The 57,671-nt window shown below is 49.3% G+C and carries 38 protein-coding genes (1 of these 38 running past the window's edge); 22 read left to right on the forward strand and 16 right to left on the reverse strand.

Annotation, left to right across the window (positions count from 1 at the left end):
* Nucleotides 1–1,416: a chromosomal replication initiator protein DnaA gene (gene dnaA, locus KS4_RS00005; protein WP_145072764.1), complete on the forward strand. Its 1,416-nt coding sequence runs from the start codon at nucleotides 1–3 to the stop codon at nucleotides 1,414–1,416.
* A gap of 183 nt (nucleotides 1,417–1,599) precedes the next feature.
* On the opposite strand, the gene KS4_RS00010 is transcribed toward dnaA, so the two are convergent.
* Together KS4_RS00010 and KS4_RS00015 are read right to left on the reverse strand one after the other, a co-directional pair.
* A complete protein-coding gene (locus KS4_RS00010; protein ID WP_145072767.1) occupies nucleotides 1,600–2,523 on the reverse strand; it encodes a hypothetical protein in 924 nt (307 codons plus the stop codon).
* Nucleotides 2,524–2,593: 70 nt separating this feature from the next.
* Complete coding sequence (locus KS4_RS00015; protein WP_145072770.1) at nucleotides 2,594–4,117, reverse strand: glycosyl hydrolase family 18 protein; 1,524 nt, start codon at nucleotides 4,115–4,117, stop codon at nucleotides 2,594–2,596.
* 188 nt (nucleotides 4,118–4,305) lie between these two features.
* On the opposite strand from KS4_RS00015, the gene KS4_RS00020 reads away from it, so the two are divergent.
* Nucleotides 4,306–5,622, forward strand: coding sequence for a matrixin family metalloprotease (locus tag KS4_RS00020; RefSeq protein ID WP_145072773.1), 1,317 nt, complete (start codon nucleotides 4,306–4,308; stop codon nucleotides 5,620–5,622).
* A 57-nt stretch (nucleotides 5,623–5,679) separates the two neighbouring features.
* On the opposite strand, the gene KS4_RS00025 is transcribed toward KS4_RS00020, so the two are convergent.
* Together KS4_RS00025 and mutM are read right to left on the reverse strand one after the other, a co-directional pair.
* Nucleotides 5,680–6,072 (reverse strand): hypothetical protein, encoded by a 393-nt coding sequence (locus KS4_RS00025; protein ID WP_145072776.1) that lies wholly within the window; start codon nucleotides 6,070–6,072, stop codon nucleotides 5,680–5,682.
* A 1,804-nt stretch (nucleotides 6,073–7,876) separates the two neighbouring features.
* Entirely contained in the window at nucleotides 7,877–8,725 is an 849-nt protein-coding gene (gene mutM, locus KS4_RS00035) for a bifunctional DNA-formamidopyrimidine glycosylase/DNA-(apurinic or apyrimidinic site) lyase (protein ID WP_145072782.1), read from the reverse strand.
* A gap of 101 nt (nucleotides 8,726–8,826) precedes the next feature.
* Here mutM and KS4_RS00040 point away from each other — a divergent pair, with 101 nt between their 5' ends.
* The 11 genes from KS4_RS00040 to ppk1 all read left to right on the forward strand — a co-directional run bounded on the left by KS4_RS00040 (nucleotide 8,827) and on the right by ppk1 (nucleotide 26,308).
* The gene (locus tag KS4_RS00040) at nucleotides 8,827–9,513 is read left to right on the forward strand and encodes a hypothetical protein (RefSeq protein ID WP_145072785.1); all 687 of its coding nucleotides are present in this window, start codon (nucleotides 8,827–8,829) and stop codon (nucleotides 9,511–9,513) included.
* A gap of 64 nt (nucleotides 9,514–9,577) precedes the next feature.
* Nucleotides 9,578–10,081 carry an ankyrin repeat domain-containing protein gene (locus KS4_RS00045; protein WP_145072789.1) on the forward strand — a complete coding sequence of 168 codons (504 nt, stop codon included), beginning with the start codon at nucleotides 9,578–9,580 and terminating at the stop codon, nucleotides 10,079–10,081.
* A 312-nt stretch (nucleotides 10,082–10,393) separates the two neighbouring features.
* On the forward strand, nucleotides 10,394–11,434 hold the full coding sequence (locus KS4_RS00050; protein WP_200761731.1) for an AAA family ATPase: 1,041 nt from the start codon (nucleotides 10,394–10,396) through the stop codon (nucleotides 11,432–11,434).
* Nucleotides 11,435–11,472: 38 nt separating this feature from the next.
* Nucleotides 11,473–12,654 carry a DUF58 domain-containing protein gene (locus KS4_RS00055; protein WP_145072795.1) on the forward strand — a complete coding sequence of 394 codons (1,182 nt, stop codon included), beginning with the start codon at nucleotides 11,473–11,475 and terminating at the stop codon, nucleotides 12,652–12,654.
* A gap of 1 nt (nucleotide 12,655) precedes the next feature.
* The gene (locus KS4_RS00060; RefSeq protein WP_145072798.1) at nucleotides 12,656–14,854 is read left to right on the forward strand and encodes a BatA domain-containing protein; all 2,199 of its coding nucleotides are present in this window, start codon (nucleotides 12,656–12,658) and stop codon (nucleotides 14,852–14,854) included.
* Nucleotides 14,847–17,153, forward strand: a complete 2,307-nt coding sequence (locus KS4_RS00065; protein ID WP_145072801.1) for a vWA domain-containing protein — start codon at nucleotides 14,847–14,849, stop codon at nucleotides 17,151–17,153. Before KS4_RS00060 ends, KS4_RS00065 begins: the two co-directional genes overlap by 8 nt.
* A 37-nt stretch (nucleotides 17,154–17,190) precedes the next feature.
* Nucleotides 17,191–20,727, forward strand: coding sequence for a hypothetical protein (locus tag KS4_RS00070; RefSeq protein ID WP_145072804.1), 3,537 nt, complete (start codon nucleotides 17,191–17,193; stop codon nucleotides 20,725–20,727).
* Complete coding sequence (locus KS4_RS00075; RefSeq protein ID WP_145072807.1) at nucleotides 20,724–21,467, forward strand: hypothetical protein; 744 nt, start codon at nucleotides 20,724–20,726, stop codon at nucleotides 21,465–21,467. Before KS4_RS00070 ends, KS4_RS00075 begins: the two co-directional genes overlap by 4 nt.
* Nucleotides 21,464–22,519, forward strand: coding sequence for a prenyltransferase/squalene oxidase repeat-containing protein (locus tag KS4_RS00080; protein ID WP_145072810.1), 1,056 nt, complete (start codon nucleotides 21,464–21,466; stop codon nucleotides 22,517–22,519). Before KS4_RS00075 ends, KS4_RS00080 begins: the two co-directional genes overlap by 4 nt.
* 151 nt (nucleotides 22,520–22,670) lie before the next feature.
* Nucleotides 22,671–23,873, forward strand: coding sequence for a hypothetical protein (locus tag KS4_RS00085; protein ID WP_145072813.1), 1,203 nt, complete (start codon nucleotides 22,671–22,673; stop codon nucleotides 23,871–23,873).
* 188 nt (nucleotides 23,874–24,061) lie between these two features.
* Nucleotides 24,062–26,308 (forward strand): polyphosphate kinase 1, encoded by a 2,247-nt coding sequence (ppk1, locus tag KS4_RS00090; RefSeq protein ID WP_200761406.1) that lies wholly within the window; start codon nucleotides 24,062–24,064, stop codon nucleotides 26,306–26,308.
* A 65-nt stretch (nucleotides 26,309–26,373) separates the two neighbouring features.
* On the opposite strand, the gene dacB is transcribed toward ppk1, so the two are convergent.
* From dacB to KS4_RS00110, 4 genes are all read right to left on the reverse strand, one after another.
* Complete coding sequence (dacB, locus tag KS4_RS00095; RefSeq protein ID WP_145072816.1) at nucleotides 26,374–27,894, reverse strand: D-alanyl-D-alanine carboxypeptidase/D-alanyl-D-alanine endopeptidase; 1,521 nt, start codon at nucleotides 27,892–27,894, stop codon at nucleotides 26,374–26,376.
* A gap of 181 nt (nucleotides 27,895–28,075) precedes the next feature.
* Complete coding sequence (locus KS4_RS00100; protein WP_145072819.1) at nucleotides 28,076–28,501, reverse strand: EamA family transporter; 426 nt, start codon at nucleotides 28,499–28,501, stop codon at nucleotides 28,076–28,078.
* Between the two features lie 176 nt (nucleotides 28,502–28,677).
* On the reverse strand, nucleotides 28,678–29,037 hold the full coding sequence (locus KS4_RS00105) for a SpoIIAA family protein (protein WP_145072823.1): 360 nt from the start codon (nucleotides 29,035–29,037) through the stop codon (nucleotides 28,678–28,680).
* 126 nt (nucleotides 29,038–29,163) lie between these two features.
* A complete protein-coding gene (locus tag KS4_RS00110) occupies nucleotides 29,164–30,261 on the reverse strand; it encodes a glycosyltransferase (protein WP_200761407.1) in 1,098 nt (365 codons plus the stop codon).
* A 317-nt stretch (nucleotides 30,262–30,578) separates the two neighbouring features.
* Between KS4_RS00110 and KS4_RS00115 the strand changes: the two genes are divergently transcribed.
* The 4 genes from KS4_RS00115 to KS4_RS00130 all read left to right on the forward strand — a co-directional run bounded on the left by KS4_RS00115 (nucleotide 30,579) and on the right by KS4_RS00130 (nucleotide 39,212).
* Nucleotides 30,579–31,523, forward strand: a complete 945-nt coding sequence (locus KS4_RS00115) for a LysR family transcriptional regulator (RefSeq protein ID WP_261341896.1) — start codon at nucleotides 30,579–30,581, stop codon at nucleotides 31,521–31,523.
* A gap of 199 nt (nucleotides 31,524–31,722) precedes the next feature.
* Nucleotides 31,723–36,372, forward strand: a complete 4,650-nt coding sequence (gltB, locus tag KS4_RS00120; protein ID WP_234698835.1) for a glutamate synthase large subunit — start codon at nucleotides 31,723–31,725, stop codon at nucleotides 36,370–36,372.
* A gap of 123 nt (nucleotides 36,373–36,495) precedes the next feature.
* Nucleotides 36,496–38,046: a glutamate synthase subunit beta gene (locus KS4_RS00125; RefSeq protein ID WP_145072832.1), complete on the forward strand. Its 1,551-nt coding sequence runs from the start codon at nucleotides 36,496–36,498 to the stop codon at nucleotides 38,044–38,046.
* Nucleotides 38,047–38,273: 227 nt separating this feature from the next.
* Nucleotides 38,274–39,212, forward strand: coding sequence for a bile acid:sodium symporter family protein (locus tag KS4_RS00130; RefSeq protein WP_145072835.1), 939 nt, complete (start codon nucleotides 38,274–38,276; stop codon nucleotides 39,210–39,212).
* A gap of 1 nt (nucleotide 39,213) precedes the next feature.
* Here KS4_RS00130 and KS4_RS00135 read toward each other — a convergent pair whose 3' ends face one another.
* The 3 genes from KS4_RS00135 to KS4_RS00145 all read right to left on the reverse strand — a co-directional run bounded on the left by KS4_RS00135 (nucleotide 39,214) and on the right by KS4_RS00145 (nucleotide 42,567).
* Nucleotides 39,214–40,617 (reverse strand): peroxiredoxin family protein, encoded by a 1,404-nt coding sequence (locus KS4_RS00135; RefSeq protein WP_145072839.1) that lies wholly within the window; start codon nucleotides 40,615–40,617, stop codon nucleotides 39,214–39,216.
* Nucleotides 40,618–40,717: 100 nt separating this feature from the next.
* A complete protein-coding gene (locus KS4_RS00140; RefSeq protein WP_200761408.1) occupies nucleotides 40,718–41,965 on the reverse strand; it encodes a redoxin domain-containing protein in 1,248 nt (415 codons plus the stop codon).
* A 152-nt stretch (nucleotides 41,966–42,117) separates the two neighbouring features.
* Nucleotides 42,118–42,567: an NAD-binding protein gene (locus KS4_RS00145; RefSeq protein WP_200761409.1), complete on the reverse strand. Its 450-nt coding sequence runs from the start codon at nucleotides 42,565–42,567 to the stop codon at nucleotides 42,118–42,120.
* 343 nt (nucleotides 42,568–42,910) lie between these two features.
* Between KS4_RS00145 and KS4_RS00150 the strand changes: the two genes are divergently transcribed.
* On the forward strand, nucleotides 42,911–43,786 hold the full coding sequence (locus tag KS4_RS00150) for a PhzF family phenazine biosynthesis protein (RefSeq protein WP_145072848.1): 876 nt from the start codon (nucleotides 42,911–42,913) through the stop codon (nucleotides 43,784–43,786).
* A gap of 501 nt (nucleotides 43,787–44,287) precedes the next feature.
* On the opposite strand, the gene KS4_RS00155 is transcribed toward KS4_RS00150, so the two are convergent.
* Nucleotides 44,288–45,310 (reverse strand): hypothetical protein, encoded by a 1,023-nt coding sequence (locus KS4_RS00155; RefSeq protein WP_145072851.1) that lies wholly within the window; start codon nucleotides 45,308–45,310, stop codon nucleotides 44,288–44,290.
* Between the two features lie 204 nt (nucleotides 45,311–45,514).
* Here KS4_RS00155 and KS4_RS00160 point away from each other — a divergent pair, with 204 nt between their 5' ends.
* Nucleotides 45,515–45,928: a hypothetical protein gene (locus tag KS4_RS00160; protein ID WP_145072854.1), complete on the forward strand. Its 414-nt coding sequence runs from the start codon at nucleotides 45,515–45,517 to the stop codon at nucleotides 45,926–45,928.
* Here the strand turns inward: KS4_RS00160 and KS4_RS00165 are convergent.
* The gene (locus KS4_RS00165) at nucleotides 45,925–46,587 is read right to left on the reverse strand and encodes a MarC family protein (RefSeq protein WP_145072857.1); all 663 of its coding nucleotides are present in this window, start codon (nucleotides 46,585–46,587) and stop codon (nucleotides 45,925–45,927) included. The two genes, KS4_RS00160 and KS4_RS00165, sit on opposite strands and share 4 nt — an antisense overlap.
* Before the next feature lie 139 nt (nucleotides 46,588–46,726).
* Between KS4_RS00165 and KS4_RS00170 the strand changes: the two genes are divergently transcribed.
* Nucleotides 46,727–48,202 (forward strand): Lcl domain-containing protein, encoded by a 1,476-nt coding sequence (locus KS4_RS00170; RefSeq protein ID WP_145072860.1) that lies wholly within the window; start codon nucleotides 46,727–46,729, stop codon nucleotides 48,200–48,202.
* A 1-nt stretch (nucleotide 48,203) separates the two neighbouring features.
* Here KS4_RS00170 and KS4_RS00175 read toward each other — a convergent pair whose 3' ends face one another.
* Nucleotides 48,204–49,004 carry an N-acetylmuramoyl-L-alanine amidase gene (locus KS4_RS00175; RefSeq protein WP_200761410.1) on the reverse strand — a complete coding sequence of 267 codons (801 nt, stop codon included), beginning with the start codon at nucleotides 49,002–49,004 and terminating at the stop codon, nucleotides 48,204–48,206.
* 217 nt (nucleotides 49,005–49,221) lie between these two features.
* On the opposite strand from KS4_RS00175, the gene KS4_RS00180 reads away from it, so the two are divergent.
* Nucleotides 49,222–50,055, forward strand: coding sequence for a GNAT family N-acetyltransferase (locus KS4_RS00180; protein ID WP_200761411.1), 834 nt, complete (start codon nucleotides 49,222–49,224; stop codon nucleotides 50,053–50,055).
* 748 nt (nucleotides 50,056–50,803) lie between these two features.
* On the opposite strand, the gene KS4_RS00185 is transcribed toward KS4_RS00180, so the two are convergent.
* Together KS4_RS00185 and thrS are read right to left on the reverse strand one after the other, a co-directional pair.
* Nucleotides 50,804–53,062: a LamG-like jellyroll fold domain-containing protein gene (locus KS4_RS00185; protein ID WP_145072866.1), complete on the reverse strand. Its 2,259-nt coding sequence runs from the start codon at nucleotides 53,060–53,062 to the stop codon at nucleotides 50,804–50,806.
* A gap of 629 nt (nucleotides 53,063–53,691) precedes the next feature.
* Complete coding sequence (gene thrS, locus KS4_RS00190; RefSeq protein ID WP_145072868.1) at nucleotides 53,692–55,824, reverse strand: threonine--tRNA ligase; 2,133 nt, start codon at nucleotides 55,822–55,824, stop codon at nucleotides 53,692–53,694.
* A 1,287-nt stretch (nucleotides 55,825–57,111) separates the two neighbouring features.
* On the opposite strand from thrS, the gene KS4_RS00195 reads away from it, so the two are divergent.
* Nucleotides 57,112–57,671, forward strand: the 5' end (the start) of a protein-coding gene (locus KS4_RS00195; protein WP_145072871.1) for a LamG domain-containing protein. Its footprint extends 1,807 nt past the window's final position; the window shows 560 of its 2,367 coding nt (coding positions 1–560); the start codon lies at nucleotides 57,112–57,114; its stop codon lies beyond the right edge, outside the window.

Here is a 57,671-nt window from a genome sequence, read left to right on the forward strand (position 1 = left end):
ATGGCGAAACTCGATAACACCCAGTGGCGCGAGATGATGACATACTTGCGCAAGAAACATCCCTCCATCTGCCGCCAGTGGTTCGAGGACCTTACTCCTATTACCCTCGATTCCGGCCTACTGCAGATCCAAACCACAACCCCACTCCAACAAAACTATCTCCAAAAACGCTGCCTCGATCAATTCACCGAAGCCGCTCAAGCCATCACCGGCAACCTCGTCGCCGTTCGCTTCGTCGATCGGCCCGCAACTCCCAAAACCCCACCGGCTCCAACCGGCCCAACCACCGTCAACACCGGCGTCCGACCCGTCCTGCAAAACGGCCAGACCTCCCTCGAAGCCGACCAAATGGTCATCAGCCCCGACTACTCCTTCGAAAACTTCATCACCGGCCCCAACAACCAGCTCGCTTACGCCGCTTCTGTCGCCGTCGCTAACCAGCCCGGCACAGCCTACAACCCACTCTTCATCCACGGCGGTGTCGGCCTCGGCAAAACCCACCTCCTCCAAGCCATCTGTCAGCAGATCCTCTCTGCAAACCCCGACACAAATATCCTCTACGTCTCATGCGACGCATTCATGAATCAGTTCCTCGAATGTGTCCAGTCCGGCCAGATGAACGAATTCCGTCATCGATACCGCCACGTGGACGTCCTCGTCATCGACGACATCCACTTCCTCGCCAAGCGCGACCGCACCCAGGAAGAGTTCTTCCATACCTTCAACGAACTCTACCAATCCAACAAACAAATCGTGCTCAGTTCCGACGCCGCACCATCCGAAATCCCCGACCTCGAAGACCGACTCGTCTCACGCTTCCAGTGGGGCCTCGTCACTCAGGTCACAAAGCCCGGCTTCGAAACCCGCGTCGCAATCCTCAAAGCAAAAGCACGTCTCCGTGGCATCGAACTCCCCGAAGACGTCATCAACTACATCGCTTCGAAGATCGACTCCAATGCCCGTGAACTCGAAGGTGCATTCACCACCGTTCAAGGCCACGCCGCCCTCCAAGACCAACCCATCACACTCAAACTCGCACAAACCGCCCTCGGCGACACCCTCGCCGCCTCCGGCCCCAAATCAAATCAGGTCACACTCCAAAACATCATCGACGTCGTCACCGAGTTCTACAACGTTCGCTTGTCCGACCTCCAGTCTCGCCGCCGTCACAAATCGGTCACCGAACCTCGTCAGGTCTGTATGTTCCTCGCCCGTAAGCGCACCCGCTTCTCTCTCGAAGAGATCGGCGGCTACTTCGGCGGCCGCGACCATACCACCGTCATGCACTCGATCCGCACGATCGACGACCGTATGAAGAAAGACGAAAACTTCGGCATCCAAGTCAACCAACTCGACGCCCAAATCGGCAACGCACCCGCTCACCCCACAACCCCCCCATTAGCCGAACGCGTCTAGCCCCCGGAAGTGCTGACCACTTCCAACTTGACCGTTCACTTGCCCCGATGAATCAACAAGTGACTGACCTAACAACTAAATAGACACCAAAAAAAGCTGACGCACAAACGTCAGTTTTTTTATTATTTATATTTCCAATGATCGCCAACTTCCCGATCACGTTCCCCAAAGAACGATCACACCTCAAACCCCCAACTCATCACACGTCTTATGTCCCGCATCAACCGATTCGATCCCCACTCCCAACTTCTGGGAAAGATATCGCCCCGCTGAATAACTCTTCCAACCTTCCTTCACCCATTTTCGAAGACTGTAATGATCCCACAACACCCAATACTCATATCCCCCCACCTCACGTTCAATTAAAAACCCCACCCAGCTCCGCCTCGTATCATGAGTCTCATTCCCCCGCCTCACATACGTATCACGGCTAACATCAATAAACTTCACAATCTCATCAGCCTCAAACCGCACCCCCACATTCTCCATCACCACCGACCTCTCCCTGAAATTAACAACAATTTTCGCCCCCCACCTTTTCATATGTCGATTATAAATATTAGCCGTAAGAATAATCACAAACATTGGGACAATGACAAAGATCAAAATAGCAGCACTGCTTGATCCAAACACATTTCCATTCAAATACATCACACGCGAACCAATCAACCCAAAAATAACCATAACCACATACAACAACACCATTGGTATCTGCCGCGCGCCAATAATCAACTGATCATGTTTAATCTGAAACCCCAGTCTCAGATCACTGACCCGCATCTTGAATTGCTTTAATACATCCCTCCGCTCTAGATCACTATCGTATAGCCGTACAATCCCAAATTTCTTTCCCGCCTGAATCCGATCATACGCACTCATCGGCCCAATCGATTTCTCAACCACCTTTTCGACATCATGACTTCTACCAATCTTCTTCTCATCAACATCTAATGCCTGATTCGTCTTCACACCCCGATCAAGCTTTGCTTCTACATTTTTATTCGTTTCAGCAAAAATATCTGTTTTTGTAGCTCCCTCTTTAACCTTCTTTTCAACCGCTTCCCCATACTTATGCTGCTTCAAATCTTGACTCGAAAACTTCGCCATCTATTTTGCTCCCGTTTCAACATCGTCATATCTCTACATTCCAGATGCCCACCCGCACAATCACCTCTATCTAACCATTAGACTTATTCCCCACAATCACCGTCAGCGCCTTCCCGCCATCCTTCCAACTCTTCTTTACAATCCCAACATCTTTCCCATCAACCTTCCCGTCCGCATTCAGATCCCCCATCCCCCACGCCTTCTCAACATCCTCTTCCCCCAGCGTCTCCTCCAACCAATTCCGCCGCATCATCATCAAATCTCCCTTCGTCAACATCCCATCAAAATTCAAATCCGGCAAACCCTTCTTCATCATGATCTCCTTATAAATCGCCTTCAAAAGCGACTTCTCACCCACCGCATCCTGCCCCAACTGCCAGATCATCACACCCTTAAGCCGCTTATCAATCGCCCACGCAACCCGCTCACGCATCGACTTGATATTCGTAAACGCAACCCCCTTCACCTCATCCACATCCTCACTAATCCCCGGATTCTCCTTCAAAATCGTCCCATACCCCTTCGCCTTGCTCCACGTCTTCAAATCCCTCCCATAAAACGGCACCCCCATCACCAACTTCTCTTCCGCATTCTTAATCCCATTCTTCTTCATCAAACTCAGCCAGTAATTCACCGATTCCTTCACCTTATCAATCGGACTATTCACCGGCTGAAAATCGTACGTCATCGTCATCACCGCATCCTGCGCAAACCCACGCTTGAGCAGCATCGGTATCTTCTGCATCACCGCCGTACCCACCGTCTTCTTCCCACCCTTCAGCGCCATCGTCAGCTCATATAAAAACTCCGAATACCCCTTCGTCTGCTCACCCGGATCCGGATACTCCCAGTCCAAATTAAAACCATCCAACCGGTGCTTCTTCACAAACAGCGAAATCTCTCTCACCAACTTCCGGCGCAACTTTAGCGTCGTCATCACCTTCACATACTTCTTCTGTATCTCAGCCGTCCGCCACCCACCAATCGCCACATGAACCTTGAGCCCCTTCCCTTTCGCCGCCCGGCTCATCCGCTTCAAAAAATCAACATTTCCCTGCCCCATCGAAACTTCAGCCTCAATATTCATGCCCGCCTTAAAAAAAATCACATCCGTCAGGTACTCCATCTTCACCTTCGGCCAGAAAGCCTTCACATAATCCGGCATGTATCCATACACGCGAAATTCCGCCGCTTCCAAACCCCTTACGGGCCGCACCCCACCCACTTTTAATTCATCCTTCACCGCCGCACGTTCTTGCATCGCCTTCTCGCGCGCAGCCTTCCGCTTCGCCTCCATCTCCTCTCGTTTCTTCCGCAGCGCCTCTTCTCGATCCTTCTCAGACCCCTCATCATCCGCAGCCTTTTCCTCCCCACTCTCCTCCTCTCCAACCTCTGCCTTTTCCTCCGTTTGCTCATCCACTTTCTCAATCTGCTCCGCGCGTTCACGATCCCGCATCCGCCGCCTGCGCGATCGACTCCGATCAGCCCCCCACCCATCCTCTACCACACAAAACAGCACCGCCCCCACCAACAACGCGCAGAAACACACCCGCCCCATTTCCGTTAACTTCTTACAATCATTGAACATACTCATATCATCCCAGATCCCCCCCCCATCCTGCAACCCTTTTTCATATCAGCCCAAAACCACTTTTTTCTTTCATTCATTGCGCCTCTCCAACACTTCACCTCTGCCATACCAAAATCGCTTTAATTCAAGCTTTTTTCACATATCCTCAATAAATACAGCACATTCACCTCCCTTGTTTCTGAGCAGAACCCATGAAAAAATCCAGCTTCCTCCTACCCATCTGCCTCACCACATTGCTCGCCCCCAACCTCTCCGCCCTCGATTCCCAATTCGGCTCACTCGGCCGCTGGACCGAAACCGCCACCAACCCCAACACCGGCGCAATCGGCGACCACGGTTCACCCATGACCGTCACATGGTCAATCGTCCCCGACGGCACACCCATGTCCGGTAGCCGTATCGAACCGGGCACGACCAGCTCCTTCATCTCTCTCCTCGACGGCCGATTCGACCCCACACACACCGGCGGCAGCGACCTCACCAAACGCGCATGGTTCCCCACCATCAGACAAGCATTCGACCGCTGGGACGAACTCTCAGGCCTAACCATGAAATACTCCGTCGATGACGGCGCAACACACAAACCATTCGGCGCTGAAGGTAAACTCGGCGTCCGCGGCGACATCCGCATCGCCTCTTCCGACTACTCACCCGGGTCACTCGCCTACAGCTACTACCCAAACCTCAGCGAAATGGTCATCAAATCATCCACTGCAAATTCCTGGCACCTCTTCAAACCCTCAAAACCCATCAACCACCTCAATAACCCATACCTCAACAACCTCATCGCACACGAATCCGGCCACGGACTCGGACTACCCCACCTACGCTCCGACAACACCAAACAACTCATGGAACCTAACCTCCAAACCTCATTCTTCGGCCCACAAATGGATGACATCCTCCGTATCCATCGACTCTACGGCGACAAATACGAAACCATCCGACGCAACGAATCCTTCCAGCACGCACTCAACATTGGCAACCTCAACCAAAACACAAACTTCGCCATCGGCCTCGATGCCGATCGTAACCACGACCAACTCGTCCAGTACAACGAAGCCGACTTCGTCTCAATCGACGATAACTCCGACCGCGATTTCTACAAATTCTCACTCGATTCTAACTCTCTATTAGACATCGCACTCAACCCCCAAGGCATCAACTTCCTACGCAACAACATGGAACCCTCCGGCGAACCTCGACTCCCTCAACTCAACTACGACATGACCGCCCTCTCAAACCTCGGCTTCGTCATCTACGATGACGCCGGCAATGCCATCCGTTGGCGTAACAGCAACTCCAAAGGCTTCAGCGAATCACTCAACGACTACTTCCTCGCCGCCGGCGATTACTTCCTCCGTGTCTACGGCCAGGACGACAACACACAATTCTACTCACTCGAAATCAACGCCGTCGCCATCCCCGAACCCGCATCACTCCTCATCCTCTCCTCACTACTCATCCCCTTAACGCGACGCCGACCGACCGCAAAAATAACGTCATAGCACCACAAAACAGCCCATGGAATCAGATTCTCCTGATCCTCCAAAACCGCTACGTATCTATCGGGACGTAGCGGTTTTTTCTTGCCCATGCCCATCCGCATCCCCCCAATCAAACACCCTGATCTCGTCCGCGATCATCCCATACACATGATTCATCCTTTTCGTAGCCTCGCTCTTCTTCAGCCGCTGACGAAGCCCGATCATATACCGCAAGCACAACAGACAAAACATATCCATCACGCGATCTCCCAATTGTCTATCATTCACCCGCTCACTCAATTCATCAATCCCGTCCAGAAAATCTAATTGAAGCTTCACATACCCATCCTCCCCGATGCATGCCCATGCCCGCGGGTGTTCTCGCTCAATCATCTCGATCAACAACATCCCATCCCGCCGCATCTGTTCGATACTCATAACCTCATCTATTTTTTGCCCAGCATTCGACATGATTTGCTCCTTCAGACATGATCTTGTCACCTCCCATCCCTTCTAAAGACGCATGCTCTGCTCCCATATTTCACCTCGCAATCATTTTCTACTCGTAACACACAGACAACGATGTGGTCGTCCAATCTCAAATAAATAGGGAAGTGAAATCACGGGACGATCAGGGCAATGGAGAAGGAAGAGGGCAGGGGATCAGAGGTGAGAAAAAGGAGGCAAAAGGAGAGGGGGAGAGATGAGGGGATGAGGTGGGGGGGATGAGGGGGGATGGGGGGATGGATCGCACGGAAATATTTTATGGCGCGCATCTGTGCGCAAATTCAGTCGTGATAAAGCTGTGTTTTTAACCATTCATTAGCTTCAAACGCACCAAACCTTAATCGTTTCACGACAAAACTCGCGATTTCGTAACTGTTTTGAGCCTTTACCAAATTCATCTCTAACAACTTATCAAACCAAGATTTAGCACTGAAAACACAGAAAATAGGCGCGTTTGTGCGCGCTGCAACCATTTTGAAAATTCGTTCAGCCAACCCTCATGCCGCGCGCACACACCGCGCCGACTGCTGTCATTTTCGTGCGCCCATCACACACTTTCCCCCCAACAAATAGCATTCCAAAGGAGCTCCGCATTCGTATCTCCGCACACCCAACCTATCGCCTATCTCTCACCTCAATTCATCGCTCGTATCACTCCCATCACCCCCCCCCATCGCCCCTCCATTTCTTACACCGTGTCAATAACGCCCGATAACTGCGCGAGCGCCCGGCGCGCGCGCATTATCGGACAGTACTGCAACCTATCCTCTCAACTCATCACTCCGATTCACCTCGAATGACACCGCGCTCACTTACCGACAACCGCACCTAATCCCTACAAACCTCACCACTTAACATCGCGCGCTATCGCCACGTTATCCACAGAAATTGTGCATAAGCGTCCCCCCACTGTCGTTAACAATGCGCAACCCTCAGTTACCGACAAGGCGGATCTCAAGTTACCGACAGTCGCGCCCGATAAAGCGCTGCCGTCTAACCATGTGTTTGTCAGTTAGCCTGCGGATAACCGGGGGGAAAACTGCCCTTTCGCGCCGCCCATATGTCTCGGAGCGCGCGCCGCGCGGTCCTATAACTGCGCGAGCGCGCGCCTCACCAGTACTGGCAAGCGAGTTATTATCGGCGCTTCGGCGCGTACCGGCGCCTAAATGACAAGTTTTCAAGCCCCTGGTAAGTAAAACGTAAATCATCGTAAATATTTAATTAATAAGATTTTATACCATGCTTAAGAGATCTGTTTCAGGCTTCCGGGGGAGCTTTCCACAAAGCGCCAGCATAACTACTAGGTAAGAAGAATATATATCTATATATCTCTTTAGAACTGTCATCTTTCGATTCAACCAACAACCGCACCTTTGATTCTTTCAACCCGATCTCATTCAGCCACTAGCAAGCTGTTATTCCACATCACACACACCAACTCACCTTCTTTCTAGGTACCACAGAATCCCCTCTCATGCTGCACTCTGGCACACAACACCCAACCACATCAATCACATCCACCTCGCCCGCAAACACCCCTTCACAAGCGTTCCTGACCCGCATCCCCACAAAGCCTAGCCTGCTGAGCGCCGCTATAGATTTTCATCTCACAAGCGTGATCATACCTCAGCATAACAAGCTTTATTTATCGGACGTTATGTCAGTAAGCCGGTGCAAAGCCCATGGAAATCATCCCTCCCTGTCATCCCCGATCCCCTCACTATCTCTACTCACCACCTCAAGCCGAACCGGGGGGAAAGAGGGGGGATCAGTGTTGGCAAGTGGTGCAGTAAACGGTGGTACGGCCGGCAAGGGTGGTTTGCTTTAGCGGATGGCCGCAGGTTGGGCAGGGGTGACCGGACGGTTTGCCGTAGACGAGATGATTGAGTTGATAGGAGCCAAAATCACCTTGGCCGTTGACGAAGTCGCGGAGCGTGGAACCGCCTGCATCAATCGCAGCTCGCAGAACAGTTTGGGTATGCTCAATGAGGATCTCAGATTGAGGTTTGGTAATTCGGTCAGCTCGGCGCTTGGGTGAGAGCTTGGAGAGATGGAGGATTTCATCGACATAGATGTTGCCGAGGCCGGCAACGAGGGATTGATCGAGCAGAGCGGCTTTGAGGTTGCGGCGGGTGCGTTTGAGGCTGGCATAGATTTGGGATGGGGTGATAATAAGCGCGTCGGGGCCGAGTGCTGCCCAGCGGGAGGAGAGGAGGGTATTGAAGTTGGGCAGGAGGTGGAGCGAGCCAAAGCGGCGCGGGTCACGGAAGATGAGCCGTTGCGGGGATGAGGTTTTTAGGTTGGGATTGGTGACAGTGAAGGAGAGGTGGGTGTGTTTGGGGAGTAAGGTGGGTGTGTTATGAGTCGTTAATTGACCGGTCATGCCGAGGTGGCAAACGAGGATGAGATTGCTTGAGGTTTGGATTGCGAACTGTTTGCCGCGGCGATGGAGGGCGGTGATGGTGGTGTTTTTAAGTTGGCTGATTTTTAGTGGTGGCGACTGAGGAAAGGTTTGGAGGAAGTCGGGTCGGTGGAGTGTGATGGATGAGATGCTGCTACCCATGAGGATGGGTGTGAGGGAGCGGACAACGTTTTCGACTTCGGGCAGTTCAGGCATGGCAATTTTGTAATTGTGAGATTTATGGTGATTAATTATTGTAGCTTGTGATGATATGAAGTGAATGGTTGCTAAAAGAAATGATACCGAGGGTTGGCGAAATGAGATCGAGTATTTTTGTTTTTATGATCGTGTTGATTGGGGCAACGGGTTGTGCGAAACAATATCGTTATTCAATACATGAGAACGATCTACATCATGAGATTGTGACTGGGGTGGAAACATTTAGTCGCTTGGAAGTCAGGACTGAAGCGTATCCCTGGACATGGCATACCTATGTGACGGGGTGTTACTGGTTGATCGATGGGATTGGTGATATTGATGTTTTTCGGGTAGCGAAGCGATGTGATTGGTATATTCTGGAACGTGGATTGTTGGAGGCGTTGGGGAAGAAGGTTGAGCCACGTGTTGATCCTTGGCCATTGGATTATTCGATTGAATATCATAGGCGATTGACGATTGTTTCTTATGATCCGGTGGTGGTGATTGTCAGTGAACAGAAGGATTTGCCGGTGTTGGATGAATGGGCGGCAATTTTTTATTGGCCGAATAAGGCAAGAGTTGGAAATAAGTGTATAGATGTTGGCTATGGTTTTGCGTACGGATCGCGGATTCGCTATTGGGGAGGTGATGTGTTTTGGTTTTCGCCAGATCTCGATTCGGGTTTGAGGCGGTTGTATTTTGATGAGGAAAGTGTGGCAGCAATTGGGGTTGATTGGGGGAAGTTGAAGATTACAAAGGGAAAAGAATTTCTTACCGTGGAAGGTTTGAATCGTGAAGATTTGTAGTTAATGACCTCTAAGTGATCGGCAAGTCATAGAAGAGGCGGTTTCGATTAAATATGATTTATCAATGGAAAACAAAAAGTTATTATTGGTTGTGATTGTTTCGGCAATAATTGTCGTGTTTATATTGATCAATATTGTTGAGTTGGATGTCACATATCAAGTGAATGGGTCAAGACATAATCCTTTGATTGGTGTATTGCTGGAAAGAGATTTGAATCAAAATGAAATTAAAGAGGATATGTACAAAGGGTATATTCCAGAATATGATGAGATGGGGTATGCGCCAATACATGTAGCTGTTGATCGGAATCGTCGTAAAGCCTTAGATTATCTATTAAAAAGTAGCGATGTTAATTGGGGGATTCGGATGTCTGACGGACGTAATAATTACACATCTTTGCACATTGCGGTAATACAAAACAATGCAGACATTGTGCAATTATTGATTGAGCATGGAGCGGATATTGATGCAAAAGGTGACGATGGGATGACACCAATTGATATGATTGATGTGTATGGTAGTGATAAAAGTTTAGAGAATGTAATAATTGGAAAAAGTAAAAAATAATTGAATGCAGGATAGATTTTTGGATTAGTGATTATATTTGAGGTTGGAGTGGTTATTGGGACGGTGGGGTGGGTTGGCAAAATAGGGAGAGTTGAGGGGGGAGAAGCCGATAAGGGGGTGGGGTCCAGTCATTTTTGATGTTTGTCTGTTGCTGTAGCTTTATCTGCTATTGAGTTGTGATATTACTGTGACTGGAGCGGTTATATGTCGAATGAACGTGATGATGTACGTGGTGATACTGATAGGGATGCTACTGATAATCAAGTGCCTGGTAAAGGATCTGAGCAGAGCGAGGGTGATGTCGAGAAGGTGATGGGGAAGGTTGAGGGGGTGGTGAATGGATTAAAGGCTGAGATCGGCAAGATTGTGGTGGGTCAGGATGAAGTGGTTGAACAGTTGTTGATTGCGCTGTTTACAAGAGGGCATGCGGTGTTGGTGGGTGTGCCGGGGCTGGCGAAAACGTTATTGGTGTCGACGGTGGCGAAGTCGTTGGGGTTGGGTTTTAGCCGGATTCAGTTTACGCCGGACCTGATGCCGAGCGATATTACGGGGACGGAAGTGATTGATGAACGGCGGAGTGGTGAAGGTGAGATGAGGCGTGAGCTTCGGTTTATTGAGGGGCCGGTGTTTTCGAATGTGATTTTGGCGGATGAGGTGAACAGGACGCCGCCGAAGACGCAGAGTGCGCTGCTGGAGGCGATGCAGGAAGGGCAGGTGACGGTGAGTGGTGTGAGGCATGTTTTGCCGGAGCCGTTTTTTGTGTTGGCGACGCAGAATCCGATTGAGCAGGAGGGTACGTATCCTTTGCCGGAGGCGCAGCTGGACCGGTTTATGTTCATGATCAAGGTGGGGTATCCGAGTGAGGCGGAGGAGTTAGAGATCATGAAACGAACGACAGGCGATGGTGGTGGTGTGGTGGGTGAGGTTGTGAGTGGGGAAGATGTGGCGATGTTGCAGCGGCTAGTTAGAGAGGTGCCGATATCTGATCATGTGATGGGTTATGCGGTGAGGCTTGTAAGGGCGACGCGCGATGAGGGAGGTGATGGTGGAGCGAGTCATAAGGGAGGGATTGAGGTGGTGAAAAGGTATTTGCAGTGGGGGGCTGGGCCGCGAGCGAGTCAGAATTTGATTTTGGCGGGGAAGGCGCGGGCGGTGCTGTATGGTCGGAATTGTGTGGGGGTTGAGGATATTGAAGCGGTGGCGAAGCCGGTGCTTAGGCATCGGTTGATTGTGAATTTTGCGGGTGAGGCAGAGGGTGTGAATTCTGATGATGTGGTGGATCGGTTGCTTGAGGTGGTGCGGCCTGAGGGTGTGATTGATGGGCGATTGGATCGTGTGATGAAGTCGGCGTGACCGAATGGGTTGCTTAGGGGCTGGCCAAGGAAGGCGATATGAGCGACGGCATGCAGGGACAGATGGGTTATTTGGATCCGCGCGTGATTGCGGAGATTGGGAGTCTTGAGCTGCGCGCTCGGATGGTGGTTGAGGGGTTGGTGACAGGGATGCATCGTTCGCCAGTACAAGGGTTTAGTGTGGAGTTTGCGCAGCACAGGCAGTATGCGGCGGGAGATGATGTGCGATTTTTGGATTGGAAGGTTTATGGGAAGACAGAACGGCTGTACCTGAAGCAGTATCACCAAGAGACGAATCTGGACCTGGTGGTGATGTTGGATGTTTCGGAGTCGATGGGGTATGCGGGTCGGGGTCAGAAAATCGAAGCTGTGGATGGTGGGAAATCGGGATTAAATAAAAGTGGAAAAAGTGTCGTTAATTATTTTACTGATAAGTTATCGGTCGCTATGGGCGGCGCTGATCGTGCTTTAACAGGGGATTCGGTGGGTGTTGGGTTGTCGACAGGCTCTGTGGAGGGGCGTGGAAAAGTGAATAGTGGGGCTTGGGGGAAATATGACTATGGCGCGACTTTAGCGTCGGCGGTGAGCTATCTGGCGCTAAGGCAGCAGGACCGGGTGGCGCTGAGTTTATTGGATGAAGATGGGGGGAAACAGGTGACACGGCTGTCGAATAAGCAGGGGCAATGGCGGACGATTGTCGAGCAGTTGGAGCAGGCAAGGGTGGGTGTTTGCGAGAAGGTGTCGGCAGGGGCGATGCGTAGTGAGGGGAAGAAGGGTGGTGATGTGAAGCAGGGAGAGGATGGAGAAGGCGGATTTTTTGATCGGGCGGTAAGGAATCTGACACGGCGATCGTTGGTGGTGCTGGTGAGTGATTTGTATATGGATGTGGAGCGTTTAAGGGAGGCGATGGCGCGGTTGTCGTTTGGTGGGCATGATTTGATTGTATTGCAAGTGGTAGATGGGGACGAGGTTGATTTTGGTTTGGCGGATGGTGTCGAATTGATTGGTTTGGAAGGTGAGGGGAAGTTGGGGGTTGATCCGAAGGGGTTGCGGAAGGCGTATATGGAGGCTGTGGCGAGGCATGATGCGGCGATTGATGATGTGGTGAGGGGGTTTGGGTATGAGGTTTTGCGGATGCGAACGGATGAGCGTTTTACAGGGGCGCTACGGAAGTTTTTGTCGCGGCGAGGCGCGATGGTTGGCGTAAGAGGGGGGCGATGAGATGGATGGTTTGATGCTGATGATGGGGGTTGGTTTTTTGGTGCCGGGGTTGGCGGTGGCGGGTGCTGTTGCAGTGGGGTTGCCGGTGTTGGTGCATTTGCTGAGCCGAATAAAAAGAAAGAAGTGGTATTGGGGGGCGATGCGGTTTTTAGATGAGGCGATCAGGCGACAGCGAAGGCGATTGTTGTTGGAGCAGTGGTTGCTGTTGATGATGCGATGTTTAATCGTGTTGTTATTGGGTTTTGCGATGGCGGGGATGTTGGTTGATCGTGCATGGTTGCGAGGTTTGATGGGGCAGGGAAAAGGACGGTTGGTGCATGTGGTTTTGGACACATCACTGAGTGGAGGGATTGTTGAGGGAACAAAGAGTCGGTTGGAATTAGGAAAAGATGCGGCTAATCGTGTGATAGACGGGTTGGATGGACGAGATGAGGTTGTGATATGGGGGATGGGTCGAGGGGCTGGTGGGGATGAGCTGTTGTGGGAGGGGATCAAGGGTAAGGATGTTGCGTGGCGAGAGGCTATGGATGGGATTGATGTGGGGCGTGGTGGGCATGATTGGGAGGGTGTTATGCGGGGGATGTCGGCGCGACGCGAGGCGATGGGTGAAGGTGTATATGATGAAGAAATAGTCTATGTATTTAGTGGATTTAGCGATTCAGATGGGTATTTAGATGGTGAAGTAGGCGATCGGATGTTGGGTGATGGGGTGAGGTATGTGGTGAGTGAGCCACGTGATGGGGTGGGGGAAAGTTGGGGGAATGTACAGGTACTGGATGTGGAGATGGAGTCGGAATGGGTGCTGCGCGAGATGGGACGTGAGGTGGTGGTGGGGCTGAGGGCGAAGTTGCGGCGGTTTAGTGATCAGGAAGGGCGAGGCAGGGTATTGGTTCAGGTTTACTCGCTGCGGGGGGATGTAATGGGTCATGCTGAGTTAGAGGTTGTGTGGGAGGATGCTGAGCGAGATAAAGCAGTGAATGTACCGGTTGTGATTGGAAATGGCGCAGGGGATGTGCGAGTCGAGGTGAAGTATGAGGCGGAACGTGGGGATGTGATTGCGGCTGATAGTATCGTGCAGCGGATGGTTAGGTTAGAAGAAGGTGTGAAGATTGGCGTATTTGGTGAGGCGTGGTCGGGTGATGGGAGTGAGTGGTTGGAGGTAGCGTTGTCGCCGAGCGTTATGGGTGATGATGGGGTGGGGGTTGTGAGGCTGGGTGATGTATCGCGTTTAGATGAGGTTGATGTGTTGGTGATTGTGGGAGAGGTATTGGGTGAGGCAGCAGAATGGATTGAGGTGAAGGATTGGGTGGAAGGTGGGGGACATGTTTGGGTGTGGCCGGGCAAGGTGGGTGAGAAGAAAGGGTGGATTGGCGAAGGGATGAGGGCTGTTAATAGTGATTGGGAGGTTGTGGGGTTTGCGTATGGTAATGGGTATAGTGCGCGGTTAGCTGATTCGGTGGAGCAAGCAGAGCGGCTAAAAGGTGTACGCGGTGAGTGGGGGGATTTGGTGAGAACGGTACAGGTGAATGGGTTGGTGCGCTACAACCGGGATGAGGATGCGGGTGATGAGGGTGTGCTGGTTAAGACGCGGAATGGTGAGGCGGTGGTGGTGAGTGATGTGGTTGGGAGAGGTGAGGTGGTGTGGTGGGGTGTTGGTTTGAGTGAAGGTTGGGGGAACATGGTTTCGAAGCCGATCTTTGTTGGGTTGGTGCATGAGATGTTGAAGGGTGTGATGAGTGGTGGGGTGAAGCGGGGTATTGCGCGGGTAGAGTATGGGGATGAGGTTGGAGGGGATATGTTGCGGGTGTGGGGAGAAGCTAATCAAGGGATAGGTCATGGTGTGTATGTGAATATCGATGATGGAGGGGAAGATGAAAAAGTTGTGATTGTGGAGACGGCGATGAGCGCGGGGGATGTGAGGGTTATTGATCGGGGTGATTTTGAACGTTATTGGGGACAGTTTGGTGATTGGATGATGGTTGGGTGGGATGAGCCGGAAGTTGGGTTAAGGGTTGATCAGGCGGGGATGAATGTGAGTTGGTATTTGTTATGGGCGGTTTTAGGTTTGGTTTTAGGAGAGATGCTGTTGGCGAGGAAGATGAGTTATGCGGTTGATGAGAGCAGGCGGACGGTATGGGGCCGGGCGCGTGGTGTGCTGATGAGATTGCGCGATCGGGAAGGAGGGACGAGTCATGGTTGAGTTTATGTACAGCGGGTGGTTAGATTGGATGCTGGGTTTGAGAGATGTGAGTGTGTTGCGGGAGGGAAGCCGAGTGATGGTTGGGTGGGAGATGCCTGGTTGGATGTGGGGTGTGGTTTTGTGTGTTGGATTTTTGGTGAGCGGGTTGAGTTATCAGCGGTTACACGGGAAGCGGTGGGTCAGGATTGGGCTAAGTTTAATGAGGGGGAGTGTGATTGGTTTATTGGTATGGCTGCTGCTTGAGCCGATGGTTGTGGAACGTGAAGAGCGGGTTGAAGAGGATGTTGTGGTTGTGATGTTGGACCGATCGGGCTCGATGGGGACGCGGGATATGGAGGGCGGGGAAAGCCGATTTGAAGCTGGGATGATGGGGGCGGAGATATTGTTGGACGGGATTGATGATGAGCGTGAGGTGAGTGGGGTGATGTTTGATGTGGCGGTTCATGGTTATGAGCGTGGGGAAGAAAAGGTGAGTGGTGAGGGAACGGATCTTGGGGGGAGTTTGGTTGAAGCGGTGAAGCGGCAGGGTGATAGGCCGATTGGCGGGGTTGTGGTTTTGAGTGATGGGCGTGAAGTGGGTGGTATGGGTCGGGGCAACTTGCGATGGTTGAAGGAGCGAGGGGTCGCGATTTATCCGGTGGTATTGGGGCGGGGTGATGAGATGTTTGATGTCATGATTGAAAGAGTGGATGCGCCTAAGCGCGTGTTTGAGGGAGATCATATTCCGATGAGTGTGCGTTTGAAGGTTCGGGGTGATCAAGAGAACGCGCTTGGTGTTGGTGATATTGTGATTAAGGTGGTGGACGAGAAGGATGGGCGTGTTGTTGCAGAGAAGGCGATGGGGGGTGTGATGAATGGTGTGGTAGAGCTTGTCGTGAAAGAAGGGGCTGGTGGCGGGGGGTTGTATCGGGTTGTTGCGGAAGTCCAAGGAGATCAGGTTGAGCGTGAGATTGGGAACAATGAGCGTACGGTAAGGGTGGAGGTTGTGGATGAGCCGATGCGGGTGCTGTATGTGGAGGGGTATCCGAGATGGGAGCATCGGTATTTGAAGAATATGTTGGTGAGGGAGAAATCGATACGGTCGAGTATGTATTTGTTTAGTGCGGATCGTGATTTTGCGCAGGAGGGTGATGATCCGATCAAGCGTTTGCCGCGGGTGAGAGAGGAGATGGGTGTTTATGATTTGGTGGTGTTGGGAGATGTGTCGCCGGGACAGTATGAGACGGGTTTTTTGGAGGGGTTGAAGGATCTTGTTGCGGATGAGGGGATGGGTTTGGTGATGATTGGTGGGGAGCGTTTTATGCCTCGCGTTTATGCGGGTACGGTTTTGAATGATTTGATGCCGATGAAATCGGCGAGCGGTGTGCAGCGCATGGTTAGAGGTAGTGGTCGGTATCAGTTTGAGGTTACGGGTGAGGGGGTAGAGATGGGGATATTCAAGGTGGGAGAAGGTGAGCAGGATGTATTGGGTGGTGGTGGAAGGTTGCAGATGCCTGCGTTTTCGTATGCACAGGATTTGGGTGATTTGAAGGTATCGGCAGAGGTTTTAGGGCGGTTTGTTGATGCGGAGAGTAATGGACGTCAAGGGGAATTGGCTGGTGAATCGGGTGTGGTTTGGATGCGATATGGTGCGGGGCGGGTGTTGTATGTGGGTACGGATGAGTTTTGGCGGTGGCGGTATGGGAAGGGTGAACGGTATTTTGAGCAGGCATGGTTGGGGATGCTGCGCTTTGTGGGGCGCGGGCGTGTTGGGAAAATTGGTGAGGGGGATGCGCGGGTTGTGGTATCGCAAGATCAGGTGGAAATAGGTGATGGTGTGTTGATTGAGTTGGAGATACGGGGTGGCGGCGTTGGTAGCCATGAAGTGCTTGAGGTGGTACAGATCAATGATGATGGTAAGCGAGATGCGGGGAAGGTGCGGATGCAGCGGGTTATGGATGGTGGGCGTGGATTAGGTGGGTGGGCAAGGTATGTAGGTGAGTTTATGGGAGAGGGTGTGGGTCGGTTTGAGTTGCGGTATGGCGAGAGTACGGGACGGGTTGAGGTGTTAAGTGGTGAGGACGAGATGTTGGATGTGCGGGCGGATATTGCGGGGATGCGTCAGCTTGCGGAACAGACAGGGGGAGAGTTGATTGCGTTTGAGGATGTGGGAGATTTGAGGGGGCTAATACCGAGTCGAGCGCGTGTGGTGCCGATGGATCGGAAAGAGGGTTTGGGGAGGTCACCGGGCGTGTTTGGGTTGTTGTTGTTGCTTTTGGGGATTGAGTGGGTTGGCCGAAAGTTGGTGCGTTTAGCGTGAATCATGTTATTGCAGCGGAAGAATAGACGAGAAACGAATGGATCAGATTATTCGCCAATTGAAGCTGGTGAGGGAGACGGGTAAGTGGTTGCTGCTGACGCAGATGTTGTTGCGTTGGGGGATGGGTTTGGTTGGTGTGTTGTTGTTGTTGGTTTTACTGGATTACATGTTTGTTTTGCCGGGCTGGCTGAGATTGGGGATGGGTGTGGTTTTGGGGTGGGTGTTTGTGATGGGGGTTGGTGTGAGGGTGAAGCACTTAATGCGGTTCAATCCGGGGTTGGAAGAGGTGGCATTAAAAGCGGAGCAGGGGATTGGTGTGGTGAGGGGCGAGCTTGCGAATGCGGTGAGTTTGTGGATGAATCGTGTTGGTGAGAAGACAGAAGAGATGGGTCGTGTTTTTGCGAGGGGTGCGGCGCGGCGGGTGGTGAGAAAAATGGATGGCGTGAGTTTGATGGGGTTGCTAGATGTTGGGGGTGCGAGGCGGGCGATGTGGGGGATGATGTTTTGTGTTGGTGTGTTGGTGATATTGATGGTGAGTGCGCCGCGATGGCTGGAAACGGGGGTTGGACGATGGGTGTTGCCGTTAAGTGATGTTGTGTGGCCGCAGCGTGTTTATGTGCAAGATCTGACGGGGGAAAAGGTTGTTGCGCGCGGAGGTGGGGTGAGGTTTGTTGCGGGTGTTGAGAAAGGGTTTGAAGATGGGTTGCGGGTACGGGTGCATTACAGAGTGTTTGATGAGGTGGGGAAAGGCGTTGGTGATTGGGAAATAGGTTTGATGAATCTGCAGGGGTTTGCTCGTTTTGATGTTGCGCATGAGCAGGTGGCGGTTGAGCGCGGTATTGGTGTGGGCGAGGGGATTGTCGGTCCGCGTTATGAGAAGATTGTGGTGCTGGATGGAGAGAAGGCGGGGGCGGGTTGGATTCGATATTGGATGGCAAGTGGTGATGATCGGACGGAGGTTAGGGAGATGCGTTTGGCGGATCGGCCGGGTGTTGTACGGGGGGAAGTACGGGTCGAGATGCCTGGGTATGCGAAGGGTTTGGTAGAAGATTGGGAAGCGGTAGTTATTGGTGAGGAAGGTCATGATCAAGATGGGAAAAAAGAGGGCATGCGAAAAGTGCTTGAGCATGCTGAAGTTGAGTTGCGGCTATGGGGAAATAAGGAGATGGCTAATCAGCGGATAGAAGATCGGTATCCAGGATTAGTCCGGGGGCAGGTATTGCGTGATCATGAGGATCAGGGTGAGGAGATGGATGTGTTGAGGTGGAAGATGAGCGAGGATGTTGCGTCGATGGTGCGATTATTGGATGTGGATGGGATCGAAGGGGAAGAAGATGGTGTGCTGAATTTGAAAGTCAGGAAGGATGAGCTGCCGCGGGTTGAGATGGAATTATTGGGCGAGCGGGGAGAAGTGAAGATGTTGGGTAGTGGTGAATTGGAGGTAGTGATTGAAGGCCGAGATGATGTTGGGATGGAGGGGTTGTGGTTGATGATCGATGCGCCGATGCGGAGTGGCGAGAAGAATGATGGAAATGTTGGGACAAGAGAGGTGCTTGAGGTTAAGCGGGTTGCGGTGAGGCAGGCTGAGGCTGAGCTGAGGGCTGTGGTGCGGCTGAGTGATTATGAGCTTGATGCGGGTGATCGGGTTGAGGTGTTTGGTGTGGGGCAGGATGTTTATGAAGTAGGTGATGAACGGCATGAGAAGGTGAGGACGGGGCGAAGAGTGGTCCGGATTGTGGATGAAGTCGAGCTTGCGGAGGTTTTACGTGCGGATTTGGGATTGGTCCGGCAACATGCTGTGAGAGCTGAGCGGTTGGAGAGAGGATTGCTTGGCAGGGAAAATGCGGTGCGCACCGATGAGCAAGCGGGTGTGCGAAAGCGCGTGGAGAAGATGGGGGAGATGTTAGATGAAGTCGTAAAGCGAATTGAGCGAAACAAGGTTGCGGATGATTCGCTGATGAAGATTGTGGATCAGGCAAAAGCATTGGTAGATGAGGTAGAAGAACAAAGTAAAGAGATTGAAGAAAAGTTGGAGAACGGTCAGATGGACCGTGCTGCGATGGAGGGGATGGTCGCGAAGTTGGGTGAGATGATTGATGTGCTCAGTCAAGGGAAGGATGTGTCGGGGTTACAGATGCGGCTTAAGCAATTAGAAGCGATACAGTCGTCGATTAGAGAAGATACGCGGGAGTTGTTGCCGAGGACGATCGGAAGGAAGACTGAGGATTTGGATGAGCAGACGAAGCGGGAGTTGGGTGAGATTGCGAAGCGGCAGGCAGAGTTAAGTGAGCAGGCGGGAGCTATGGTGCAGCGGATGCAGCAGGTGGCTGAGCAGATGCGGCGGAGTGATGATGAAGCGGAGCGTGCGGCGGGTGAGGTGATGATGGCGGCGGCTGCGATTGCGAAACGCCAGGGGTTATCGGAGAAGATGGAAAAGGCAGGCGAGGAGGTTGAGCAAGGGCAGTTGTCGCAGGCGGGTCAATCGCAGAGTGATGCGATGAGCGTGATGGGGCAGATGATGGGGGCGATGCAGGATCAGAAGAAGGTGAAGGCGATGATGTTGAAGCGGCGGTTAAAAGATCTGAGCGATCAGTTGGAAGGATTGGTGGTTGATCAGGAGGCGGCGCTTGGGCATTTACGGAAGGCGGATGTGCTGGATGGGCTAGAGGATGAGCAGGTCATGTTGCGGCGGCGGACTATGTCGGTGGGTGAACTCGCTGGAAAGGAAAAGGTGACAGTGGAGGTTGTGGGTGTGATCGATGAAGCAGTGAGAAAACAGGGTGAAGCGATTTTGGGGATCAGAGCGCTGAGCAGGGACATGACTGAGCGAGCTGAGGAGCGGGCTGTGGCGTTGTTGTCGGAGGCGCTAAAGCGGGTTCGAGAGCAGGAACGTCAACAGGAACTTGAAGAGCTCATTGAGGAAAGAGCTGCATTGATTGAGCGGTATCGCGCATTAGCAAGTATGCAGCGGACGATTAGAGATAAGACTGGTGTATTGGGTCAATCTAATGAGAAAGGACGGAAGTTACGGGTGAAGTGGTTAGCTGTCGCTAAGGAAGAAGGTGAGGTTCGTGAGAAGGCGGCTGAGTTGGGTGAAGAAGTGAAGGAGCATGTGGTTTTTGTGTATGAGCATGGACGGGTAGATGATGATGCAGATCAAGTACAGCAGATGTTTAGACGGGGTGTACGTCGTGAGGATGAGCTGAGGGGTGCGATACGACTGCAAGAAAGGATTGTGCGGTCGTTGGAGATGATGGCTGATGTATTAGAACAGCAGAATGAAGAGAGTCAGTATGCGATGAATGAGAGCGGTGGGAATAGTGGGGGTGGGGATGGCGCGGGGGGGGAGGATGCGAAGATGATTCCGCCGATTGCGGAATTGCGGCTGCTTCGTGCGATGCAATTGGATGTGAACGAAAAGACGGTGGAGGAAGATGAGGTTCGTGATATGGCTGAGCTATCTCAGCGGCAGATGGATATTGCACAGTTAGGTGAACAGATGTTGAAAAAAATGAATGAAAAGAAAAACGCGGCAGATGCAACTAAGCAAGTTGTTGAGGAGGTGGGGTCATGAAGCGATGGCATTTAAATTTTGAGGTGTGTGTGTGGTCATTGATTTTGTTTGCGCTGCTTATAGGCGGCCTTGGGGGGATGGTGTGGGGCCAATCACTTGACGAACTTTTAGGTCTTGAGGGTGATGGGGAAAATGTGGAGCAGAAAGAGATTACTGAAGAAAAACCCAGTTTGGAATTGGAGCTAATGCAGGGGGAGGATGAGTTAGTAAGAATGTTGCGGGATGAGAATCCAGCGGATTTGTTTGAACAGGTGATTGTAGAGATGCGCGATGTGGGTGGTTGGTTGAAAGGTGGGGAATTCGGCGATCAGACGCAGCGCGGTCAACGTGAGATTGTTTTAAAACTCGATCAGATTATTGCTCAGGCGAAACAAAACCAGGGCGGAAAAGGTGGTGGGAAAGGCGGACAAAAACAGAAGCAGTCGAATCAGGATCGATCAGGGGAGCAACAAGCAGGTCAGAAGAAAGGGCAAGGGGGTCAGCAGGGTAAGGCGCAACGGAGTCGGGGTGAGAATAAGGGGCAGGCGGGTGTGAGTGAGGCGAGGAAGGCTGTGGGAGATGAGGGTAAGTTACGTGAATCAAGAAGTGAATGGGGACAGTTGCCGGAACGTGTTCGGAAGGAAATTGAAGAAGGTATGAATGAGCGGTATAGCGTGAAGTACCGGCGATTGACAGAGCTGTACTACAAACGTCTGGTTGAGTTGCAAAATGAAAAACAATCGCAAGGGGATCAGCAATGAGCTATTTTATGGTTAGACGATGGTTTTATCTGGCGGTGATGATTCTGTTGATGGTGTTGGTTTGCTCGAATGATGTCATGGGGATTAGTGGTGAAGGGCGGGGGGCTGAGGAGGTGGGGTTTGATGAGATTACGGTTGAGATGAGGGAGGCGGTTGATCGGGCGCTGGGGTATTTGGCTGGGGCGCAAGCTGCGGATGGGAGTTATGGTTCTGAAAGATATCCGAAGCATGTGGGGATGACGTCTTTGGCGGCGATGGCGTTTATGGCGGATGGTCATTTGCCGGGTCGGGGGAGGTATGGGCGGAATGTTGAAAAGGCGGTGGATTTTGTATTGCGTAGTGCGGCAGAGTCGGGGTTCATCTCGGCGGATACGTCGCATGGGCCGATGTATGGGCATGGGTTTGCGACGCTGATGTTGGGGGAGGTGTATGGGATGACGGGGGATTCGCGAGTGAGGGAGATTTTGATTAAGGCTGTGCGGTTGATTGTGAATACACAGAATCATGAGGGAGGGTGGCGGTATCATCCGATCCCGTTTGATGCAGATATTTCGGTGACGATCTGTCAGATTATGGCGTTAAGGAGTGCAAGGAATGCGGGATTGAGCGTGCCGAAGGAAACGATTGATCGGGCGGTGAAATATGTGAGGCAATGCCAAAACCCGGCGGATGGTGGGTTTCGGTATATGTTGTCGTCTGGTGGCTCTGCGTTTCCGCGGTCTGCGGCGGGGGTTGCGAGTTTGTTTTATGCGGGGGTGTATGAGGGAGAGGATATCAAACGCGGGGTGAATTATCTGATGACAGAGGGTGGGAATATCACGTTTCGCAGTGGTGGGCATTATTATTATGGGCATTATTACGCGGGGCAGGCGATGTATTTGGCGGGTGGACAGTATTGGGAGGTGTGGTATCCACGGATACGTGATGAGCTGGTGAGTAAGCAAAATGAGGATGGGAGTTGGGACTCATCACATGGGGGATCGTATGGAACTTCGATGGGTTTACTTATTTTGCAAATACCGAACCGTTTATTGCCGATATTTCAGAGGTAAGAGCGCCTGTATTTTTTATTAACTGATCAGGGCAGGGTGTTGGGTGAGAGTAGCCATTATGCGAAGAATGTGTACGGCATATTTGATGGGGGGGCTATTATCGGTTCTAATCGCTGGTTCGACAGCGTGGAGCGCTGTGCCGATGTTGGTGATGGATAAGCAACTGCGGGAGCAGCGGGTCTATTTGAAGGGGGTTAATGATGGTGAGATTGTTTATTTAGATGCGCAAAGACGGTTATACAAGCGATCGATCGATAAATTTGTACGTTTGGAAGAAGTCTCAGAGCGTGAGTTAGAAATACCGGTTGATGTGGGTGTGATCGAGTTTGTGGATGGTCAGCGGATTAGAGGGAAGATTAGTGTCGGGGATGCGACGGATGAGGGCGGTTTTTATTGGGAGTGTATGATTGGTGACCGCTGGGAGAAGCAGGCAGAGATCAGCGCTTTTGAGCAGGCGGTTGGTGTGAATCAGCGTGAGCAGGATGTTGAGGAGGGATATCGTGAACGGATCGCGGTTAATCTGGATGAGGTTAGACGGATTACGTTCGGTGGTGAGCCGAATGAGATTGTGGTCGGGGCTGAAGATGTTTTGGTGATGAAAAACGGGGAATTGATCAGAGGGTTTGTGATTGAAGCGAAGGGGGATGTGTTTCGGTTTCAGATGGAAGATGCGGAAGAGGCGATGGATGTTGGTATTGGGCAGGTGAGAGCAATAAGCTTGATGAATCAGGTGATGGAAGGGGATCGCGGTGAGTATGTGGTGAATATGAAGGATGGCGGGAGGTTCTATGCGAATTCGCTACGGATGTCGGACAAAGTTGTGGGTATGGAGATTAGTCTGACGGGGCAGGGTGAACGAAGTGTTGAGGTTCCGCTTGAGATGGTGGGTGAGATTGATGTTTTGAAGAGTGGGTTTCGGTTGGCGTACTTGAGTGAGATGGATGTGGTGGTTGAGGAGCCATCGGTTGTCTTTGGAAAATCATATCGGCATGAGATCAGTCAGCGGGTGATGAAGTTGCATGCTCCGTTGAGTTTGCGGTTTGACTTGCCACGGGGTGTGGTGAGGTTGGGCGGGATTGTTGAGTTGGATGAGGATGAGGATGTGCCACAGCTTGCGGGTTGGGCGGACATGAATGTGGTGTTTCGTGGGAATGGTTACGAGAAAAAATATCGGTTAAACGGCGAGGCGCGTCGGCATGATATTGAGGTGAATCTGGAGGGTAAGCGTGAGGTGTTTGTGGAGCTGGATGAGGGGTTGAATGGGCCGGTATTGGATCGGATGCGGTTGCTGGATGCAAAGCTGCTGATCAGGGTGAGGCGTGAGGATACGACACGGACGGGTATGATGGAATAAGCTGAATTTTGGCTGTGTTATTGGGGATAAGCAATTGTGGGCGAAAGATTAACAGAAAATTCATTGACATTTGAGGCGGGGTGGTGTGTATTCAATAGAATGAGAGGTGAGGAAGGGGCAAGGGTATTGCGTGTTGGTAGATGGGGCAATTTTGACAGATCGATTGAAGAGGAAGCGAGAATCGCGAGATGACGATGAATCAAGATGTGACGCCGATTTCGAAAACGGAGAGCAGTGTTCCGACGAAGGAGCAGGAAGCGGTTCGTGCGGAACGGGCGAAGTTTTTTAATCGAGAATCGTCGTGGCTTGAGTTTAATAAACGTGTGCTATATCAGGCGTTGGATCCGAGGACGCCTTTGTTGGAGCGGGTTGGTTTTTTGGCGATTTTTACTTCGAACTTGGATGAGTATTATCAGAAGCGTGTGGGTGGGTTGAAGCGACAAATTGGTTTGGGTATCACGACGCGTACGCCTGATGGTTTATCGTCAGAGGATTTGTTGGCGTTGATTCGTGAACGTGTGCTTCCGATGTTAAAAGAGCAGGCGGATTGTTATGAGAAGATTATCAGGCCGGCGCTTGCGAAACACGGGATCCATATGTTGGATTGGGAGGAGTTAACGGAACGTGGTAAGGCGCTGGCGGAGGAATATTTCAGACGGAATTTATTTCCGGTGCTGACGCCGATCGCGGTTGATCCGGGGCATCCGTTCCCGTTTATCAGTAATTTGAGTACATCGTTGGGTGTGATGTTGCGAGCGCCTGGTGAATCGGTTGCTGTCAACGAAGATGCGATTGATCCGGATGAGGTTGGTTTACAGTTTGCTAGAGTGAAGGTACCCGCGGTGTTGCCGGGATGGATTCCGTTAAAAGATCCAGATCAACCTCAGAATAAAGAGTTGCCAGACGATGAGTATCGATATATCAATCTGAACGATTTGATTACGCACAATCTTGATGATTTGTTTTATGGGATGGAGATTGTGGAGGTTGAGCCGTTTCGGATTACACGTAATGCGGATGTTGAGCGAGATGAGGAAGATGCGGAGGATTTGCTTGAATTGATTTCGCAGGAATTGCGAGATCGCCGGTTTGCAAAAACGGTTAGGTTGGAAGTATCGGATGATCCGTATCGGCCTATATATCAGGTGATCACGCAGCAGTTAGGTTTAGGTAAAGATGATGTGTATGAGATGCCGAGCCTGCTTGACTATACGGATTTATGGACGATTCATGGCTTGAATAAGCCGGAGTTGAAGTACAAGCCGTGGAAGCCGCAAACGCCGCCGCGATTAGCGGATGAAGATGCGGATATTTTTAGTGTCATCAAAGCTGGTGATATTCTTGTACATCATCCATATGAATCGTTTACATCAAGTGTTGAGCGGTTTATTAAAGCAGCGGCACAAGATCCGAATGTGGTGACCATTAAGTTAACGCTCTATAGGACGAGTAAAGATTCGCCATTCTTGCCTGAGCTGATACGTGCTGCGGAAATGGGCAAGCAGGTTGTGGTTTTGGTTGAGCTTAAAGCGCGGTTTGATGAAGAGCGGAATGTGCAGATTGCGCGGCAGCTTGAACAAGCGGGTGTGCATGTGGTGTATGGTGTGGTTGGTTTAAAGACGCATACGAAAACTGCGCTTGTCGTCAGGCATGAAGAAGATGGGATGCGGTGTTATGCTCACATCGGGACAGGGAACTACAACTCGAAAACAGCAAAGCTTTACACTGATTTGGGAATCTTTACATGTGATCCACGTCTAACCAATGATTTGGTTGAGATGTTCCACTTCTTGACAGGTCGAAGCTTAAAGAAAGATTTTAAACACTTACTCATTGCACCGGTCAATATGCGGCGGCGATTTATCGAGAAGATAGAACGAGAGATAGAGTATTGTGATGCTTGGCATGAACGGGGTGCGGATCCTGAGGATAAAAACAGACCTACCATTATTGCGAAGATGAATAGTCTTGAGGATCGGACGATTATTGAGAAGTTGTATGAAGCTTCGCAAGCAGGTGTAAGGATAAAGCTTATTGTTCGCGGGTTCTGCTGTTTGCGGCCGGGTGTTGAAGGTATGAGTGAGAATATCACGGTGACATCGATCATAGGCAGATTCTTGGAGCATTCTCGGATTTATTTTTTCCAGAACGATGGATCGCCTGAGTATTACATTGGTTCTGCAGACTGGATGTATCGCAACTTAAATAATCGTGTTGAGTGTATTGCGCCGGTATATGATCTGAATCTACAGAAACGTTTGAAACAGATTATTGATGTTTGTTTGGCGGATCAGCGGTCTGCATGGGATTTGCAGCCGGATGGGTCATATATTCATCGTCAGCCTGATCCGGATCGACCTGAAACAGCAATCGGTACGATGCAAACATTGATGGATGTTACGATGCAAGATGTCAATAAGACGTTATTGAAGTAACGAATGATTAGAATGTAAAAAGCCGCCTATTAAGGCGGCTTTTTTTGTTGGGTATATTTGTAAAGCTAATTGCTGTTGACACGCTCTTCCATGAGTAGTGCGTTTTGAATTTTTGAAATCATTTTGTCTTGCAGGTTTTTGATTTGGTATGCTTGCACGGGCGGCTTCACGTTATTGAAAAGGAAACTGAACGCAATGGTGCGTGATATTTCGGGATTTTGTGGTGAGGGATAAATGTAGTAACCGCTAACCGTGACAACGCCGGTGAGGTAGCCGGTTTTACCGAAGACCCAATGACCTTTGTTGAGATCACGGAAACGTTTGCGAAGTGTTCCGGCGGCTTGGCGTTCATTTAAGTTAGTTTTGCCAGCGTATGCGAGAGATTCGCGATACATGTCCATTTTTTCAGGGTCTTCGTACATTGAGCTGAGAAGCTGAACGATCATATTGCTTGATATGCGGTTGGAGCGTGAAAGTCCGCTGCCATCAGAGATTTGTGCGGTACTTGCGGTAGGGCCAACGAGGTTACGCAAGAAGTAACGCATTGCGGCAGCACCGTTATTCCAGCTACCGGGTTCGCCGGTGATTTTGTTGCCGATGCGCTTGAAGAGTGATTCCGCATACAAATTTACAGAATCCTGATTGGTTCTTGCGAGGACAAGTGGGAGTGTGGTGCGAATGACATGAAGGACCTTGCCAGTAGGAAGTGCATCAATAATATCAGGTCGTACGATTTGATCGACAGTGATATTTCTCTTTGTCAATTCACTGATTAGATAGCGTGAGAAGAAGATTGCTGGTTCATGAACGGTAATCTGAACGGGTTTGGTGAATGCGTTTTTAACGGTACCGTGAAAGGTCAGCTCATTACGATCAGGTGGGCGGCTAATCCAGAAACGATCGTGCTTACCGGTTTTTGCTCTGTTGCTGGTTGTTAGAAACGGCGCATCAGGAAAAATGAGAACGCGCGGTTCTTGCGCGAGATATCTGCTTGGGATGGGTGTAACATCGATGCAATTGAGGTAAAAATTAAGACCGCTGATTTCCGCACCGTAGTGGTTAAGGAGATCGTTTTTTTCCCAATCTGGGTGGGTAAGTTGGTAATCAAAGATGCGGTCATCAAGATACAGATTTTGAAAGTGTGTTTGGCCGGAATCAACGATGGCTTTGATCCACATATCGAGGATATCTTCGATGCCAAGATTGTGCTCTCGAAGGAGGATGGGATCACAAAATGCGGGGTCGCCATCACCTTTAATGATCAATGAGGGCAGATTGCCGTTTTCGTTTTCAATAAGACGTAGTTCGGTCCCAAAAACAAAGTCAGTGCCAAGGATATCAATTGAAGCGGCGGTGGTGAGGAGCTTCATATTGCTGGCGGGCATTAGGAGGAGTTCAGAATTAATCTGCGCAAGGTACTGATTGTAATCCAGATCCTTGACGGTGATGCTGTATTGTGTGTCGCCGAGGTTACTGGTTTGGATAAGGTTTCGGAGTGGGCTTTCGATATCGATTGCATGAGCGTTACTGCAAAAAAGTAGCACGGGAATCAACAAATACTGATAAGCACGCTTAAAATGAAGCATGAAAACCTCTTCGCTATATCGAGTCTCGAATCATCTGTAAACAACACAAACATTGCACGGGTTACGTTAAGAAAGCACTGCTTAATGGGATAAATCGTGCAATGATAAAGTTACACGAAATTGTGAGTTTTCGCATCTGTGAGCGTTGAAAAAGAAATGATGTTTCTCAGATCATGAAGAGTCAGGTAGTGGATAGGATAATAATGCCGCCGACGGTAAGCAGCATACCGATGACGATTTTTATGGTGATGGGGTCGCCGTCAATCGTAATCGCGAGAATTGCTCCGAAAAGTGGTGCGGTGAATGCGACAGGCATGACTCGGGGGAGTTGACCATTTTTGATTGCAGCATAGAAACAGAGCATGCCAATCGTACCTGCCAGAACACCGCCGCCCAGCACCATTAGAGACAATGATTTAAAGCCAGCTTGAGGAATTTCTTTCCACTGAGGATAGCTGAGAACCGAGAGAATCAATAATGCGACACCCGTACGGATAAATGAGCCAACCTGTGGTGTAAGGTTGCCTGCTTGTAAGCCTTTTTTCTCAAAATAGCCGCCGACACCCCATGCAATCGCAGTGAGGATGGCATAGATCATGGCAAGCATATCATATCCCTGGATTTTGGGTTTTAGAGCGTTTTGTGTAAATATCTGCCGCGTTGACCAGTGGGTCGTTGCGATAAAAAAGCATCCTCAATGTAACTGCTGCTGTTCGTGACATTGGTTTACACGGCAATTAATGATGCAAGCTGCTCTAGTTATATTACTATTCGTTGATTAGCTTATGAGGAGACCCAGACCCAAGCTTCATCCATTTCATCTGATGTAAAGTGTTTTACTTCGCCGTGCATAATGAGGTCGGTTAGTTTGGCCATATGCGCTTGCCATTTCTTGTCACCGACCATCGCAATACGCTTAAATTTTGACCAGTGTGATACGTCAAATTTCAGATCTTGAAACAACGCGGCAAAGCTAGCGCCTTCGTAATGCTTGAGATAGACAAGAATACGTAATTCACCAGTATCTTCGATGAGTTGCTCGCAGATTGGGATAATACGGCGGTAGTCATCTGCATGTAGTTTGCCATCTATACTGAAGCCAATGGCATTATCGACGCCATCACGTTGAATTGGATCAATCATGGTTTACTCGCTTTCTATCAATGGGCACGACGAATCGTAGGATCGAAAAGCGCATGAATCCTATTTTGCGATCGTTAATCCTATGGTGCTGATAATCTTATGATTAAGTTGTTTAGAAATGCGATTTTATTCAGACGGGTTAAGAGTGATATCGTAAACCGCTTCATATGCGCGGTGCATGGCTTGTTGTGTGAAGTTTTGGCGAAGATGTTCGTTGCCCGCTTGACCCATTCGAGATCGGAGCTTTTCAGATTGAAGTAATCTCAAGATGTGATTAGCCAATTGTTTGTGGTCTTGTCTGGGAGCAAGTAACCCGGTGGTATCGTGTTTGACGATTTCAGCGTTGCCGCCGACATCGGTCGCGGCGATTGGCTTATTTGCCGCACATGCTTCTAATAATGTGACACTGATGCCTTCACTTAGGCTCGATAGCGTGAATACATCCGCAGCAGCGAGCACTTGATCAACGTCTTCACGGACACCTTCGAATTGAATGCGGTGCTTAATGCCCAATTCTTCTGCAAGTTGCTCCATGCGGGGTTTAAGCTCACCATCTCCGATCAAGATAAGTTTGGCATTGGGTTCTTGTTCCAGAACCTGCTTGAATGCGCGTATGCTGGTCTCATGATCTTTGACTGGGTGGAAACGAGCCACTTGCATAATGACTAAGTCTTGAGGTTGCAGGTTCAGCTTATTACGTGCCTCAGATCGATTGCTGCCTGCGAATTGGTCGGGGTTTATGCCGTTATAGATCACATCAATGTGCTTGTAACGGATTCCCTCATTTTCGATCAAGGCGCGGCGAATGAATTGGCCTACTGCGGTGACCTGATCATGTTTTCTTAGCAAGAAACGATTGGCGATTAAGCGTTTGGTACTTGCGATATCTGGATAGTTCCTGCCGTGCTCGGTGAAGATAATGGGCGGGGTGCTGCGAAATAGTCCTCGTGAGGCAGAAGCATAGAAGAAGGGGGTGTATTGATGAGCGTGGAGAAGATCGATTTTATGTTCTAGTGTGAGCTTGCGGATTTTCTTTGCAACACGCATGTCGATGCCCGGTTTGCGGCCAAGCTCAATGACTTCAAACCCTTCGCTTTGTAATTGCTCACCAAGTTGGCCGATTCCGTCGAGGCAAATAAAAGTGAACGCCCAGCGGTGCTTTAACTCTCGCGCCAAGCCAGCAGCAAGCACCTCAGCTCCGGCAAATTGGAGCTGATGTAGCACGTGTCCGATTCTGGGTTTTCTCTCTCGCATGAATTAAATCATTGGGTTGTCTGCTCAGATGTTGTCACGAAAGTGACGTATCGCGTTTGAATGCAGGTAAATCCCACTAAGCAGTTGTATAAATAAACACGGATTCTTACATAAGACCTGCATGTTGCTAATGGTATTATCGGTTACTTGTATGCGCTGACAAGACATATCTCACCGTTATATATGTACTTATCGGTATCCACGGATTGTGCACAGCTTTTTAAGTATTAGAATAACTAATGTTATGTTTTATTGACATTAACAGAGCTAATGATATACTTCTACTCATGCAGACGTTGCGCTTGTTCTATGATGTAGCACGCTGCCACAGCTTTTCACAAGCTGCAGCGATGCACAGTATTACCCAGTCTGCAGCCAGCCAGCGTATCAGCCAGCTGGAGAAGCGACTGGGGGTAGTGCTGATCGACCGCTCGGTGAGGCCGTTAGCCTTGACCGAGGCGGGACAGACATTCCTTGAAGGGTGTGCGGGGATTATTGACAAGTACGACAAGCTGGCCGCTCAGGTGGCTCTAATTAAAGAGGACCCTGTCGGCACGGTGCGCGTTGCCTCGATTTACTCAGCAGGTATTGATCTGCTTGGGCGCATCGCAGATCAGTTTCATATTGAGCACCCACGGATCAACGTGGAGATTCAGTACACCAAGCCCGACGATGTTTATCGATTGGTTGAGGAGAATGAGGCTGACTTTGGCATATTGGCGTACCCGCAGAGCTGGCGAAAGCTAGGCATCATTCCGTTGCGTGACGAGATCATGGCTGTGGTTTGCAATCCGAAGCACCCGTTGGCTCAACTCAAAGAGGTTACCGCTGAGGTCTTAACGGCCTACAACATGGTGACATTCGATACTAATCTGCCCGTTGGACGTGCTCTGCACCGATACCTGCGAGAGCGGGGTGCGAGGCCTCGGATTGTTTCGACCTTTGATAACATTGATACGATAAAAAATGCGGTCGCGTTAACCGACGGCATTTCAATCCTACCAGGACGCACAGTTCTTCATGAAGTTGAAGCTGGCGTCCTCTCAACCATTCGCCTGCTGCCTCAAATGGTTCGACCGATGGGTGTGGTCTACCGGCGAAAACACAAAACGCAAAGCGCATCCTTTGCCCCAGCTGTTCAGCAGTTCGTTGATTATCTGCTCGAACAGGCAGGGCCCGACAGTGATCCCGCCCATGAATGGATCGCAGACAGCCAGCTTGCTGGCACATGACATTGTGATCGACGGACCGATTCATAGCTGACGTTTTGCCGCCCTAACCGAACACGATTCGGCAGGGCTTTATCTCCAACTGTCAGCAACGCAATCACTCAGCCAACTCATGATTCAATAATCGGCTCATAGATTTGCTTATTCAGTACCCCGTGCACGACTCGCACTAACGTATCTATATAGATGCAGGGATGGAACGATGAAGAAGGAATGGGACATGGAATATCTTGAACAACAGCCGATCGGCTTCCCAGAAAAGCAGGGTCTATACGACCCAGCCAATGAACAAGACTCATGTGGTGTGGGTTTCATTGCTCAGCTTAAAGGCAAAGCCTCGCACGATATCGTAATCGATGCCCTTGAAATGCTTCACCGCATGGACCACCGCGGTGCTTGTGGTTGCGAACCTAACACCGGTGACGGTGCTGGCATTCTCACTGCTATCCCACACGCACTATTCAATCGTGAATACAAGCAGGCGGCAGGCAAAGATCTCCCCGCACCCGGTCACTATGCAGTCGGTATGTTCTTCCTCCCACAAGACGAAGAAAACCGTGCGGCTTGTAAGAAGATCGTTGAGAAATATATCGCTGAGCATAACCAGACGCTTCTCGGCTGGCGTGCTGTACCCATTTCTGCAGACAACGCAGACATCGGCCCGTCCGCTCGCAAGACCGAGCCATTTGTCGAACAGGTTTTCATCGGCGCATCCACCGGTGAGTTCGGTGCTGACTGCGATCATGATCAAAATGCATTCGAGCGTGAACTCTACACCATCCGTAAACAAGCTTTCCACGACATCAAGAAAGCGGGCGTTGACGATGGCATGTTCTATGTCCCATCGCTCTCATCCAAGATCATCACCTACAAAGGTCAGCTCACCAGCTACCAGGTACCTCAATACTACGCAGACTTGCGTGACCCTGACTACACCTCGCATCTAGCGATGGTGCACTCACGTTTCTCAACCAATACTTTCCCATCATGGGATCGTGCTCAGCCGCTCCGCTGGATGAGTCACAACGGTGAAATTAATACGCTTCGTGGTAACTCCAATTGGACTAAAGCGCGTCAAGGTCTCATGAAGTCCGAACTCTTCGGCGAGAACCTCGACTTGCTTATGCCGGTCATCGACCCGACGACTTCTGACTCCGGCACATTTGATAACGTACTTGAGCTTTTGATCCTGTCTGGCCGTTCACTCCCAGAAGCGGTCATGATGATGATCCCTGAAGCTTGGGAAAATCACGAGTCGATGTCACCATCCAAGCGGGCCTTCTACGAGTTCCACGCCAACCTCATGGAAGCATGGGACGGCCCAGCCTCTGTCGTCTTTACAGACGGCACCTACATCGGCGCTACCCTCGACCGTAACGGTCTACGTCCTTCACGCTATTACGTCACCAAAGACGATCGCGTCGTCATGGCCTCCGAAGTCGGTGTTGTGCCAGATATCCCAACCGATCAAGTGGTTGCGAAAGGTCGTCTCCAGCCCGGTAAGATGTTCCTCGTGAACTTCAATGAAGGCCGCATTATTGCTGACGAAGAGCTTAAGTCTCAGATCGCAACCACTCGCCCTTATGGCCAGTGGCTTCAAGATCAGCGCATCGAGCTTTCATCTATCCCCGGCACAGATCGTGATCTCGACGTTAACCGTGTTGGACAAGATGAAATCCTTGAAAAACTTCAAGCCTTCGGCTACACAACCGAGCATCTCAACATGCTCCTTCGCCCCATGTGTCTCGATGGTAAAGACCCCATTGGCTCTATGGGTAACGACACCGCGCTTGCCGTTCTTTCCGACAAGCCGCGTCTATCCTATGAATACTTCAAGCAACTTTTCGCTCAGGTCACCAATCCGCCGATCGACTCGATCCGCGAAGAAATCATCATGTCCCTCCAGACCTTCGTAGGTCCGGAAGGCAATGTGCTTGATACGACTGAAAAGCAAGCTCATCGCATTCACCTTCCACAGCCGATCCTGTCTAATGCAGAGTTAGATGCGTTGAAAGATGTGGATCATCGTGGTTTCAAAGCGAAAACAATCGACATAACTTTCCACGTTGCTTCCAGCGACGAGGAAAACACCGCAAATATGGTTGCCGCAATTGATCGTATTTGTGAAGAAGCACGTCAAGCGATTGCAGACGGCTATCAACTTATTGTTCTCTCTGATCGTGCGACTAGCCATGACCGTGTGCCCATCAGCTCTCTGATCGCTGGCGGAGCGGTTCATCATCACTTGGTCAACCACCAACAACGTACACAGGTTGGCATCGTGCTCGAATCCGGTGAGGCTCGTGAAGTACACCACTTCTGTCTCCTCATCGGTTACGGTGTCGACGCCATCAACCCATACATGGCCTTCGAAGCCATCTTCAAAATGCGTGATGAAGGTTTCATCGATCCCGATGCACTCACTGCTGAAAAAGCGGTCGCCAACTACATCAAAGCAGTCGGCACCGGCATCCTCAAAGTCATGTCCAAGATGGGCATCTCCACCGTTGCTTCCTATAAAGGTGCTCAGATCTTCGAAGCCATCGGTCTACACGACGAAGTCATCACTCGCTGTTTCAACGGCACAGCCTCTCGCCTCCAAGGTGCAGGCTTTGACATTATCGCAGCCGAATCCAAACGTCGTCACGCACTCGGCTTCCCACGACAGAAAACCGTTAAGCTCCCCACTCTTCCTAACCCCGGTGACTACCACTGGCGGGCCGGCGGTGAGAAGCACCTCTTCAACCCACAATCAATCGCGAATCTTCAAGCAGCTGGGCGGACAAACTCGCGTAAGGCCTACGAAGATTACGCTGTCATGATGAACGATGATGCGAAGACCCGTTCAACCTTGCGTGGCCTCTTCAAGTTCAAGTTCGATCAATGCAACGAAATCCCTATCGACGAAGTGCAACCCGCACAGGAAATCGTCAAACGTTTCCGTACCGGCGCGATGTCCATGGGCTCACTTTCTAAAGAAGCTCACGAAACACTTGCTGTTGCTATGAACCGTATCGGCGCCCGATCAAATTCTGGCGAAGGCGGCGAGGATATCGCTCGCTTCAAGCCATCACCCGATGGTGACCTTCGTCGTTCTGCTATCAAGCAGATCGCCTCAGGCCGCTTCGGTGTCACTTCTCACTATCTCTCCAATGCGGATGTCCTTCAGATCAAAATCGCCCAAGGTGCTAAGCCCGGCGAAGGTGGTCAGCTCCCCGGCTTCAAAGTCGATCAAGCCATCGCCTCACTCCGCTACTCCACCCCAGGCGTCGGCCTCATCTCCCCACCACCTCACCACGACATCTACTCCATCGAAGACCTTGCGCAGCTCATCTACGACCTCAAAAACTCAAATCCATATGCTGACGTTTCCGTCAAGCTCGTCTCCGAAGTCGGTGTCGGCACAATCGCCGCTGGTGTTTCCAAAGCACACGCTGACCACATCCTCATTTCCGGCCACGACGGCGGTACCGGTGCTTCACCGCTTACCTCCATCAAACATGCCGGTCTCCCATGGGAACTTGGTCTCGCAGAAACTCATCAAACGCTCGTGCTCAACGACCTCCGCTCGCGTGTCCGTCTCGAAACTGACGGCGGCCTCAAGACCGGTCGTGATGTCATCATCGCTGCCATGCTCGGTGCTGAAGAGTACGGTTTCTCAACCGCACCACTCATCACACTCGGCTGCATCATGATGCGAAAGTGTCACCTCAACACCTGCCCTGTCGGTATCTGTACGCAAGACAAAACATTGCGTAAGAAATTCAAAGGCACACCCGAAAACGTCATCAACTTCCTCTTCCTCGTTGCCGAGGAAGCACGTGAAGTCATGGCCAAGCTCGGCATTCGCACCATCGATGAACTCATCGGCCAAGTCCAGCTTCTCGACACACGAGATGCCGTCGATCACTGGAAAGCAGATGGCCTCGATCTCACACCAATCCTCACACCCGCAAACAAGCCACACGACAACGTCGGGATCCGCAAACTTGTCCAACAAGATCACGCTCTTGAAGAAGTACTCGATCGTGAACTGATCAAGCAAGCCATGCCTGCGCTCAAGAAAGCTCAGTCCGTTACTTTCGATCTGCCAATCGAGAACATCAACCGTACCGCCGGTGCCATGCTCTCCAACCAGGTTTCTCGTAAGTACGAAGCAGCCGGCCTGCCAGCCGACACAATTACCGTGAACTTTAATGGTTCAGCCGGTCAGTCTTTCGGTGCGTTCCTCGCACCAGGCATCACCTTCAACCTCGAAGGCGACGCCAACGACTACGTCGGCAAGGGCCTCTCAGGCGGACGTGTTGCTATCTTCCCACCGAAGAATGCAACCTTCCAAGCTGAAGACAACATCATTGCCGGCAACGTCTGCCTTTATGGTGCAACCTCAGGTGAAGCATACTTCCGCGGCGTAGCCGCCGAACGTTTCTGTGTCCGTAACTCAGGCGCCAAAACCGTCATCGAAGGTGTCGGCGACCACGGTTGCGAATACATGACCGGTGGCCGCACCGTCATCCTCGGCCCAACAGGCCGTAACTTTGCCGCAGGCATGTCAGGCGGGATCGCATACATCTACGACCCCGAAAATAACTTCCTGCATAACTGCAATCTCGGCATGGTCGAGCTTGAAAAACTCGATCAACCCGAAGACCAGTCCGAAGTCCGAACCCTCATCGAAAATCATCTCAAGTACACCGGCTCACCGGTCGCTGAGAAGATCCTTAACGATTGGGACAACGCTACCGCAAACTTCGTCAAAGTCATGCCCATCGACTACAAGCGAGTTCTTAAAGAACAAAAACTCGCCGCAGTCGCCACAGCAGCCCACGACGATATGCCCAGTTACGGATAAGGCTAATCATCGATTAGCCCTCCCGTCAACACATGCTTTCAACTACGACCCGGACTGACGAATTAAAACAAAACTGCCTCCATCTGGGCATCAAATCAGATGGTAAATAAGAAGAGGTGAACAATGGGTAAGCCAACAGGATTCATGGAATACAAGCGTAAGCCGATGTCAAACCGCGCAGCCGATGTGCGCATTAAAGACTTCGACGAAATCCACGAACACGCGAACACCGACAAGCTCAAAACCCAAGGCGCTCGCTGCATGGACTGCGGCGTCCCCTTCTGCCAATCCGATACAGGTTGCCCAATCGATAACCTGATCCCCGAGTGGAACGACCTTGTCTACCACGAAGAATGGCGTGAAGCCCTTGACCGTCTACACAAAACCAACAACTTCCCCGAATTCACCGGCCGCGTCTGCCCCGCTCCTTGTGAAGGCTCCTGCTGCCTCGGTGTCATCGAACCACCCGTGACCATCAAGTCCATCGAGTGCGCTATCATCGATCGTGGCTACGAAGAAGGTTGGATCAAACCTCAACCCCCACAATCACGCACCGATAAAACCATTGCCATCATCGGCTCAGGCCCTGCGGGTCTCGCCGCAGCCGACCAACTCAACAAAGCCGGCCACACCGTCACCGTCTATGAACGCCATGACCGCCCAGGCGGCCTGCTCATGTATGGCATCCCTAACATGAAGTTAGACAAGAACTACGTTCAGCGACGCATCGATCTCATGATCGAAGAAGGTGTCACATTCATTACCAACGCATTTGTTGGCGGTTCACCCCAGCTCAAAGCCGGTGCTGTGGACAACGATGAAAATACACAGTTCATCGACATCAACGACCTTCGTGGTGATTTCGACGCAGTTCTCCTCGCAACCGGCTCAACCACCGCACGCGATCTCCCAGCTCCTGGCCGCGAACTCAACGGCGTACACTTTGCCATGGAGTTCCTACACCAAAACACAAAATCCCTCCTCGACTCAAACCTTGAGGACGGCAAATATATCTCCGCGAAAGATAAGGACGTGATCGTCATCGGTGGCGGCGACACAGGCACCGACTGTATCGGTACTTCCATCCGTCACGGTGCGACCTCAGTCGTGAACTTTGAACTGTTGCCCAAACCTCCTCAGGAACGTGCAGCCGACAACCCGTGGCCACAATGGCCCCGCATCCTCCGCACGGACTACGGCCACGAAGAAGCCATCGACACCTACGGCGACGATCCACGTGAATACCAGATCCTTACTAAAGAATTCGTTGGTGACGACGAAGGCAACCTCACCGGCGTTAAAACCGTTCGCGTCTACTGGCGTAAAGATCAAAACGGCCAATGGCAGATGACCGAAGTCACCGGCTCTGAGCAAATCTACAAAGCCGATCTCTGCTTCCTCGCTATGGGTTTCACCGGCCCCGAGAAAATCCTCGCCGAAAAGCTTGGCCTCGAAACCGACAACCGTTCAAACTTCAAAGCGGAGCACGGCGAATACGCCACCAACGTCGAAGGCCTCTTCGCCGCAGGTGACTGCCGTCGTGGTCAATCGCTTGTCGTCTGGGCTATCAATGAAGGCCGCGGCGCCGCCCGTAAGATCGACGAATACCTCACCGGTGCTTCCGAGCTTCCCGCTCCAGACGTCGAAACACAATTCGCCTCAACCGCAGGCTAATCACCCGTTAGCCACTAAACACAACCAAACAAAGGCCCATGCACTTCGCATGGGTCTTTTCATTATTTGAACCAGTTGTATGCATATTTATAAAACTAATATGTAAATGTAAACAAGCAGACCAGCTACATTTTTCATTCCATCTCATAATCATCCTGCTAATTAACCGGTTGGTATTTACAGAAAAGATTCTAGACCTGATCACCGTTTATTTATAGTATCCATCCATGGACTACGCCCGTTTGCATTCCTCATACACTTTCATCATTTTGTTCGCTGCCCTCTTTGGCTACTTCCTCCTCCCCATCGAAATCTACCAATCGACACGCGACTTCATTCCGCTCATGCTCGCACTTGTTATGCTTGGCATGGGCCTCACCATAACTCCTCACCAACTCAAAGCACTACGTTCAGCTGGCCTCTTTCTCATTCTCGGCATCATCCTTCAATACACCATCATGCCTCTTACCGCATTCGCCATTGCTAAAATCCTCAACCTTCCTCCACTTCTCATTCTTGGCATCATCCTTGTTGGTTCTTCACCCGGCGGCACAGCCTCAAATGTCATCACCTATCTTGCCCGTGGTGATGTCGCGCTCTCCATCACCCTCACCACAGCCTCCACACTCCTCGCCCCGCTACTCACACCTCTTTGGGTATATCTATTGGCATCTCAATGGATCCCCATCGCACCGGCGCCGTTGTTTATCACCATCACTAAAATTATCCTTGTCCCCGTCATTCTCGGCATCCTCATCAGAATTTATTGGCATCCATCTAAGCGAATATTAAATCAATTTCTTCCAGTTTTTTCTATGCTAATTATCGCGATCATCGTCGCCGTCGTTGTTGGCTTGAATCGCACGACGATCCTTTCCTCATATCTCATATTCATCGCTGTTGCCATTCAATTCACCATCGGCCTAACCGCTGGTTACTTCAGCTCAAACTTCATCCAATCCAAACAAAGCCGCGCAAAAAACAAACCGCGCTCTCGCGCCGTCGCTATCGAAGTAGCTATGCAAAACTCCGGCCTCGCCGTTGCTCTTGCCCTTGCACATTTCGACCCACTCGCCGCCGTACCCGGCGCAATTTATTCGATCTTCCACAACATTGCAGGCGTTATACTCGCCTCATATTGGCATAGCCAACCTTCCAAGACATAATTCACGAACCGAGTGGCTTACGTTTCACTATCTCCGGGTCTTCATCACCATAAATCCGATCAAGTTCTATTTGCTCGTTTCTTAATTGGCGAATCATTAACCGTGCATCCTTAGCTTGATTTGATTCTGGGAACAGCCGGAGCAACGTTTCAAGTTCCACAATCGCAGCTCGTCTGTTGCTTTTCTTTACAAATTTTCTTGCGTTATTAAAGAAGCGATTAACTTCTTCTTTCTCTAGTTGCTTCGCGATCACCTTACCGTACTGATCACCTTTGCGGATGGCTTCAATTTTATTAATCGCGACCTTACCAGATTCTGTTAAACGAGCATGTTCCTTCAACCAGATATATAAATGATATGCTTTGATAATGTCAGTTTTTTCCAGCGCCCGAGCTTCATTCAATTTACGTTCAAGCAGAACAGGCGATAATTTATTGCCTGATTGCTTACGCACATTTTTCAACCGCCTCATGTCCATCTTTCCTTTCGGCGGGTTTGTGATTAATGAATGTATAGCTTTTAATTTTGCGATAAAAAAATCCTCATCTTTTGTTTTCTGAATCAAAACCGGATCATTCAAAATATAACGATGAATGGTTTCAGCTAAATCAATCATACGATCACGTAGCCGTTCATCATAAATCGACATCATGTCTAAGCGATTAACCTTCTCCATCAACAAATCCAGATTCTCCATCTTTGCCGCACGTTTAGCGATCACAATCTCCCGTTTAACACGTTCAACTTCTTGATCATCCATTCGATACGTTTTAAATTTACCCACCTCTCGCATATCTGCGATTAAACCTTGCTCGCCTGTTGTGTATTCACCTTTTGTTTCCCCAAATTCAACATTCGCATATAGTCGTTCCAGCGCGCTTTTTAATACAATAGGATGCCCAATCCAGAGCAGCTTACTCTCTTTCGATAAGATACATACCTGTGGCACATCATCAATCTGTAATCGCTTTGCTAAGACTTCTGCATGACTTTGATCAGAAAAAAACTGAGGCCATTTCAACATAAACTTTTGTCGTGCTGCTCTAACAATTTTTGCATTTTTATCTAAACTCACACTGACCAGCATCGCATTGCGTTTTTCAATGTCCGGCCACAACTCCTTCAAATACAGCAAACTCTCACGACTACCCACATGCCAACTCGCCCAAAAATGTAACACCACATATTTTCCTCGCATCGATCGTCTTGATATCGGCTCACCCCCGATACATCGCAATTGATAATCAACTTGATCGCCAATATTCCACTTATCATTATTGGCTACAATTTTCCCTTTATGACTTTGGCCGGATATAAAGCCAATACAGATAAACAAAATGAATATCAAACAAGCATTGACAGGTAACCATTTCAGTCTCAGCAAACTTTTACAATTATAGATCATCAATATTCTCCACCAATATCTGTAGCATCACTTCATACTAAAAAATCCGTCTATATAACTAGACGGATTCATTCAGCTTATATTTCAAATGTCGTGATTTTCACTCTTTAGGCATATTCTTTAGCAAATCCTTTGCTTCATATATCTCTTTAGCCGCCTTTGGGCATTCTTCCAATACCTTTTCATACATCTCTCGAGCACTCTTGACTTCCCCTAATTTCTGCATGGTCTTGCCTGTTTTAAGTAGCTGCTCCGCTTTTTTACCCTGCGACCAAACCTCATAACCTGTCATGAATTTTTGGTTTTTACGCTTTGTAAGCACCCAATCAACCGCCTCACGACCAGCATCACTGTTTGGCGATTTTTCCATGAGCCACTCATAAACATCGTAAGCCTCATACTCACGGTCGCTTTTCGCATAAATCTTTGCTTGTTTTAGCTTCTTCGCCAACACCCGATCACTGATCTTCTTGTTGACAAGCCTGTTTGTTTTCTTACTGGTAGGTTTTTGTTGGACGACAACTTTCTTTTCAGTAACTTCTTTCACAGATTTTATTTGATCCTGAATCCCCATTAACTGTTTTTGTAAATCAGGATTCTGAACCAACATCATCACAGCTTCCGGGTTATTCAGAACATCACGCTGCAATTTTTCTAGTATCTGCTCCGCCTCTTTTCTAACCCGAGCATCCATACCCGCCTGTGGATCTACTTGTGATAACACTTCAAAAATCTTCGCGAAATCACCTTTCTCAAGCAATTTCCTCGCCTCACCCATCTGTGCAATCGCCGCTTTAATCGTTTCCTCATCTACTTCTTTAACAACCTCTTCGCTCGCGCTTCCTTCTAGCTGATCTTGAAACTTCAAATAGACATCTCGCAACGGCGCATCCATATTCGCCGGATGTCCCACCCATGCAACCTCACCATTCGGATCTATGATATAGATAGACGGGATACCATTGACCCCGAAAAAGGCCGCTTCCCGTGAACTTCTCCCACCAAATACATGTGTCCAATCCATTCCTTTCTGTTTCACGAACCTCGCCATCTTCCCACGGTCACTATCCAGGCTCACCCCCATCAGCACAACCTTCTTGCCCTGTGCTGCTTTATTCACAGCCTTCATGTGTGGTATCGCTTCAATACAAGGCGGGCACCATGTTGCCCAAAAATCAATAATCACAATGTTCCCACGCAAACTCTCCAACGAAACTTTCTTTCGCTGCAACGTCGTGAACGTGAACGTGGGCTTGTCCCCCTTCTTGACCGCTGCTTCGCTCTTAACCCCAACCCCCAGCATCAGCGCTACCACGCACACCATCACAATTACCCGCTTTATAGCCATGCTCATCACCTTATTTACTGTCATCAAATATTGATCGATACATCAAAGATCCCCATCTCCCACCACTATTATCATCAAATATCGCCCCATACTTTGCAACGATCTTCTGATAATTACCCCATATTCGCATATAAATCCCCGTTTTATCCCGCTCACGCGCGATCCATCAACCGATTTACCGCATCACGCATCGCCTCAGCAGTCACCACCTCTTCGACTACAACCTCATTCGCCCCCGCCTCGCCCGCCATCAACCCGCGGCTCAGGAAATTGGTTCTCGCCACAATCTTCAAATCCCCTCGCATCTTCCTCGCAATGCGGCACGCTTCAATCGCATCCCCCTCATCCGGGATCGCAATCACCAGAACATCAGCCTCCATAATCCCCGCATTCCGCAAGACCCCCTCATCCAGAATATTTCCAAATTTCGCTCCCTTATTCCGCTCCAATCGCATCAATACCGTATCCGGATTCGTATCCACCACCGTGACCGCATATCCGCTCGCCTCTAAATGCTCGCCAACAATCCGACCCGCCGGGCCATACCCCGCAACAATCGCGCTGCCCTGCGTTCCTGCTTGATGTCCTTTCGCTTCTTTCACACGCTTAGTCTCCTCTAGAGCAGTTTGTATCATTATGCCGTATAAGCATTCAATACGTAACGACCAACTGGTCAACCCGGAAGGTCATAACGCAAGACGCTCAAAAATGACTGATAACCAAACAAATACCCTGCCATTCTCTCAACTCCACACCAACTGTCTAGCCTTTCTCATCCATATCAACATACAATATCGCATCTCATAGAGCAGTTTGCGTGATTATTCACAGGTCTTGCCTAAGTAAGTAAACAGCAATATAGCTTACCACGCCTCATTAAATCGTCATCGACCTTCTGCTCAACAAGTGAGTATTGACGCCAAACGCTCTAGAAAGGTTCCCATTATGCCTAACTCGCTAACATCGCTTCCTCTCTATCAAGTCGATGCTTTTACCCAGACTCCATTCGCCGGTAATCCTGCCGCTGTATGCGTGCTCCCCGAAAAGGAACGCTCACCCTCACATATCAATGATGCATGGATGCAAAACCTTGCCGCTGAGATGAACCTATCTGAAACCGCGTTTCTTCAGCCACTCTCAAGAGATTCTCAAAACCAGTTTCTCATTCGCTGGTTCACCCCCGCTGCCGAAGTCGAACTCTGTGGCCACGCCACCCTCGCATCTGCCCATATTCTCTACCAAACCGAGCGTCATCCTGAACATCAACCGCTGCATTTCCAAACCTTGCACGCCGGTCAGCTTACCTGTTCACTGACGACCCACAACCAAATCCTGATGGATTTCCCCGCAGATACTCCCCAACCACTCCCCATTGACCAATTACCCTCCGAACTCATCACACATCTCAATATCACCTCAGCCGAGATCGTCAACGCATTCAAAAATTCATGGGATATCCTCCTTGAACTCAAATCCGAATCACTTGTACGAAATCTCACTCCAAATTTCCACGCACTCGCTCAGTTCGCATCCCGTGGTATCGCCGTAACCGCTGCAGCTGATCCCAACACTGATTACGATTTTGTCTCACGTTTCTTCGCCCCCGCCTTGCGTATTAATGAAGACCCCGTCACCGGCTCACTTCATTGTGTACTCGCTCCATACTGGGCAAAGAAACTAAATAAAAATCCGCTCGTCGCTTATCAAGCCTCATCACGCGGCGGCCTGCTCAACCTTCATTGCAAATCACATGACAATAAACACCGCATCGAAATTGCAGGTCATGCAACAACCATCTTCAATGCCAATCTCATCCTCTAATTCGACAACATTTCAGTGCCCAACCAAACCATCGGGTCGATAGTGATTCTTCAGCTACAGTTAAGTTATTTCTTATGTAAACGTTTTCTCAATACCAGCCCAATTTTATTGAGCAATAACTTATTAATAACGGCAATTGTTTCTCGTTAGAGATAAAAACAAATCCCGTAATTTCATATATAATTTTAATGCGCCCTTATTAATCATCATTCGTTCTCATCAGCGCTATCAAATCGCTATTTAAATGTTGCCTAAACATGTACTAATTAATGCGAATCAAATAGCGTTTGTTCTATAGTTCTGCATGTTGATGAAACAAAAAAAAGCGCCTTACTGAACGATGCCAGTAAAGCGCCTTCCGGGGGCAAAATGCTGTTATTCTCCTGCCGTTTGGCTTCCCATCACCAATCAACAGGCTTATTTTCTTCGATTAGTATACTTGATTCAATCGGTACTTACCAGCCTAAATGATAGGTTTTATACTCTCAATCATCATGATACCTATTGAACAACCTTGGTTACAAGCAAACTATTCCCAGGCAAACGCAAACCCTCAACTTTTATCTTTTGGCCATGCGTTCCCTGTTTACCTTGAATTAAATCAGCAGACTTTGCGGTCGGAATATAGTTAAATATTCTTCCCTTTTCATCCTGCAAATGATGCAGGTGACCAAGCTTGCAGTTATGTGGTAATTCATCAACATCGAGTTGGCATTGGCAACCATTCACACCTTCCAAAACTACTTTTATGCCATCAATTGATTCATACTTAGAAGTATCAATCTTCTGCTTCTTAGCTTCCTTTTGACTTAACACATTCACATCATCGAGATACACCAAACCACCATGGTTGTATGCTTTACCTTTTGCCGCAACCATGCTGCCAATCTCTACACTAGACAATGCCGCTTTATTATCCGGCGTCTCAATAAAGTGATAAACACCCTTCTCAGTAACCAAAACCATATCCGTCAGCTTGTCTAACTTGCGCATAGCTGGTGTTTCATTATCCGCCGCATCAAAAAAACCTGTCAACTGTTTGACCACACCCACCTGATCAAACCCGCTTACCTTCGGCATGCACTTCGTGCAGGTCGCGCCACTGCATTCCTTACCGCAAGCAACCTTCGCATCACCATCTTCATCATGATGTTCCTTCTCAGCAGCTTTCAGTGGACATTTCTTAATCTCACAATCTTCGTTTTTTTCCGCCTTCTTAGCTTCGCACTTCGCACACGTGCATCCAGCCTTACACTTGCTCTTCTCGGTGTGGCCGCTCTCAGCATGTCCATCGTCATGATCCCCACTCTCAGCATGCCCGTGTTCATCATGCTCATCGTGACTTTCCCGGTCACCTTTGCCGTCATTCTCATGCAGCCCGCCGTGATGCATTTCCACCGCAGCTTCCTTACCATCACACGATCCGCAATGCGCCATCGCCACACCACTGATCGCAAAAAGTCCTACAAACATAAACATACCGACAACCAGCAATTTTAAGCTGGGCTTCAATTGACAACACATACGTTGTTCTCCTGTTACTTAACCCTGGCCCGCGAACGCAGCCGTTATTGAAAACTACTCATTGATAGAATCACCGGACATACAACACCCTTCGTACGCATCATATTCCCATACTGCAATATTTTTTTTCTTTTAAAATCTTTGAGTCACTATCTTTAGCGATTCTAATTTGCCCAACCCGCTCACTACTGAGACAATACCCATATGCCGGGAATCAAAAACAAATCCAATCAACCTCTCCAGCCACCCGCGAACTGCATCACTTGTGATTACAATCTCGCTTACCTCACCACCACCTCTTGCCCCGAATGTGGCCGACCTTTTGATCCTTCCGATCCACAAACCTATATCAATCCCAAACAAGTCAAAATTCAGCCACCCCCATTTACACCCTATTTCCTATCCATCATCCTCATCACAACCTTCCTCACCCTCATCCCTTACGTTCAGTTGCTCAACTTCTTCATCCTCATCCCAACCCTCTTCATCTCCATCGTCGCGCTGACAGATCAAGATTACCAACGCAAACCTCTTGCTCTTTTTACCTGCTTATACATTATCACCATGTTCTTTTTCTCAATTCTACTTCTCAACTTTTACCTTACCCTTCCTCTTTAAGAACTAACGATTAAAAAGTTTCGCACACCGGCCATCATCAGTTGTGCCGCTAACACGCAAAACACCAAACCTGTAAGTTTGCTAAAAATCGTTAAACCCCGTTGACCAATGACTCGCTCCACAACACTTGCTCCAAACAGCAGCAATCCCACGGTCAATATCGCACCAAGCAGCCCCCCATATCCCACCGCTTGTTCCTGTAATGTATCCAGTTCAGAACCAATCACAAGCATCGCGCCAATCGTCGCCGGTCCAACAATAATCGGTATCGCCAACGGCACCACCCACTCCCCCTCATCATGCCCACTCTTGCCCATTCTCGTCTCCTCCATCCCTTCAGTCTCAACACCAACCTGCCCAGCCCGATGACTGCTTTTAACTAGCTCAATTCCCGACAAAAATAAAAGTACCCCTGCGCCAATCCGGAAAGCATCGATCGTGATCCCAAACAATCCAAAAATCCACGTACCGAAAAAATACAAAGTCGTTGATAACACGATCACCGCCGCCGTAACCTTCAGCGCCGTTCGATGCCGCTTCGATACGCCTTGATCTTTCGTCATCGCCAAAAAAATCGACACCCCCGCAAACGGCGTCAACAAAAAGAAAAACTTAATATAGTTGTTTACGAACAAATTTAAATACTCACCAACACTCATCACAATCTCCATTCTCTCATCACAATTGCACGAGGCCTAAACTAACCCGAAGTTAGATCTGGTCATACATTATCTCCTCTCCTCATCTTACATGCAATATTGTCTCCCAACCCACGTTCTTCCCTTTAAGGAGATCTCTATGAAGCATATTCTCATTACCCTATTCACGGTTTTACTGCTCCTTCACACCACCCATGCTCAACCCGCCGCAATACTCACCTATCCCATCGTCGACACCAACCAGATCCGCTCTTTCGATAACCACAGCCGTATCTCCATCCCATCACCCAATCAGCCATTCTTCGGCCAAGACGCCAACTATACCGGCCTCACCCCTGCTTACCGCAATAACAAAGACGGCACCATCACCGACCTAAACACCGGCCTCATGTGGCAACAATCCTATCAACGCGCTACCTACCAGCAAGCCCTTTCCGGGGCTGCCAAATGCCGTACTGCCAGTCATTCCGATTGGCGTCTCCCAACGATCAAAGAACTCTACTCCCTCATTCTTTTCTCCGGCACAGATCCCGATCCACAAGCCTCATCCTCATCATCTATCCCATTCATAGACGACCAATTTTTTGATTTCTCTTTCGGCAACACCTCGCGCAACGAGCGCATCATCGACGTACAATTCTGGTCTTCGACTCAATACACCTCCACTACCATGCATGGCAACAAAACCGTTTTCGGCCTCAACCTCGCCGATGGACGCATCAAAGGTTATCCAAAAACCTCCCCTCACAACCCCAACCAAAAACGCCTCGTCCGCTACGTCCGCAGCAACCCCGACTACGGCAAAAATCATTTCATCGATAACAACGACGGCACCATTACCGACCTTGCGACCGGCCTAACCTGGGCTAAAAATGATTCTGACAAACCTATGACTTGGCAGCAAGCCCTCGAATATTGCAACAAGCTCAATCTTGCAGATCAAAAAGATTGGCGCCTCCCCAACGCCAAAGAACTACAATCCATCGTTGACTACACCCGCTCACCCGATGCGACTCATTCGCCCGCCATCAATCCCATCTTCAACACAACCGCGATTAAAAACGAAGGCAACAAAACCGACTACCCACAATTCTGGACCTCAACCACACATCAATCCCAACGAGGCGGGCAAGCCGCCGTTTATATCGCTTTCGGCCGCGCTCTCGGTTACATGACTAGCGGCCCACCCAACCAAAATCGGCGTTCCACTTCAAAAACCAAACTCATGGATGTTCACGGCGCAGGGGCTCAGCGTTCTGATCTCAAATCCGGCAACCCTAAAGACTACCCGCATGGCCTTGGTCCGCAAGGCGATGTCATCCGCATCTACAACTACGTACGTCCTGTTCGCAGTGGAGCTGCAAACATCACAACCACTGAGCCGCCACTCACCAAGCAAGAAAAACAACAATATAAACAATCTAATCCAGCATTAGACAATTTTATCAATCGTCTTGATCATAACGGCGACAATAAAGTCTCGCGTTCCGAATTCGACGGCCCATCTCAGCATTTCAAATATCTTGATCGCAATAACGACAACTACATCACACTAGATGAAGCCCCTTCTGGCCCACCAAACCAACAAGCTCCCCCTCCACGCAAAAGACGCTAACTCACTTCCGCCTCAACAAACCCAATCCCCCCAGCAGCATCAGTATCCCAACGCTCGGCTCCGGTATCCGTGATTCCACTCGACTAATCAATTCTTCCCAAGGAAACATCGCTCCCGGATCTCGTCTATTCCATGGCTGCACCTGACCATGACCTACCAATCCCGCTTGATTAAAATCAATATCCCTAACAACTTCCCCATTCTCTTTATGCCAAGCCGCCTCGCCCTCCGGATGTATCAGCGGAATATCATATCGTTGTACATAATACGCAACCACATCTGCTAACGTATCAAGATTCGACCGATACCCATCCCCCGGCGTAGGATCATGTACATCCTCGGGCTCTCCTACCTCATACCGCCATGTATCCACCCTGTCATCATTCGGATCAACGTGACCACGCGAAAATCCCGACATCTCAATCCCAATCGATCGCCGGTTGTAATACGTCCCATGCCACGCCCTTCTCGTCGAGTCCACCATCTGTGTCACACGACCATCACGCGCAATCACAAAATGCGCAGAATTACTATTATTACCTGAGTTTCGAAACCACCTCACTGTATTCTCATACACACCCGACCCTTCAGTTGTATGCATCACAATCGAATCAACCTTTGTTCCCCATCGATTGCTCGCATTCTTTGCCCCCTTAAATTCAAATTCCTGCCACCCCTTATTCAGGATTTGCTGCAAATCCGCAAAATCACTCCCCGCTTCCTCGAATCCTCTCGCTTGCTCCATTCCAAAGACGATCGAAACACACAATAACAATACACATCTCATCAAAGTTATGCGCATCATGTACTCCTAAATAATAACAAATAAAAATATCTCTCATTCATCAGTAAGATTATGTAACATATCACACAATCTCATATATCAATACAAAAATCACTCAGTATTATCCATATCTCAATTTTGAGATATTCGCATAAAATTTCATATAAAACACAATTACGCGATCATCTCATTCACATAGATATCGCATACAGTAATGATGATCGGGATCACAATCATGAACCTCCATTCCATTGGCCTCCAGTCAGATCTGCTTTTTTTCAATCAAAATTCAATCATCACCCATCAGCCCGATCACCTCATCATTAAAACCCCACAAAACCCCACTTTTTTTCAAGGCAACCTTCTCATCTACAACCATCCACCTTCATCAACCCATCTCACAAACTGGGAAGATGCAGCCAATCAAGCATTCAGCGATCAACCCCTCACTGCTCACCGCTGTTTCGCGTGGGATATTAATCCCGCCGATCCACTCACTGACCCCATCACTTCCAAAGCCGTCGCTACTTTCGAATCTGCAAACTACGAATACGAGCAATCCATCATTCTCACAACCAACACCATTAACTCGCCAAAGCATCCAAACTCCGACATCCATATCAAACCCATCACCGCTCCCGCGCATTGGCAAGCCGTTACCGAACTCCAAATCGACATCGGTTCAAAAACCTACAACGAAAAACTGTACCGCCCTTTTATGCTTCAGCGCATCAAAGATTGGCAACACATGATCAACAACAATCAAGGTATTTGGCTCGGTGCTTTCCTGGGCAACACGCTCGCCGCCGATCTCGGCTTCTTTTGGAACCAATCTCTTTCACGCTTCCAACACGTCGAAACCCACCCCGACCATCGCAACCAAGGCATCTGCGCCACCCTCGTCCATCATGCATGTCAGCTCGCCTTAAACCAAAACCCGCAAACCACACTTGTCATGGAAGCCGATGAATCCTACCACGCCGCCCGCATCTACCAATCCCTCGGCTTCGCCCCCACTGAACGCATCAGCTATCTCACTAAATACAACAAACAAATCTGGAACGCTTAATAACCTACCCACAAATTCGAACAAGCATAAGCACCCGATCCAAATCAAGCCCACGACCACCGGTCGTGGGGTGTCCTGCAATTTCCATTCATTTGCCTGCAATCAAAAAACCATCTCCCACCTCCAATCGAATTCTCTCTTACAATTCAAGTAGCGGCTTCGCTCCTTCATTAGTAACGCCAACACCAATAGCCGGCGATCCGTGATCGCCGGAAACTCTCACTCATCAAGTCCCTTTCTCTCCCTCAATTATGAATCGTGCAACATCTCAAAAGTAGCCGCGGAGCCACGCTCCGCGCGCCCTCACCTTCTCACATCCCCTCATAACCCTTCTTCCTACAACAAAAAAAGCTCACCATTAAAATGATGAGCTTCAATCCTAATTTTAATCGTAAATGAAAAACGATTTGCGATAGAGCAGTTCGCATGAATATCCACAGGTCTAACCAAAGTAAGTAAACATCAGAATAACTTACGAAACCTCATCAAATCGTAAACGAACCTTTGGTCAACCAGTGAGTATTTACGCAATACGCTCTATGTGATAATAAAATCTCTCAGTTCTATCAATACTTACGCAACATATCACATAATCTCATATATCAATACACGATTTACTCAGGATTATCCTTATCCGAAAATTGGGACATCGCTCCATTAAAGACGACGACAAAACAAACTTCTTCACAAAAAAAGCATGCCGAGCCAACGTCCGACATGCTTCTAATCATTCATTTCATGAACAACTTTAATTTAACGTGATCTCAAATACACGCTGCTCATTATCAAAGAAATCAACAATGCAGCGTAATTTCCCATCAATCCCCTTAAAAAATCCAGGCGCATAGTTATACATCTCTTTGATAGGCCGAGTATTTAGGCTCCCAAGACTAGCAATATAGTACCGATCATCAACATCGATTATTCCGTCAATAAACCGATGCATCATGTTCTGCTGATGAGTGATACGATTAACACCATCTATAATACTGAACTTAACCGATGAAACACGTAACTCTGGAATTGCACTCGAATCTCGTGGTTTCATGCTGTACTCAAACAAATCTTCATCCGTGCAATAGGCAACAAAAATTGTCTGATCATGCTTAAATACATATGGCACATACGCATTATAACTCCTCCCATCAATGTCACGTAACAAAGATTCGTAAACAATCTGACGATCTTCATGAACCCAGTCACTCACCGACTTGCCACCATTATTCGCAGTAACCGACCTGATAACATTGTAATAATTCTCCTTGTTATCTGTGCCATAGACCTGCTTTTTAACCCCTTCCATCACGACCATGATCTTGTCATTGCCATCCGCATTCGCGTTTGGCTCAACCATCACGACCGACGCCATGCCATCTCGACTTAATTTTCCATTACCCGCAGGCTCCCGCGCCACAATAATTCGCGGTGACGATAAAGTAGATATCATTCCATTGTTATACGTAGCATTCTTCATCGCAATCCACTGATGCCCAAGATATGACGGATCCGTGGTCTCATAGTCATAATAAATCTGTAACTCACCATTAGAACGTCGAAACAAATATGGCGCACCAACAAAGCTGTATTTTGTCTGACCATCCGCAGTGAGATACGTACCACCTACTTCAACGACATGCAACCCCCCAGTACTAGGTATTGTTGTGTTATTAGGTAAAACACTATTTGTTGCGTTATGAATTTCATTAATACTAATGACATGCTTATTGGGGTTCACCGTGTTGTTGTGCTTCTTCATGCCATAAGAAACAAACATCTTATCGACCAACCCGCCATTGCCATTTTTTACACTCCCAGCCCAAATCATCGGGTCATGAATCGCTCCCAAATTAGTCGCCAAAAGATCCCTCATTCGCTGCCATGTCACACCATTATCTGTGCTTCGAAACAAATGAATCGAACTTTTGCCATCACCCAAAGGCTTCACCACATACTCACCGTTCTCCAAAACGACCTCTTCATGTGGCCCCGGACGAACACCCCACAAACAACCATCAAATTCCGCGACAGATCGAATCGGGCCCGGGTTACTTGCCTTATGAACCGCAACAGCGGATCCATATCTTTTCATCAGTAACGCCGATTCTGGAAGTGCTGAATTACAAATCCGAACCTCATCAATCTTCCCGTCAGTCCGGTACTGCTCAACGCCGCTATACGTGCCATTACCAATACGCCAATAATAAGAATCGCCTCCCCCCGAACCGAGTATTTTCTTATTACTGCTGCTGTTGTAATTTGCCGTCCATAATCCTGGCTGATTATTCGATATATTATTGGCCTTGATATATAGTCTGAGCGTCTGACCATCACCAGTCACCGCGATGTCATACCAGAACGATGTCGCATTCTGTGACGGCGGCGTGATATGACCAGCTGGCGTTTGAACACTATGACTAATACCGTTTTCGTCCTTGACATACGCCAAAACGCTGCCATCCATCATATGCGCAACAAAGAAACTTGCTGGACCACTTGAACTGCCTGATCCCCCGATTTCAACATCATCACGGGATACTAAGACTCGGTGATCTGCCAAAGCCGCCGTATTTGGCTTATAGCTAACCTCAACCGTAAATTCCTTAAACTCAGCCTTCTCAACATCTGTATGTATCGGATGGTTTGGAAAATGCGTCGTCGTTACCTGAGCGTTGGTCTGTAGCACATGTGAATCACTATTGATTTCCAGATAGGTTAAATTGCTTTCTTGAGTCTGGTAAACCGTAAGAAATCTACCCCCAGCATCATTCGCTGTGGTTCGATTAGGAATCACAGAAGTTGCGTACAGCAAATTCCCATTGCCCGAAAAATCATAACCCGACCATGTATTACTGTATTCAGTCGAGTCTTCAAACCGCCAGTACGCAATCATCGAATTCGGGTGCCTGGAATTATCAACGACATAATCATCCGCCACGATTACCCCAGACGATAAACCACTTGCAAATATCGCGAGTAATAAGAAATAAAGTTTTTTTATCGATCTCATCAGATTACCTTATTAGTAAGCATATGTAAGTATTAACAACAATTAAACATCTGTAAAATAATAAATATGAAGCGCATCACGTACGAATAGCGAAATAAGCTATTAATTGAGCTATTATGCACAATTTTAGAGCTTGACCATATCTATAAACAAACAAACCATACCAGAAGCATGATTTGTGGCATGGAAATACAAACTTTTGTACCCACCACCAAAAATATCGCTTTGCTCATACCCCGCATCCAGTTACACAAATGATTGAATAAGCCGTTTTTGGCGGCTCGAAAATAGACTCAAACACGACCTAGAGTAAGTTGCACCATTATTTGCCGTATTTCTCATCCCAACGATCGACAGCCAAACCATGTGTTCTGTGATTTTGATGAAACGACCGACTGGTCAACGCGGCAGGTATTTCTGCAAGACGCTCTAGAAAAGATCATCGCTCCTCCAGCAATATAGATTCCCTATCCTCCGCCAACACCTTCAAAGGCCCACCGGAAAGTGCCAACAAACAAAAAATCAATCATAAAAAAAGCTCACCATAAACATGGCAAGCTTTGTGAATCTTCATCTATCAACAACAGTCAATCACAACCAGTCATATAGATAGTCAAACTATCTAATAATTAGTTCGACGCCTTCACCAGCGGCCCGAGCGCCTTCGTCTTGATCTCTTCCACGATGTTTGCAACAAACTCATCCGTAGGCACCGCACCAAGATCACCTTCGCTGCGATGACGAACACTCACCGTGCCCGCTTCCTTATCCTTCCTGCCCACAACCAGCATGTAGCAAACGCGATCTTCCTGCGCGACCTTGATCTTACCATTCAAGCGATCATTACCCTTATCGATCGTCACACGCACACCTTCAGCAAACAGTTTGTCCTTCACCTCTTCAGCATAATCAACAAACTTATCACTGATCGGCAGCACCCTCACCTGTTCAGGATTCAACCACAGCGGGAACGAACCATTAAAGTGTTCAATCAACACGCCAACAAAACGTTCCATCGAACCAAACGGCGCCCTGTGGATCATGATCGGCGTATGTTCCGCGTTATCGCTGCCCACATAAGACAATTCAAAACGTTGCGGTAACTGATAATCAACCTGAACCGTACCGAGTTGCCACTCGCGCCCGATCACATCCTTTACGACAAAGTCGATCTTCGGACCATAAAACGCCGCTTCGCCAGGCTCCATGCTGAACGGCACGCCTAGGCTTTCCGCAGCCTTGATACATGCAGATTCCGCGCGATCCCAGTCCTCAGGATTACCAACATACTTCGTGCCGTCCGGATCACGTAAACTGACGCGAACTCTAAAGTCTTTCAAACCAAGAGTTTCAAAGATTACTTTCACCAAATCCAAGCAACCCTGTACTTCCTCATCCAATTGTTCAGGCATCACAAACAAATGAGCATCATCCTGAGTGAAACCGCGCACGCGGGTCATGCCGTTCAACTCACCCGACTGTTCCCAGCGGTAAACCGTGCCAAACTCCGCCAAGCGGATCGGCAGATCACGGTATGAACGCTTCTCAGATGCGTAAATCTGGATGTGATGCGGGCAGTTCATCGGTTTGAGCATGTATCCGTCAACGTCGCCATCTTCAAGCATATTCGCGAGTTGTGAACATGAGCAGCCCTCATCTGCGAGCGATTTAATCTGCTCGCGGCTAATGATCGGCGGGAACTGCGAATCCTGGTAATACGGGAAGTGACCCGAGGTTCTATATAGATCCAGTTTCCCGATATGCGGCGTGAACACTTGGAAGTAGCCTTGTTTGGTTAGATGCTCGCCGATGAATTTTTGGAGTTCATCACGGATGATTCCGCCCTTAGGTTTCCATAACACAAGGCCTTGGCCGACTTTATCGTCGATCGCAAACAAACCGAGCTTTTGGCCGATCACACGGTGATCGCGAGCTTTGGCTTCTTCGAGTTTTCCGAGATAGGTTTCGAGATCTTTTTCGGAGAAGAAAGCGGTGCCGTAAACGCGTTGGAAGCGATCGGAATTCACGTCGCCGTGCCAGTTGGAACTGGCAATCGACATCACCTTAGAAGCGCCGATCAATGATGTATTGGGGACGTGCGGCCCTTGGCAAAGGTCTTCCCAGTAACCTTCGGAAGTATTTGCAGAATCATCAGTTGCGCATGCAGTATCGAGTGATGGATCGCCGGTGACGTACCATGAGAGTGATTGGGCGCCGCCTTCGATGGCGCGCTCGGCGTTGTCGATTTTGTATTTGTTGTTTTCGGCTTTGAGTTTGTCCATGCCTTCGGCGATGGGGAGATCGTAACGCTTGAATGGACGGTTACTTGCGATGATTTTGGCCATCTCGGCTTCGATCTTGGCGAAGTCGTCTGAGGAGATGGGTGTGTCGAGTTTGATGTCGTAGTAGAAGCCGGTCTCGAGAGGCGGTCCGTATGCTAACTCTGTGTCTGGCCAGAGGTTAGCGATGGCTTCGGCCATGACGTGTGCGGTCGAGTGGCGGAGGAGGTAGAGAGCGTCGTCCTGGTGAGCGGTGTCGCGGAACTTGGAGTTACCTTTTTTGTCCTGGCGAGGCGCGGTGATGATGGAAATATCGCAATCACTTGTGATAGGGGAAGTTACGTCGACGAGTGTGCCATTGACGCGGGCGCCAATGGCGGCTTTGGCGAGGCCAGCACCGATCGAGGCGGCGACATCGTAGGGTGTTGAGTTCTGAGGGAGCTCAACGGAGTTGCCGTCGGGTAGTTTGACATTGATGTTCATGATTGCGGTCTCCGAATCTTTTAGGTTGCGCTGTATGTGCTGTGCTGGGCATGAGTTGTGTGAGGTGGTGCGGTTTGGGAAGTTGGTTTTGCCGATGTGGCGTTGTCCAACTTCCGAGGGGGATGGGGCGCACGGTTTGTATGGTAAACGGGCGCTGGAGTACGCACAAAAGCGCGTTTTGGGCCTGTTTTTCAGGCTAAGTGTTTTATTGTCAGTATTTTACTGCTGCAAGACCGTTTTTGCTTAAAAACGGCTAAAAACAACGGGTTTTGATCTTAAACAGGCTAGGTTTGGTGAGTTTTGGTGCGTTTTAGGTAAGAAATCTGAGTATTGAAATTTCTGTGTGCGGTTTGATGCGCGCTTTGCGAAAATTTCGTGCGATCCCCCCCCCGGAAATTGGGTCATGAAATAATGGGAGTAAGCCGTTTAGGTTGAGCGGGTTGCGTGATTGGGGGCGATCAGTTGCGGCGCGGCGTGCGGTTTGGGAAGCACGGTGTTTGGGGTTAATTTTCAAGGATTTCTGGGAGTTTTTGAGTTTGGAATGAGGGGCAATTAAAAAAGCCTCGCGATTGGTAGGCGAGGCTTTTGATGATTGCTGTGATTTTGGAATCAATCAGTGAGTCACCTGCCTCGTGCCGCGCGTGGTTGCGGTCGTGGTCGTTGTGGTGGTTTCCGCGGTGGTTGTGGTGACACGCTTGGTCATGCTCGGTTCCTGAATGATTATCTATATCAAGGTATCGGTTTGTGGGGGTGGGTGCAAATAGAAGGGAAGGGTGCGGTGATGGGCATACGCGTGAGGAATGGGGTAGGGGGGCGGATTGATTTTCATTGGTGATAGGGGGAATGGGTTGGTTGTGTGGGTGATAAGTACAAAAGTGTGATTGAAATGGGATATTTTAGTGTGTTTGGGCTATTGACTTGTGCGTCTTGACTATGGCGGTGCTGGGTTCGTTTGATAGATAATAGTCAATTGACATCAGCACGAATATTGATGGCCGATCGTTCGATGGGTTGCGATATCTTTAACAGGCTCGGTTCTTTTCGTAGAGCATTGTGAAGCATGTGTTGTTTGGTGCTGCTGTATGTTACGGGCAATATTTAAGGGGTAGTGGGTCGGCTGCTATGTGGTAAGTCGAGCGAGGTTATCGTATGCGATGAGCCAAGAGAATCATGTAGAAGTTCATCGTTCATTTTGTTGCAGGCAAATTGAGATTGTGGTGGTGTGTTTGTCTACAAACCTAAATTTTGTTGTTATATGAAAACAAACTTTATTGATAAGGCGAGAACATGACGAATAGAGCATTTTGTTATTTATGTACCCTTATATCGTTCTGGTACATTACAGGATTAGCGTATAGTAGTATTCCGGCAACATATGAGAATGAAAAATATGGGGTGCAGGCGTATTGGGCGTTTGATGACGATATTGATGAATACAATTCAAGTGGTAATTATTATAAGGATCACTCGGGGCATAATCGAAATTTGATAACAGCGGTCATGCCTACTTTATCAAGCCCGAATTTCCAATCTCATCCACTCATAAACAGTCATTATCCCAAAGTACCAAATACTGGCCGGGTTAATGACGCGTATGTAAAGGTGAGTAAAGATCGTCGACCACTTATTTATATTTTTCCGGCAAATGAGCCTTTATGGCGAAGTTATACCATCGAGGGCAGCTTTCGACTTCGGGCGGATATAGATCAGATTACTGAGTTTAATAGATTTTTGTTTTCATTTGACCGTTCTGATTTTTTACCAAACCCAAATGATATTGATATATTTGTGAAGGATGATGGGCATCTAAAATTCTTAAGCGATCATCCGTACGTTAGTCTTACGAT

It is taken from the genome of Poriferisphaera corsica, from assembly GCF_007747445.1.
GTDB classification, from domain to species: Bacteria; Planctomycetota; Phycisphaerae; order Phycisphaerales; family Phycisphaeraceae; genus Poriferisphaera; species Poriferisphaera corsica.

Bases quoted from the DNA above. Each gene is read 5' to 3' on its own strand.
- dnaA (WP_145072764.1), top strand. From the start codon at position 1: ATGGCGAAACTCGATAACACCCAGTGGCGCGAGATGATGACATACTTG.
- KS4_RS00010 (WP_145072767.1), bottom strand. From the start codon at position 2,523: ATGGCGAAGTTTTCGAGTCAAGATTTGAAGCAGCATAAGTATGGGGAA.
- KS4_RS00015 (WP_145072770.1), bottom strand. From the start codon at position 4,117: ATGAGTATGTTCAATGATTGTAAGAAGTTAACGGAAATGGGGCGGGTG.
- KS4_RS00020 (WP_145072773.1), top strand. From the start codon at position 4,306: ATGAAAAAATCCAGCTTCCTCCTACCCATCTGCCTCACCACATTGCTC.
- KS4_RS00025 (WP_145072776.1), bottom strand. From the start codon at position 6,072: ATGTCGAATGCTGGGCAAAAAATAGATGAGGTTATGAGTATCGAACAG.
- mutM (WP_145072782.1), bottom strand. From the start codon at position 8,725: ATGCCTGAACTGCCCGAAGTCGAAAACGTTGTCCGCTCCCTCACACCC.
- KS4_RS00040 (WP_145072785.1), top strand. From the start codon at position 8,827: ATGAGATCGAGTATTTTTGTTTTTATGATCGTGTTGATTGGGGCAACG.
- KS4_RS00045 (WP_145072789.1), top strand. From the start codon at position 9,578: ATGGAAAACAAAAAGTTATTATTGGTTGTGATTGTTTCGGCAATAATT.
- KS4_RS00050 (WP_200761731.1), top strand. From the start codon at position 10,394: ATGGGGAAGGTTGAGGGGGTGGTGAATGGATTAAAGGCTGAGATCGGC.
- KS4_RS00055 (WP_145072795.1), top strand. From the start codon at position 11,473: ATGAGCGACGGCATGCAGGGACAGATGGGTTATTTGGATCCGCGCGTG.
- KS4_RS00060 (WP_145072798.1), top strand. From the start codon at position 12,656: ATGGATGGTTTGATGCTGATGATGGGGGTTGGTTTTTTGGTGCCGGGG.
- KS4_RS00065 (WP_145072801.1), top strand. From the start codon at position 14,847: ATGGTTGAGTTTATGTACAGCGGGTGGTTAGATTGGATGCTGGGTTTG.
- KS4_RS00070 (WP_145072804.1), top strand. From the start codon at position 17,191: ATGGATCAGATTATTCGCCAATTGAAGCTGGTGAGGGAGACGGGTAAG.
- KS4_RS00075 (WP_145072807.1), top strand. From the start codon at position 20,724: ATGAAGCGATGGCATTTAAATTTTGAGGTGTGTGTGTGGTCATTGATT.
- KS4_RS00080 (WP_145072810.1), top strand. From the start codon at position 21,464: ATGAGCTATTTTATGGTTAGACGATGGTTTTATCTGGCGGTGATGATT.
- KS4_RS00085 (WP_145072813.1), top strand. From the start codon at position 22,671: ATGGATAAGCAACTGCGGGAGCAGCGGGTCTATTTGAAGGGGGTTAAT.
- ppk1 (WP_200761406.1), top strand. From the start codon at position 24,062: ATGACGATGAATCAAGATGTGACGCCGATTTCGAAAACGGAGAGCAGT.
- dacB (WP_145072816.1), bottom strand. From the start codon at position 27,894: ATGCTTCATTTTAAGCGTGCTTATCAGTATTTGTTGATTCCCGTGCTA.
- KS4_RS00100 (WP_145072819.1), bottom strand. From the start codon at position 28,501: ATGCTTGCCATGATCTATGCCATCCTCACTGCGATTGCATGGGGTGTC.
- KS4_RS00105 (WP_145072823.1), bottom strand. From the start codon at position 29,037: ATGATTGATCCAATTCAACGTGATGGCGTCGATAATGCCATTGGCTTC.
- KS4_RS00115 (WP_261341896.1), top strand. From the start codon at position 30,579: ATGCAGACGTTGCGCTTGTTCTATGATGTAGCACGCTGCCACAGCTTT.
- gltB (WP_234698835.1), top strand. From the start codon at position 31,723: ATGAAGAAGGAATGGGACATGGAATATCTTGAACAACAGCCGATCGGC.
- KS4_RS00125 (WP_145072832.1), top strand. From the start codon at position 36,496: ATGGGTAAGCCAACAGGATTCATGGAATACAAGCGTAAGCCGATGTCA.
- KS4_RS00130 (WP_145072835.1), top strand. From the start codon at position 38,274: ATGGACTACGCCCGTTTGCATTCCTCATACACTTTCATCATTTTGTTC.
- KS4_RS00135 (WP_145072839.1), bottom strand. From the start codon at position 40,617: ATGATCTATAATTGTAAAAGTTTGCTGAGACTGAAATGGTTACCTGTC.
- KS4_RS00140 (WP_200761408.1), bottom strand. From the start codon at position 41,965: ATGGCTATAAAGCGGGTAATTGTGATGGTGTGCGTGGTAGCGCTGATG.
- KS4_RS00150 (WP_145072848.1), top strand. From the start codon at position 42,911: ATGCCTAACTCGCTAACATCGCTTCCTCTCTATCAAGTCGATGCTTTT.
- KS4_RS00155 (WP_145072851.1), bottom strand. From the start codon at position 45,310: ATGTGTTGTCAATTGAAGCCCAGCTTAAAATTGCTGGTTGTCGGTATG.
- KS4_RS00160 (WP_145072854.1), top strand. From the start codon at position 45,515: ATGCCGGGAATCAAAAACAAATCCAATCAACCTCTCCAGCCACCCGCG.
- KS4_RS00165 (WP_145072857.1), bottom strand. From the start codon at position 46,587: ATGAGTGTTGGTGAGTATTTAAATTTGTTCGTAAACAACTATATTAAG.
- KS4_RS00170 (WP_145072860.1), top strand. From the start codon at position 46,727: ATGAAGCATATTCTCATTACCCTATTCACGGTTTTACTGCTCCTTCAC.
- KS4_RS00175 (WP_200761410.1), bottom strand. From the start codon at position 49,004: ATGCGCATAACTTTGATGAGATGTGTATTGTTATTGTGTGTTTCGATC.
- KS4_RS00180 (WP_200761411.1), top strand. From the start codon at position 49,222: ATGAACCTCCATTCCATTGGCCTCCAGTCAGATCTGCTTTTTTTCAAT.
- KS4_RS00185 (WP_145072866.1), bottom strand. From the start codon at position 53,062: ATGAGATCGATAAAAAAACTTTATTTCTTATTACTCGCGATATTTGCA.
- thrS (WP_145072868.1), bottom strand. From the start codon at position 55,824: ATGAACATCAATGTCAAACTACCCGACGGCAACTCCGTTGAGCTCCCT.